The 57,154-nt window shown below is 71.6% G+C and carries 48 protein-coding genes and 1 tRNA gene (2 of these 49 running past the window's edge); 31 read left to right on the top strand and 18 right to left on the bottom strand.

The window, feature by feature from the left end; all coding sequences use genetic code 11:
* Together WME75_RS20125 and WME75_RS20120 are read left to right on the top strand one after the other, a co-directional pair.
* Positions 1–2,238, top strand: partial view of a transglycosylase SLT domain-containing protein gene (locus WME75_RS20125; protein WP_437493198.1) — the 3' portion only. It extends 522 nt beyond the left edge of the window; only the last 2,238 of its 2,760 coding nucleotides appear in the window; its start codon lies off the left edge, out of view; its stop codon occupies positions 2,236–2,238.
* A 425-nt stretch (positions 2,239–2,663) separates the two neighbouring features.
* Complete coding sequence (locus WME75_RS20120) at positions 2,664–3,854, top strand: hypothetical protein (protein ID WP_437493196.1); 1,191 nt, start codon at positions 2,664–2,666, stop codon at positions 3,852–3,854.
* A 78-nt stretch (positions 3,855–3,932) separates the two neighbouring features.
* On the opposite strand, the gene WME75_RS20115 is transcribed toward WME75_RS20120, so the two are convergent.
* On the bottom strand, positions 3,933–8,351 hold the full coding sequence (locus tag WME75_RS20115) for a protein kinase domain-containing protein (protein ID WP_437493194.1): 4,419 nt from the start codon (positions 8,349–8,351) through the stop codon (positions 3,933–3,935).
* Between the two features lie 292 nt (positions 8,352–8,643).
* On the opposite strand from WME75_RS20115, the gene WME75_RS20110 reads away from it, so the two are divergent.
* Both WME75_RS20110 and WME75_RS20105 read left to right on the top strand, forming a co-directional pair.
* On the top strand, positions 8,644–9,063 hold the full coding sequence (locus WME75_RS20110) for a response regulator (RefSeq protein ID WP_437493192.1): 420 nt from the start codon (positions 8,644–8,646) through the stop codon (positions 9,061–9,063).
* A 109-nt stretch (positions 9,064–9,172) separates the two neighbouring features.
* Positions 9,173–9,937 carry a carbon-nitrogen hydrolase family protein gene (locus tag WME75_RS20105; RefSeq protein WP_437493190.1) on the top strand — a complete coding sequence of 255 codons (765 nt, stop codon included), beginning with the start codon at positions 9,173–9,175 and terminating at the stop codon, positions 9,935–9,937.
* A gap of 53 nt (positions 9,938–9,990) precedes the next feature.
* Here the strand turns inward: WME75_RS20105 and WME75_RS20100 are convergent, their stop codons facing one another.
* Positions 9,991–10,932: a pyridoxal-phosphate dependent enzyme gene (locus WME75_RS20100; protein ID WP_437493188.1), complete on the bottom strand. Its 942-nt coding sequence runs from the start codon at positions 10,930–10,932 to the stop codon at positions 9,991–9,993.
* An 83-nt stretch (positions 10,933–11,015) separates the two neighbouring features.
* The gene (gene hemW / locus WME75_RS20095) at positions 11,016–12,251 is read right to left on the bottom strand and encodes a radical SAM family heme chaperone HemW (protein ID WP_437493186.1); all 1,236 of its coding nucleotides are present in this window, start codon (positions 12,249–12,251) and stop codon (positions 11,016–11,018) included.
* Here hemW and WME75_RS20090 point away from each other — a divergent pair.
* Entirely contained in the window at positions 12,250–12,411 is a 162-nt protein-coding gene (locus WME75_RS20090; protein ID WP_437493184.1) for a hypothetical protein, read from the top strand. The genes hemW and WME75_RS20090 overlap by 2 nt on opposite strands.
* 147 nt (positions 12,412–12,558) lie before the next feature.
* Positions 12,559–14,733: a RelA/SpoT family protein gene (locus WME75_RS20085; protein WP_437493182.1), complete on the top strand. Its 2,175-nt coding sequence runs from the start codon at positions 12,559–12,561 to the stop codon at positions 14,731–14,733.
* Positions 14,734–14,742: 9 nt separating this feature from the next.
* On the opposite strand, the gene WME75_RS20080 is transcribed toward WME75_RS20085, so the two are convergent.
* Complete coding sequence (locus WME75_RS20080; RefSeq protein ID WP_437493181.1) at positions 14,743–15,345, bottom strand: YkgJ family cysteine cluster protein; 603 nt, start codon at positions 15,343–15,345, stop codon at positions 14,743–14,745.
* 275 nt (positions 15,346–15,620) lie between these two features.
* Here WME75_RS20080 and amrB point away from each other — a divergent pair, with 275 nt between their 5' ends.
* Positions 15,621–16,889, top strand: a complete 1,269-nt coding sequence (gene amrB / locus WME75_RS20075) for an AmmeMemoRadiSam system protein B (RefSeq protein ID WP_437493179.1) — start codon at positions 15,621–15,623, stop codon at positions 16,887–16,889.
* A 107-nt stretch (positions 16,890–16,996) separates the two neighbouring features.
* Here amrB and WME75_RS20070 read toward each other — a convergent pair whose 3' ends face one another.
* Positions 16,997–18,226, bottom strand: coding sequence for an FHA domain-containing protein (locus WME75_RS20070; protein WP_437494874.1), 1,230 nt, complete (start codon positions 18,224–18,226; stop codon positions 16,997–16,999).
* A 414-nt stretch (positions 18,227–18,640) separates the two neighbouring features.
* Here WME75_RS20070 and WME75_RS20065 point away from each other — a divergent pair.
* Positions 18,641–18,715 (top strand) — tRNA-Gly (locus WME75_RS20065).
* Positions 18,716–18,877: 162 nt separating this feature from the next.
* Complete coding sequence (locus WME75_RS20060; protein WP_437493177.1) at positions 18,878–20,041, top strand: AAA family ATPase; 1,164 nt, start codon at positions 18,878–18,880, stop codon at positions 20,039–20,041.
* Here the strand turns inward: WME75_RS20060 and WME75_RS20055 are convergent.
* From WME75_RS20055 to WME75_RS20045, 3 genes are all read right to left on the bottom strand, one after another.
* Positions 19,953–21,221, bottom strand: a complete 1,269-nt coding sequence (locus WME75_RS20055) for a pseudouridine synthase (RefSeq protein ID WP_437493175.1) — start codon at positions 21,219–21,221, stop codon at positions 19,953–19,955. The genes WME75_RS20060 and WME75_RS20055 overlap by 89 nt on opposite strands.
* Before the next feature lie 244 nt (positions 21,222–21,465).
* A complete protein-coding gene (locus WME75_RS20050; RefSeq protein WP_437493173.1) occupies positions 21,466–22,242 on the bottom strand; it encodes a hypothetical protein in 777 nt (258 codons plus the stop codon).
* 1 nt (position 22,243) lies between these two features.
* Entirely contained in the window at positions 22,244–23,011 is a 768-nt protein-coding gene (locus WME75_RS20045) for a hypothetical protein (protein ID WP_437493171.1), read from the bottom strand.
* A 301-nt stretch (positions 23,012–23,312) separates the two neighbouring features.
* Between WME75_RS20045 and WME75_RS20040 the strand changes: the two genes are divergently transcribed.
* From WME75_RS20040 to WME75_RS19990, 11 genes are all read left to right on the top strand, one after another.
* Positions 23,313–23,522 carry a ribbon-helix-helix domain-containing protein gene (locus WME75_RS20040; RefSeq protein WP_437493169.1) on the top strand — a complete coding sequence of 70 codons (210 nt, stop codon included), beginning with the start codon at positions 23,313–23,315 and terminating at the stop codon, positions 23,520–23,522.
* A 288-nt stretch (positions 23,523–23,810) separates the two neighbouring features.
* Positions 23,811–25,613 carry a translation elongation factor 4 gene (lepA, locus tag WME75_RS20035; protein ID WP_437493168.1) on the top strand — a complete coding sequence of 601 codons (1,803 nt, stop codon included), beginning with the start codon at positions 23,811–23,813 and terminating at the stop codon, positions 25,611–25,613.
* Between the two features lie 63 nt (positions 25,614–25,676).
* A complete protein-coding gene (locus WME75_RS20030) occupies positions 25,677–26,318 on the top strand; it encodes a hypothetical protein (RefSeq protein WP_437493166.1) in 642 nt (213 codons plus the stop codon).
* 23 nt (positions 26,319–26,341) lie between these two features.
* Positions 26,342–27,784, top strand: coding sequence for a M16 family metallopeptidase (locus WME75_RS20025; RefSeq protein ID WP_437493164.1), 1,443 nt, complete (start codon positions 26,342–26,344; stop codon positions 27,782–27,784).
* Positions 27,781–29,145, top strand: a complete 1,365-nt coding sequence (locus tag WME75_RS20020; RefSeq protein WP_437493162.1) for a M16 family metallopeptidase — start codon at positions 27,781–27,783, stop codon at positions 29,143–29,145. The genes WME75_RS20025 and WME75_RS20020 overlap by 4 nt, the downstream gene beginning before the upstream one ends.
* Positions 29,146–29,518: 373 nt before the next feature.
* On the top strand, positions 29,519–30,541 hold the full coding sequence (locus WME75_RS20015; protein ID WP_437493160.1) for a collagen-like protein: 1,023 nt from the start codon (positions 29,519–29,521) through the stop codon (positions 30,539–30,541).
* Between the two features lie 66 nt (positions 30,542–30,607).
* Positions 30,608–31,129 (top strand): hypothetical protein, encoded by a 522-nt coding sequence (locus WME75_RS20010; protein ID WP_437493158.1) that lies wholly within the window; start codon positions 30,608–30,610, stop codon positions 31,127–31,129.
* 86 nt (positions 31,130–31,215) lie between these two features.
* The gene (locus WME75_RS20005) at positions 31,216–32,589 is read left to right on the top strand and encodes a tetratricopeptide repeat protein (protein ID WP_437493156.1); all 1,374 of its coding nucleotides are present in this window, start codon (positions 31,216–31,218) and stop codon (positions 32,587–32,589) included.
* Positions 32,590–32,873: 284 nt separating this feature from the next.
* Positions 32,874–34,409, top strand: a complete 1,536-nt coding sequence (locus WME75_RS20000; RefSeq protein ID WP_437493155.1) for a protein kinase domain-containing protein — start codon at positions 32,874–32,876, stop codon at positions 34,407–34,409.
* Between the two features lie 63 nt (positions 34,410–34,472).
* Positions 34,473–35,432, top strand: coding sequence for a PEGA domain-containing protein (locus tag WME75_RS19995; RefSeq protein ID WP_437493153.1), 960 nt, complete (start codon positions 34,473–34,475; stop codon positions 35,430–35,432).
* A complete protein-coding gene (locus WME75_RS19990) occupies positions 35,432–36,652 on the top strand; it encodes a lipoprotein receptor (RefSeq protein ID WP_437493151.1) in 1,221 nt (406 codons plus the stop codon). Before WME75_RS19995 ends, WME75_RS19990 begins: the two co-directional genes overlap by 1 nt.
* Positions 36,653–36,700: 48 nt before the next feature.
* On the opposite strand, the gene asnB is transcribed toward WME75_RS19990, so the two are convergent.
* The 7 genes from asnB to WME75_RS19955 all read right to left on the bottom strand — a co-directional run bounded on the left by asnB (position 36,701) and on the right by WME75_RS19955 (position 45,121).
* Complete coding sequence (asnB, locus tag WME75_RS19985; protein ID WP_437493149.1) at positions 36,701–38,713, bottom strand: asparagine synthase (glutamine-hydrolyzing); 2,013 nt, start codon at positions 38,711–38,713, stop codon at positions 36,701–36,703.
* 1 nt (position 38,714) lies between these two features.
* Positions 38,715–40,307, bottom strand: coding sequence for a class I adenylate-forming enzyme family protein (locus tag WME75_RS19980; RefSeq protein ID WP_437493147.1), 1,593 nt, complete (start codon positions 40,305–40,307; stop codon positions 38,715–38,717).
* Between the two features lie 21 nt (positions 40,308–40,328).
* Positions 40,329–40,589: an acyl carrier protein gene (locus WME75_RS19975; RefSeq protein WP_437493145.1), complete on the bottom strand. Its 261-nt coding sequence runs from the start codon at positions 40,587–40,589 to the stop codon at positions 40,329–40,331.
* A gap of 331 nt (positions 40,590–40,920) precedes the next feature.
* Entirely contained in the window at positions 40,921–41,895 is a 975-nt protein-coding gene (gene nadE, locus WME75_RS19970) for an NAD(+) synthase (protein ID WP_437493143.1), read from the bottom strand.
* Between the two features lie 188 nt (positions 41,896–42,083).
* Positions 42,084–43,049 (bottom strand): aspartate carbamoyltransferase catalytic subunit, encoded by a 966-nt coding sequence (locus WME75_RS19965; protein WP_437493141.1) that lies wholly within the window; start codon positions 43,047–43,049, stop codon positions 42,084–42,086.
* A gap of 8 nt (positions 43,050–43,057) precedes the next feature.
* Entirely contained in the window at positions 43,058–43,621 is a 564-nt protein-coding gene (pyrR, locus tag WME75_RS19960) for a bifunctional pyr operon transcriptional regulator/uracil phosphoribosyltransferase PyrR (RefSeq protein ID WP_437493140.1), read from the bottom strand.
* A 165-nt stretch (positions 43,622–43,786) separates the two neighbouring features.
* Positions 43,787–45,121, bottom strand: a complete 1,335-nt coding sequence (locus WME75_RS19955) for a hypothetical protein (protein ID WP_437493138.1) — start codon at positions 45,119–45,121, stop codon at positions 43,787–43,789.
* Between the two features lie 106 nt (positions 45,122–45,227).
* On the opposite strand from WME75_RS19955, the gene WME75_RS19950 reads away from it, so the two are divergent.
* From WME75_RS19950 to ribD, 9 genes are all read left to right on the top strand, one after another.
* Positions 45,228–45,983, top strand: a complete 756-nt coding sequence (locus tag WME75_RS19950) for a YceD family protein (RefSeq protein ID WP_437493136.1) — start codon at positions 45,228–45,230, stop codon at positions 45,981–45,983.
* A gap of 4 nt (positions 45,984–45,987) precedes the next feature.
* Positions 45,988–46,182, top strand: coding sequence for a 50S ribosomal protein L32 (gene rpmF / locus WME75_RS19945; RefSeq protein ID WP_020736516.1), 195 nt, complete (start codon positions 45,988–45,990; stop codon positions 46,180–46,182).
* Positions 46,183–46,276: 94 nt separating this feature from the next.
* Positions 46,277–47,272, top strand: a complete 996-nt coding sequence (locus tag WME75_RS19940) for a beta-ketoacyl-ACP synthase III (protein WP_437493134.1) — start codon at positions 46,277–46,279, stop codon at positions 47,270–47,272.
* A gap of 163 nt (positions 47,273–47,435) precedes the next feature.
* Positions 47,436–48,377, top strand: a complete 942-nt coding sequence (gene fabD, locus WME75_RS19935) for an ACP S-malonyltransferase (RefSeq protein ID WP_437493133.1) — start codon at positions 47,436–47,438, stop codon at positions 48,375–48,377.
* A 6-nt stretch (positions 48,378–48,383) separates the two neighbouring features.
* Entirely contained in the window at positions 48,384–49,130 is a 747-nt protein-coding gene (fabG, locus tag WME75_RS19930; protein WP_437493131.1) for a 3-oxoacyl-ACP reductase FabG, read from the top strand.
* 143 nt (positions 49,131–49,273) lie between these two features.
* Positions 49,274–49,522: an acyl carrier protein gene (acpP, locus tag WME75_RS19925; protein ID WP_020736512.1), complete on the top strand. Its 249-nt coding sequence runs from the start codon at positions 49,274–49,276 to the stop codon at positions 49,520–49,522.
* A gap of 127 nt (positions 49,523–49,649) precedes the next feature.
* The gene (gene fabF / locus WME75_RS19920) at positions 49,650–50,897 is read left to right on the top strand and encodes a beta-ketoacyl-ACP synthase II (protein WP_437493129.1); all 1,248 of its coding nucleotides are present in this window, start codon (positions 49,650–49,652) and stop codon (positions 50,895–50,897) included.
* Positions 50,898–50,921: 24 nt separating this feature from the next.
* Complete coding sequence (gene nrdR, locus WME75_RS19915) at positions 50,922–51,383, top strand: transcriptional regulator NrdR (protein WP_437493127.1); 462 nt, start codon at positions 50,922–50,924, stop codon at positions 51,381–51,383.
* A 16-nt stretch (positions 51,384–51,399) separates the two neighbouring features.
* Positions 51,400–52,545 (top strand): bifunctional diaminohydroxyphosphoribosylaminopyrimidine deaminase/5-amino-6-(5-phosphoribosylamino)uracil reductase RibD, encoded by a 1,146-nt coding sequence (gene ribD, locus WME75_RS19910; protein WP_437493125.1) that lies wholly within the window; start codon positions 51,400–51,402, stop codon positions 52,543–52,545.
* Positions 52,546–52,563: 18 nt separating this feature from the next.
* Here the strand turns inward: ribD and def are convergent, their stop codons facing one another.
* Positions 52,564–53,076: a peptide deformylase gene (gene def, locus WME75_RS19905; RefSeq protein ID WP_437493123.1), complete on the bottom strand. Its 513-nt coding sequence runs from the start codon at positions 53,074–53,076 to the stop codon at positions 52,564–52,566.
* On the opposite strand from def, the gene WME75_RS19900 reads away from it, so the two are divergent.
* Positions 53,069–53,335 (top strand): hypothetical protein, encoded by a 267-nt coding sequence (locus WME75_RS19900; protein ID WP_437493121.1) that lies wholly within the window; start codon positions 53,069–53,071, stop codon positions 53,333–53,335. The two genes, def and WME75_RS19900, sit on opposite strands and share 8 nt — an antisense overlap.
* Positions 53,336–53,372: 37 nt before the next feature.
* Here the strand turns inward: WME75_RS19900 and WME75_RS19895 are convergent, their stop codons facing one another.
* Positions 53,373–55,583: an ATPase, T2SS/T4P/T4SS family gene (locus WME75_RS19895; RefSeq protein WP_437493119.1), complete on the bottom strand. Its 2,211-nt coding sequence runs from the start codon at positions 55,581–55,583 to the stop codon at positions 53,373–53,375.
* Between the two features lie 736 nt (positions 55,584–56,319).
* Between WME75_RS19895 and WME75_RS19890 the strand changes: the two genes are divergently transcribed.
* A complete protein-coding gene (locus WME75_RS19890) occupies positions 56,320–56,526 on the top strand; it encodes a cold-shock protein (RefSeq protein ID WP_012236438.1) in 207 nt (68 codons plus the stop codon).
* A gap of 217 nt (positions 56,527–56,743) precedes the next feature.
* Here the strand turns inward: WME75_RS19890 and WME75_RS19885 are convergent, their stop codons facing one another.
* Positions 56,744–57,154 carry the final stretch of a metallophosphoesterase family protein gene (locus WME75_RS19885; protein ID WP_437493117.1) on the bottom strand. It continues 534 nt past the right edge of the window, so the window shows 411 of its 945 coding nt (coding positions 535–945); the start codon falls outside the window, past its right edge; it ends in the stop codon at positions 56,744–56,746.

Raw genomic sequence — 57,154 nt, 5'->3', positions numbered from 1 at the left:
GCGGCGGGGCTCTGGCAGTTCATGCCGAGGACGGGCGAGGCCTACGGGCTGGAGCAGTCCGAGTGGATCGACGCGCGCATGAGCCTCACGCGCGCCACCGACGCCGCGACCGCGCACCTGCGCGACCTGTACGAGCGCTTCGGCCGCTGGGATCTCGCGCTGGCGGCGTACAACGTCGGCCACGAGGGCGTCCTCCGCGCGCTGTCGAAGGTCGCGGCGGCGCGCGATCCCGAGACCCGCGGGCCCATCGGCGTCGCCGAGCTCGCGCAGGCGGGCGCCATTCCCAAGGAGACCGCGGACTACGTGCCGCAGATCGTGGCGTTCGGGATCGTCGCGGCGAACCGCGCGCGCTTCGGGCTCGACCTGCCCGACGTCGCGCCGCTCGCGCCGCTCGACCTCGGCGAGGTCGCGGTGCCGCCGGGGACGCGGCTCCGCACCGTCGCGCGCGCCGCGGGCATCTCGACGGCCGTGCTGCGCGAGCACAACCCCGAGCTCCTGCGCGACCGCGTCCCGCCGGGCCGCGTCGACCACCTGATCTCGCTCCCCGCGGATCGCGTCGCGCGCGCGATGGCCCTCTTCCCGGCGTACCTCGACCACGAGGAGCTCGACGAGGACGAGGGCGATGGCCTGTCGAGCGTGTCCGCCGCGTTGCCGCCGCGCGGCGCGAGCGGCGAGCTCGCCCTGGACGACGCGTCGCTGCCGCCCCGCCCCGTGTCGCTCGGCCGGAACCGGCTCCCGCTCTTCATCCCGCCCGGCCAGGCGCCGGAGCCGATGCCGCTCCTCGGCAACCCGGCGGCGCTGGAGGCGAAGCTCCCGATCGTGATGATCGGCGGCGACGTCGGCTTTCGCCCTGCCTTCGAGGACGACCCGCTCGGCCTCCGGAGCGGCCGCTTCGCCCCGGCGTCGCCGTTCGACGTCGCCGAGGGCCCGGGCGCGCGCCGCGCCCTCAAGGGCCGAGAGGCGGCGATCGAGAAGCAGATCGGCCTCCTCGCGGGGCTCGGCCTGGAGCAGGTGCAGCGCTTCCGCCTCCCGAGCGGCATCGCGGTCGATCTGCGGGAGGACCCCGCGGCGCCGCTCGTCTCGATCAGCGCGTCCGTCGCGGTCCCGGCGCGGTCCGCGAGCGACGCCGGCGCGACGGGGCCGGCGCTCGCCAGCGAGGCGCGCGTCGCGATCACCGTCCCGCCGCGGGATCTCGAGGTCGGCGTCGATCTTGTCGCGGCGCGGCTCCGGATGCTGCTCGGCGAGGCGAGCGCGGCGCGCGTGGCCGAGCTCAGGAGGCAGGCCAGCGCGGCCTCGCGGCGCGCGCTCGAGCGGACGCCGTATGGCCCGTCATGGCTCTCGCTCGGGGAGGCGCTGTTCCCCGCGGGCCACCCGCTCGAGGGCACCCTGCTCGGGGCGCGCGCCGACGTGGGCGCGGCCAGCGAGCTGCTGCTCACCGAGTCGCTCCGGCGCGAGCGCGCCGCGGCCCAGGCGACGATCGCGCTCTCGGGCGACGTCTCGCGCGCGGCGGTCGAGCAGGCGCTGGCGCGCTCGCTGCAGCGCGTCGTCGCGGAGCCGGAGCGGCCGATCGGGCCGCACCCGCGCGAGGAGCGGATCGTCCTCGAGGACGCGGTGCCGGCGCCGCGGCTGCTCTACGGCTGGATCGCGCCGCCGGAGGGGGGCGCGGACGAGGCGTCGTTCCGTGTGGCGATGGAGATCCTCACCGGCCCGCGCATCGCGCGGCTCGCGAAGGCGCTCGTGACCGAGGGGCAGCTCGCGTCCGAGGTGACGGGGCGGCTGTCGCTCGGCGCGCAGGCGAGCGTGGCGGCGGTGGAGCTCACGCCCGCTCCGTCGCGCAACGCCGCCGAGCTGGAGCAGCGCCTCGACGCCGAGCTCGCGTCGCTCGCGACGTCCGGCCCGACATGGAAGGAGCTGTCGCTCGCGAAGGCGCTGCTCAAGCTCGATCTGGAGAAGGAGCTCGCGCGCCGCGCCGCCGTCGCGCCGCCGCCTGCGTCTCCGCGGCCGATCACGGATCTGCGGCTGCGCGCCGCGCTCGATCCGGGCAGCCTGCCGCGGCTCTTGCGCGCGCTCGAGGAGGTCGAGCCGGCGGACGTGCGCGCCGTGGTCGCGCGGACCTTCGCCCGCGAGCGCCGCGTGAGCGTCACGACCTGGCCCCGCGGCGGCCCCGGTGGAAGCGGCGGAAACCCCCTCGCGACGACCGCCCCCGCCTCGCCCGCGCCTCCCGCTCCGTCTCCGTGACCAACTCCGTGACGAACGGCCGCGCGCGCGCGCGCGCCGTCACGTTGCGACGTTGCGACGTTGCTGCGCTGCGGCGCTCAACCCAGCGCAAGGGGGAAGCCGCGCGCTCAGCAACTCCTCAGCACACTATCAGCGTCCGGAACAGAACCAGGTATGCCAGCCCGCATTTCTCACCATGGACTTATGGACAGGTATGGACATCTGGCATCAATTGGAGATAGCACGGGAGAATGACGACCCCTGCAAAGCCGCTGATGTCCGCGGTAACAGCGAGCGAACACGCCGCACATTTCCAGGACACTGCCTATCGGCCCTCCTTCTCGCTGGCAGCGGAGGCCTCGTTGGCAGCGGAGGCGCCGCACCCGGCGCCTCGCGTGACGCGAAGCGGCGTCGTGGAACGCTCGGCACGGGTCGCTGCGAGGGGGATGCCTGTCGAGACGTCCGAGCTGCCTTCGCTGCTCGACAAGGTGCACGCGATCATCGCGCTGGAGGGCCAGCCGGTGCTGCGCAACCTGCTCATCACGCAGTGCTACCACGAGCTCTCCGCCGAGCTCGTGAAGCTGCTCGGCGGGGGCAACGCCCACTGGTGCTCCTTCGCCACGTGGGCCTCCAAGACTGCAGGGACGTTCATCCGCAACGAGGAGGTGCCGTCGGTGCTCCGGTGGCTGATCCTCTCGGACGAGGAAGAGCGGGAGGCGCTCCTGCCGCGCATCCTGAGGGGGCGCGGCCTGGGTGAGCCCGAGCGAGGGAGCGCGCTGCGCATCAGCGCCATCGAGCTGATCGCGCCCTGGTGGGGACAAGGGGCCGAGCTCATGGCGCTGCCGGAGCGGATCCTCGGCGAGCTGAGCTCGGACATCGCCGCCGGCAACCTCGAGGTGTTCGGGGAGCTCGGGCCGCTGTTCGCCCGCATGATCCGGCTCTATCGGGGTTGCCCGCGGCCCGGGAAGGCCGAGCTCGCGGCCTTGCTCGAAGGGCTGCAGCCGGGGCCGTCTCCGCAGGGGGGGCAGGGGCTGCTCCGCAGCGCCATGGAGCATTACCACGAGGCGATGCTCACGGACGAGCAGGACAAGAAGGCGGAGCTCATCCTCCTCGCCAACGCGCGCGTCGGGCTGCACGAGCAGGTGCGGCTCCAGATGTACATCGCGCGGGCGCTCAACGCGCCCATCCGCTGCACGATCGACACGGTCGGCCCGCGCGGTGGGTACCTGCCCGAGGCGCTTCAGTCCTTGGTCCTCGACAAGATCGAGAAGCTGCAGGCGGTCTGGCGGCTGGTCGCGACGAAGGCAATGATGACCATGCGCTTCCCGGACGAGATCCTCGAGCTCGGCCACGACCTGCCTGCGCCGCCTGGCCTGCCGCTCCATTGCGCGGAGCTCGCGACCATCGAGGATCGCGAGCTGTACGAGCTCCTGCACAAGTACGACGCCCACGACCAGACGACGGACGGCTGCGGCGCCGAGGACTGGGCGTCCCTGAACGAGCGCATGAGCTACATCCTCGAGCTGTTCCGCTCGCGGCAGTGCTGCCCGCGGCTCCTCGAGCGGCCCTTCAGCCGCGAGCAGCACGCCGAGATCGTCGCGTGGCGGGTGCCGACGCCGATCCACGGCGATCTCTAGCGCCGCGCGTCGACGCTCCTGCCGGAGCTCCCTCCGCCGCGTCGCGCCGTCGCGCGCGCGCTGCCCTTCACGGTTCCTTCAGCGCTCTCCCGCCGCATCGGCTCGCGCTCCGCGGCGCCCGAACGTCTGGGTCACCAGGCCGCGCGCGGCCTGCCGCTCGGCGATCTCGCGCCCCTTCCGGAAGGCGGCCTCGGCGCGCGCCCGCGCCTCCGCGGCGGTCGGTGTGCCGCGAGCGAGCGCGATCTCGCCCTCGAGGCGGTAGAGCTCGGCCTCGAAGTAGCGCTCGTCGCTCTTGTCGACGAAGGCCCGCGTGTCGTCGAGCAGCGCGCTCGCCTCGTCGACGTTGCCCGCGCCGAGCTCCGCCTCGATGAGCGCCGATCGCCAGTAGGTCAGCGACACGCGGCTGCCGACGCTCATCAGCATCGTCAGTCCGCCGCGGATGCGCGCGGCGCCCTCTGCGTGGCGCGCGCGCGCCGCCTCGCCGGCCGGCCCCTGCGCGGCGCGCGCCGCCGTCGCCCAGCCGAGATCGATCTGGCTGAGCGCCGCCCAGTGGGGCATGCCCACCTCCTCGGAGAGCTTGCTGAGCACGAGCGCGTGCGCCTCCGCGCCGGCGAGATCGCCGAGCAGGCAGCACAGCACGGCGGCGAAGTGCTCGACGAAGCCGCGGCTCACGGGCTGGTTCAGCTCCTCGCACAGCGCGATCGCCTCGTCGATCGAGGCCTTGGCCCGCTCCGGTTCGCCGAGGTGGAACGAGATCCAGGCGAGGTGCGACAGCGAGAACGCCGCGGCGTCATGGCCGAAGAGGAAGGCGAGCGGCAGGTGACGCGCGGGGTCGTACATCGAGAGCACCTTGTTGAAGTGCTCGCGGGCCTCGTAGAGGTGCCCCCGGAGGAAGCGCGTCGCGCCGAGCGCCTGGTGAGCGCCCAGCGAGATGCCGGGGTCGCCGGTGCTCTCGGCGAGCGCGAGCAGCTGCTCGCCGTGCTGCTCCGCCAGCGCGTAATCGCCGCGGACGTGGAAGAAGATCCAGAGCCCCCACAGCGCGGGGAAGAGCTGCGGCGAGGAGCCCGCCTCGCGGCAGAGCGCGTGCGCGCGCGCGTACGCCGCCTCGACCTCCGGGGCGGCGTAGCCGCGCGTGATCATCAGCGGGACGCCGAGCGTCGTCTGCAGCGTGATCTCGTCGCGCGTCCGCTCCTTCGTCTCAGGCAGCTGCTTGAGGAGATCGAGCCCGCGGCGGAGGTGGCTGATCGCCTCGGCGTGCGCGGACGAGATGAGCGAGGTCTCCCCCGCGCGCTGCCAGGCGGCGATGGCGGGGCCGATCAGCGCGGCCTCGGTGTAGTGGTGCGCGAGCAGCTCGGGCGGCGTCTCGGGGAAGCGCTCGGCGAGGACGGCGGCGATGCGCGCGTGGTACACCTGCCGGGTGCTGCGGAGCAGCGACTGGTAGGCCGCGTCCTGCACCAGCGCGTGCTTGAACGTGTACGTCGCGCGCGGGGGGCGCCCCCGCTGGAAGAGCAGCTCGGCGTCGACGAGCTGCGCGAGCGCCTCGCGCAACGGCGCCGGGCTCGCCGCCATGAGGAGCGGCTCGCCGCCCGCGCCGCCCGCGCAGAGCTCGAGCGCCTCGTAGCCGAACGATCGGCCGAACACCGCGCCGAGCTGCGCGACCTCCTTCGCCGGGCCGAGGCGGTCGAGGCGCGACGTCAGCGAGTGCTGGAGGGTGGTCGGGATCTCGAGGGTGCCCATCCACCCGCGCGAGGCGCTCGGCGTGCCGGCCGACTCGCCTGCGGCCGCCCTCGCGGAGGCCGACTCGAGGATCATGCGCGTGAGCTCCTCGGCGAACAGCGGGACGCCGTCGCTGCGCTCGGCGAGCGTCCGGATCACCTCGTCCGGAAGCGGGGGGGCCTGGATGGCCGACGCGCTGCTCGTGGCGTAGGCGCCGGCCAGCTGCTGGATGAGCGCCTGCATCCGCTCGGCGCTGAGCGGGGCGAGGTAGATCTGGGTGAAGTGCGATCGCAGCGGCCACGGCGGCGTGAACGTGGGGCGCGCGGTCAGGAGCAGCAGCAGCGGCGACGGCCTCCCCTCGTCGATCAGCCGACCGAGCAGCTCCAGGGTCGACGGATCGGCCCAGTGCAGGTCCTCGGCCGTGAGCACGAGCGGCTGCCGATCGGCGAGCCCGAGGAAGAGCTGCAGGAGCGAGGCGATGGTCTCCTGCCGCTGGCGCTGCGGGGTGAGCGCCGGCGCGGCGTGGCGCCCCTCGGTCGGGATCGACAGCAGCGCGGCGAGCAGCGGCACGGCGAGCGGCCCCGCCTCCGCCTCGGCGAGCAGCTGCTCCAGCCGGGCGAGCCGGCCTCCGCCCTGCTCCAGCGCCGCGCCGCGCTCGCTCGGCGCCGCGGCCGAGCCGCTCAGCGTGCTCGCGCGGTCGCGGTCGCCCGCGAGCAGCGCGTTGAGCAGCTCGATCACCGGATAGAACGCGCTGTTCTGGAGCTGCGGCGAGCAGCGCGCCTCGAGCCAGAGGTGCGGCGTCCCCGTTAGCCGGTCGCGGAAGGCGCGCACGCTCCGCGATTTGCCGATGCCGGCCTCGCCCGTCATCAGCACGACCTGCCCGGCGCCGTCTGCGGCCCGCGCCCACCGGGCCGCGAGCTCGTCGAGCTCGCTGTCCCGCCCGACGAGCGGGGTGAGCCCCTGGTGCATCCTCGCGTCGAGCCGGTCCCGCGCGGTCGTGCGCCCGTGCACCGCGAAGACCTCGAGCGGCTGGCGCGCGCCCTTCGGGCTGATCTCGCCGAGCGCGTCCACGTAGTAATAGCCCTCGATGAGCTTCTGCGTGGCGCGGCTGACGAGCACCGTGCCCGGCTCGGCGTGGGCCTTCAGCTGCGTCGCGGCGTTCAGGGTCGGGCCGGCGAGCGACGGCACGGCGTCGCTGTCCGCCACGACGACGATCCCGGTGTGCACGCCGACCTGCACCGACAGGGGCAAGGACACGAGCTCCCGCCCGCTCAGGTGGGACATGTGCTCGACAAGATCGAGCGCCGCCTGCACGGCGCGGAGGGCGTCGTCCTCCTTCGCCACGGGGTGGCCGAAGTAGGCGATCGTCTCCTCGCCGGGCGAGCGGACGAACACCCCCTCCTGCGCCCCGATCACCTGCGCGCACGCGGCCTGGTACATCTGCACGAGCTCGTGGAACGCCTCGCTGTCGACCGTGTCCGCGATGCGCTCGGCGCTGGCGAGCCCGCAGACCAGCACGGTGAGCTGGCGGCGCTCGCCGCGGCCGGTGAGGGTCACCGGGCGCGTCCCGGGCGGGGCGCTCGGGCGGAAGCTGAGCTTCGGACCCGTCTGCGGGCTCTCGGCGGTGTCGAGCTGGATCGACGCGTTGCGGATCGGCCTCGCCGGCGGCTCGGCGGGCGCGAAGCTGCGGCCCGGGATCGCGAGCGTGGGCGCTGCGCCGAGCCGCTCGTCCTGCCGCTGCTGCTCGGGAGACCTGCGCTGCGTGCCCGGCGGCGACTCGGGCTCGGAGGGCACGAGCTGCGTCTCCTGGTCCACCTCGGCCGGGTGCACCGCGCGCGTCGCGATCGCCCGCTGCTCCAGCGAGCCGCCGCGCTCCTTGTCGCGCGGCAGCGGCCACGGGATCGTCGACACGTCGCAGTCCTCCAGCAGCTCGAAGGCCTCGCGGGCGGACCGGAAGCGGTGCGCCGGCGACTTGGCGGTCGCGTGCTCGAGCAGCGCGCCGAGGGGGTGGCCGCGGAGCGCGCGGGGGATGGGCACCGGCTCGGGGCTCAGCTGGCGGAAGATGACCTCGGCGACCGTCGCCTCGTGCATCACGGGCGCGCCGATCAGGCACTCGAGAAAGGTGAGCCCCCATGCGTAGATGTCCGCCGCCGTGGTCGGGGTGGCCTGCACGAGCTGCTCCGGGGCCATGTAGGCCGGGGTCCCGTTGAACTCGCCGGTGGGCGTGAGCGCGCGGTAGTCGGCGGAGCGCGCCTCGCCGATGAGCGCGGCGATGCCGAAGTCGAGCACCTTGACGAGCGTCCGCTTGCCTGTGCCGGCGACCATGATGTTGTGCGGCTTGAGGTCGCGATGCACGACGCCGCGCTCGTGCGCGAAGCCGATGGCGTCGAGCACCTGGAGCATCAGCCGCTTCGCCTCGTTCGGCTCGATCCCCCTCGTGCGCTGGCAGCGCGCGGTCAGCGTCTCGCCGTCGACGTACTCCAGCGCCAGGTAGAGCTCGCCTTCGGGCAGGCGCCCGGCGTCGAGGAGCCGGACGATGTTCGGGTGGCTCATCTGGGCGATGACCTGCATCTCCCGCTCGAAGCGCGCCTCCTGCGAGCCGGACTCGCGCGAGCGCCGCAGCGCCTCGGGTCGCAGCAGCTTGAGCGCCACGCGCTGGGTGGTCACGATCTGGCGCGCATCGTAGACGACGCTATGACCGCCGCTGCCGAGATGGCCGAGCACCTGATACCGGCCGTCCACGAGCGCGCCGACCTCGAGCAATCCATCGCGAGCGGACATCTCTTGATCTCTTACAGCCGAACGCCGCCGGAGTGGATCGTGAACGCTGCTTCCGGCCCAGGTTGATCGCTCGCGCGGCCCGAGGCCGGCGGCGGCGGCCGAGGCAGCGACGGTGGGGCCTGGCCGGGTCTCGAAGGCGCCCCCACTCTACCGTACCGTGGCGAGCGTGCTTCGCCGTCTTGCGCTGGGGGTGATTCAGGCAACCGGGATTACTTCGGCTTGAGCGCGTGGTGCGGGAGGACGAGGTCTGATACCCTCGCGCTTGATGGGCAATGCCCCGCATTCCGGCAGCATGCCGCCACCTTCGAGTGGTCGGGGCCAAGGAACGCTCCTCTACGCCGTCGACGACGAGGAGAGCAACCTGGACCTCATGGAGCGGGCGCTCCGCTCCGGCTACCAGGTCCGCACCTTCGGCGATCCGCGCCGCGCGCTGGCAGCGGCGGTGAAGGAGCCGCCCTCCGTGGTCGTCGCGGACTACCGCATGCCTCATTTCAGCGGGCTCGCGCTGCTGCGCGAGCTGCGCCGGCAGGGGCTGAGCTACGTGCCGGTGCTGGTCTGCGCGCCGACCGATGTGGAGCAGATCCAGAAGATCTCCCGGGAGAGCGCGATGTTCCGGATCATCACGAAGCCCTGGATCGCCTCGGATCTGCGCCGCCAGGTCGACCTGGCGGTGAGCCTGCACCAGCTCAACGTGACGCGGAACCTCCGCTGAGCCGAGCGCGCCCGGTGGCTCTTCGGCGCGCTGTCCAGGGCGAGTTGACAGGATCGCCGCCGGTCAGCGCGCGCTCCCGGTCGCGGCGCGGGAGCGCCGGGCGATCCCGGTGAGCGCCCGCTCCCTCGATGTGGTCGCGCTCGAGCTGCCGCAGCGCTTCGGCGATCGGCGAGGCGCGCTCGCGGAGATCGACGGTCTCCTCGGCTCGCCCGCGCTGGCCGGGGCCGAGCTCGTGCTGCTGCCCGAGCTCATCCTTACGGGCTATCTCTCGCCGAGGGGCGACAGCGATCTGCGCCGCTTCGCGGAGCCGCTCGACGGCGAGTCCGCGCAGCGGCTCGCCGAGCTCGCGCGCGAGCACGGGATCGCGCTGGCGGGCCCGCTCGTCGAGGAGAGCCGGGGTCGCTTCTACAACAGCCTGCTCGTCTTCGACGGCGACGGGCGGCGCGTCGGCCACTACCGCAAGCGTCACCCGTGGTTCCCGGAGCGCTGGGCGGCTCCGGGCGATCTGGGGTCCCCGGTCCTCGATCTGCTCGGCGTGAAGGTGGCGGTCGCGATCTGCTTCGACATCCATTTCCTCTCCGAGGACGCGGGCGAGGCGCTCGACGAGGCCGATCTGCTGCTCTTCCCGACGGCCTGGGTCGATCCGGCCGGGGAGGGGGATGCGCGCGCCGAGCTCCTGCCCCCCCTCGCCCGGCGTCATCGCATCGCGATCGTGAACGCGAACTGGGGGCCGTCCCGCCCCGCGCTGGGCGGCCAGGGCGGATCGCGCATCCTCGACGCGCAGGGGCGGTCGATCGCGGTGGCGCCGCCCGGTCCGGGGCCGAGCGTGGTGCGCGCCGCCCTGGGCCTCGCGCAGGACCGGCGCGGCAGCTGAGGGAGCCCGGGGAGCGCCGGTGCGCCCGCGCGGCGCCGCGCGCGCGATCGCGCTCAGACGAACGGGAGCCGGCTCAGGTCGACGTTTCCCCCGCTCAGGATGACGCCGATCCGCGCTCCCTGGACCTTGCGCAGCAGGACCGCCGCCACAGGGACCGCCGAGCTCGGCTCGATGAGGATCTTCATCCGCTCCCAGACGACGCGCATCGCCTTGACGATGTCCTCTTCGCCGACGGTGACGATCTCGACCCCGCGCTCGCGCAGGACCGCGAAGGTGAGCTCGCCGAGCGAGGTGCGGAGGCCGTCCGCGATCGTGGTCGGGTCGTTCGAGGGCAGGAGGGTCCCCTGGCGCAGCGATCGCGCCGCGTCGTCCGCCGCCTCGGGCTCGGCGCCGATCGTGCGCGCGTGGGGCAGCGAGCTGATCGCGATGGCGGTGCCCGAGAGCAGCCCGCCGCCGCCGACGGGCGCGACCACGACGTCGAGATCCTCCACCTGGCTCGCGAGCTCCAGCGCGGCCGTGCCCTGGCCGGCGATGACGCGCGCGTCGTTGTACGGGTGGACCAGGATAGCGTCCGTCTCGGACAGCACGCTGGCGAGCGCCTCTTCGCGCGACCGGAGCGTGGGGGCGCAGGTCACGATCCGGGCGCCGTAGCCCTCCACGGCCGCGCGCTTCACGGCGGGCGCGCTCGAGGGCATGACGATGTGCGCGGCGATGCCGCGGATGCGGGCGGCGAGCGCGAGCGCGGCGGCGTGGTTGCCCGACGAGTGGGTCGCGACGCCGCGCCGTGCCTCCTCGTCCGGGAGGGACAGGACCGCGTTGCACGCGCCGCGGAACTTGAACGCCCCGACCCGCTGGAGGTTCTCGCACTTGAAGAAGACGCGCGCGCCCGCGATGCCGTCGATCGTCCGGCTGGTCATGACGGGGGTCACGTGGGCGTGCGGCGCGAGGCGGGAGGCGGCGCGACGGATGTCCTCGATCGTCGGCAGGGGGCTCATGGGACGAGCATCGGAGCGCGGTCTGCGCCCGACGTCCACCGCGAGCGCCTCGCGCATCGCGCGCCCGCGATCGCGGCGCGGCGTCAGAACAGGTCGGCCGCGATGCCGTCGGTGAAGACCCAGGCGGCCCGCGGGACGCGGAGCCGCCCGCCGGTCACCTCGAGGCGGCCGGCGCGCTCGAGCCGCTCCGCGGCCCGCCGTCGCGCGGCGGGCCATGCCGCCACGCCGAGCGCCGCCGCGGCGGCCTCCAGATCGAACCCCTCGCGCAGCCTGAGCCCGAGCATGATCCGCTCGGACAGGCGCGTCTCTGGGTCGAGCCGTTCGTCGCTCTCCACGGGGATCGCCTCGCCGCCCTCGGCCATCACGGCCATGTACCGGTCCGGGCTCACGACGTTCCGGTACCGGAGCGCGAGCGCCTCGCCGCTGCCCTCCGCGCGCAGGCCCCAGCGCGGATCCGGGCGCGACACGGTCCCGTAGGCGGCGCACCCGAGCCCGACGTAATCGATGCCTTGCCAGTAGCCGAGGTTATGGCGCGCCTCGTGGCCCGGCTTCGCGTAGTTCGAGATCTCGTAGTGGGCGAGCCCCGCTGCCTCGAGCGCCTCGTCGATCGCGAAGAACGTGTCTGCCACCCCTTCGTCTGCGGCGAGCGGCAGGCGCCCGCGCCGCGCCAGCTCTCCGAACGAGGTGCCGGGCTCGACGGTGAGGCTGTACGCCGAGATGTGGGTCACCCCTGTCGAGGCCACCGCGCGCGCCTCGGCGGCGGCATGCTCGGGGCGTTGCTCTCGTGCTTCGTCGGCCGTCCCCACCGCGACACCGTAGATGAGGTCGCCGCTCACGCGCGGCATTCCGGATCGGAGCGCCGCTGAGAGCGCGCCGAGCCCGCCGTCTGGGTCGTGCAGGCGCCCGAGGAACCGGAGGCGTTCCACGTCGAGCCCCTGAACGCCGACGCTCAGTCGGTTGACTCCGATCGCTCGGAACGCTCGGGCGCGCTGCTCATCGAGCGAGGTCGGATTGCATTCGACGGTCACCTCGATGTCTGGCGAGAGCCGGCCGGCGGCCGCGGTGATGGCGGACAGCACCCTGCCCATCTCCTCCGGCTCCCACAGGGACGGCGTCCCGCCGCCGAAGAACACGCTCCGCAGCTCGCGCTCGCCCAGCGCCTCCGCTCGCTTCCGGAGCTCGGCCAGCACGGCGTCGGCATAGCCCCGGTGGTCGATCGCCTCCCGCGCTTTCGCGAAAGAGACGAAGTCGCAGTAGGGACACTTCTTGAGGCACCACGGGAAGTGGACGTAGGCGGTGATCGGCTCCATGTAATCCATGAAAACGGATGCAATCGATGCAACGAACGTGATGGACGCGACGGACGCGACGGACGCGACGGACGCGACGGACGCGACGGATGCGACGAACAGCCGACGCAACCGATGTGGTGGAGGCGACCTGCGCAGCCGGCGCGACCGAGGCGACGGACGCGGCTGAGGCAACCAACACGAGAACGAGAAACGAGAATCGATCGGCGGCGCGCAGCACGGCGCCGGGCACGCGCATGGTGACACAATTGCGGGGTCTAGATCGCGGTGTTAGCGTGCGAAAGGGAGGGGGCGCATTGCGCCCGCCGAACTCTTCATGCTGACGTTGACGGAGCTTGTCGATCGCGTTCGGACCTATCAGCCCGCTGCAGACGTCGATCTCATCGCCCGGGCTTACGCCTACAGCTCTGACGCTCACAGGGGGCAGACCCGCAAGAGCGGCGACCCGTATTTCTCCCACCCGGCGAGCGTCGCCGCGATCATCACCGAGCTCAAGCTGGACACGGCGAGCGTCTGCGCCGGGCTCCTGCACGACGTCGTCGAGGACACCCTCGCGACGACCACCGACATCGAGAACAGCTTCGGCCAGGAGGTGGCGTTCCTCGTCGACGGCGTGACGAAGCTCTCGAAGATCAACTTCGCCTCCAAGGAAGACCGGCAAGCCGAGAACTTCCGCAAGATGCTGGTGGCGATGGCGCGCGACATCCGCGTGCTCCTCGTGAAGCTGTGCGACCGCCTCGACAACATGCGAACCCTCGAGTTCATGAAGCCCGAGGCGCAGGACCGGATCGCCCGGGAGACGATGGAGATCTACGCCCCGCTCGCGAACCGCCTCGGCATCGCGCGCTTCAAGAGCGAACTCGAGGACCTCTCGTTCAGGTACGTCGAGCCGGAGGCCTGGTCGGACCTCTCGCAGAAGGTCAAGACGACCGCGAAGGAGCGCGACAAGTACATCCACGAGGTCTCGAAGGTGCTCGCGGGCAAGCTCGCGGAGCAGGGCTTCGCGGTCGACGTCACCGGCCGCGCGAAGCACCTCTACTCGATCTGGCGCAAGATGCAGGCGCAGCAGTGCGACTTCGATCAGGTCTACGACGTCATCGCGTTCCGCGTGCTCGTCGAGTCGGTCGCCGACTGCTACGCGACGCTCGGCGTCATCCACTCGCAATGGACCCCGGTCCCCGGCCGCTTCAAGGATTACGTCGCGCTGCCCAAGCCGAACATGTACCAGTCGCTGCACACGACGGTCATCGGACCTGGGCGCGAGCGGATCGAGATCCAGATCCGCACCCACGACATGCACCGCGTGGCGGAGCAGGGCATCGCCGCGCACTGGAAATACAAGGAGAACAACTCCGGCGGCATCGACCCGAAGGACGCCGCGCGGTTCGGCTGGCTACGCCAGCTGATGGAGTTCCAGAAGGAGCTCAAGGACCCGGCCGAGTTCCTCGAGAGCGTCAAGGTCGACCTGTTCCAGGACGAGGTGTACGTCTTCACGCCGAAGGGGGACGTGCGCGTCTTCCCCCGCGGCTCGACACCGATCGACTTCGCCTACGCGATCCACACGAAGGTCGGCGATCACTGCTCGGGGGCGCGGGTCAACGGCGCCATCGTCCCGCTCCGCTCGAAGCTCCGGAACGGTGACGTCGTCGAGGTGATGACCAACCCGAGCCAGCACCCCTCGAAGGACTGGCTCGACTACGTGTCGACCAGCCGCGCGCGCTCCAAGATCCGCAACTACCTGCGCACGGAGCAGCGAGAGAAGTCGCTCAAGCTCGGCCGCGAGCTCCTCGAGAAGGAGATGCACCAGCGGAGCATGAGCCTGAGCCGTCTCACGAAGAACGAGGCCGAGCTGCGCAAGGTCATGGAGCGGTTCGGCGTCTCCTCGGCCGACGAGCTGTTCATCGCGGTCGGCTACGGCAAGGTGAGCGTCCGCGCGGTGTGCGAGTTCCTCGCGCCCACCCCCAAGGAGAACGAGAAGGGCACCCCGACGCCGCCGCCCGAGTCGATCAAGGAGGGGCGCATCGAGTCGCTCGTCCGCAAGGTCACGGGGCGCGACAGCCACGGCATCCGCCTGAACGGCATCGACGATGTCCTCGTTCGCTACACGAAGTGCTGTAACCCGCTCCCCGGCGACGAGATCGTCGGGTTCATCACGCGCGGCCGCGGCATCACGGTCCACCGCCGCAACTGCGCCAAGGCGTTCGACACGGACCCGGAGCGACGCGTGGAGATCTCGTGGGACTCGCGCGCGAAGATCAACCGCCCGGTGCAGATCAAGGTGATGACGGCGAACCGGCCGGGCATCCTGGCGACGGTGGGCCATACGTTCCACGAGCAGGGCATCAACATCAGCGAGGCGACCTGTCGGGCGGGCGATGATGGCCGGGCGATGAACACGTTCACCTTCCTCTGCTCCGACCTCGCGCAGCTGAAGAGCGTCATCCGGCACCTGCAGCGGATCCCCGGCGTGATGGCCGTCGAGCGGACCTGAGCCGGCGCGTCAGCGACCGCGGCGAGCGCGCGCCGCGCCGCTCGTCCTGGGCGGTCCACCCCCGGCGCCCGGTCCGGCGTCCGCGAGCGCGCGGGTGAGCGGGCGGCCGAGGTCGCCGCTCGGCTCGTGCCGCGCTGCGACCTCCTGCACCTTGCGGACGAGCCGGGTCACGTCGTGGTGGCGCACCGGGGATCCGGCGGTGGCGCGATCGCAGAAGAACGTGCGGCACCCGAGCGGCCTCGCGGCGTAGATCGCGCAGCGGCCAGCGTCGGTGAGCATCGGACACCGCCGCTCCGAGGCTTGCGGCAGCGCGCGCCGACGGCTCGGCTCGCCGGCGGACGAGGGCTGCTCGGGCGCTCCGGTCCCGCTGGCTCGCACGATTCCCTGGAGCGCCCGCGGGCCGCCACGGGCCGCGATCGCGCGCCGGACGGCGGCGAGCTCGATGGACGTCACATACGGCTCGCGACCCGTGACGCCGAACCGGCAGCACTCGGTCGAGGCCTGGCAGGTCCAGCCGTGGAAGACCTCCTCCGCCTCGCGGTACACGGCCGAGAGCTCGGCGAGCAGATCGGCTTCACGGGCGTGCGGCTCAGGGGTCGCGGTGCGGCGCATTCGTCAGGGCGAGCTCTCGTGCGTCCGCGCGCACGACGGTGGCCGGCGCGAGGCGGGGGCGGAGCGGGGCGGATCCCGAGGAACGAGCCTAGTGCCACGCGGCTCCGCCGCGAAGCGGCAATCCGCGATCCTGAGGGGAGCTTTAACGCGTGGCACCAGCGCGGTCCGTTCCGGAGCGAGCTGCCCCCTGCGACCGAGGGGGCCGTCGGCGCTGCGGCAGGGCGCGCGAGGGTGCATGCTGGGCGGCGGGCGCGCACGCGCTATCCTCGCGATGGATGTCGTCCCTGCGCCCGAAGCTCCGAGCTCTGGAGGTCATCGTCATCCAGGATGAGCGTCACGGCCGCGCGCTGATGCTGCGCGACACAGAGGGCATCGCGCCGTCCGCCGTCGTCGTGCCCGCCGCGCGCTCCGCGGTGCTCGCGCGCTTCGACGGGCGGCGATCGGTCGACGAGATCGCGCGCGACGTCTCCCGGTCGACGGGCCAGCAGGTGGATGCCGCCCACGTGGCGCAGCTGGCCGACGAGCTGGAACGCGCGTGGATGCTCGACAGCCCGCGGTTCCACGCGCGCCGGCGGACGGTCGTGCGGTCGTTCGACGCGTCGCCGATCCGGGTGGCTGCCCACGCGGGCGGCGCGTACCACGGCGATCGGCTGAGGCTCGCCGATTTCATCGAGCGCCAGTGTCTCCGGGGCGCGCGGCCGCAGGGCGGAGCGACGCGCGCCGCCGCGGCGCAGGGCGCGCCGAAGCGCATGGTCGGGCTCTGCGCGCCGCACATGGACCTCTGGCGCGCCGCGGCGGGCTATGGGCATGCCTACGCCGCGCTCGAGCAGGCGCTGGCGGCGCCGGGGCTGGAGAAGGTCGACACCTTCGTTCTGCTCGGGACGTCGCACGCCCCGATGCGGCGCCCGTATGCCGTTTGCGAGAAGACGTTCGCGACGCCGCTCGGCCCGCTCGATCCGGATCGCGAGATGATCGCGGAGCTCGCGGCCGCGAGCCGCTTCGACGTGCACGAGGATCAGTACCTGCACAAGAACGAGCATTCGATCGAGTTCCAGGCCGTGTTCGTCCGGCACCTCCTCGGCGACCGCGCGGTGTCGATCGTGCCCATCCTCTGTGGCCTCTCGGAATGCCAGGCGCGGCGCCGCGACCCCGCGCAGGACGACGGCGCCGAGTCGTTCCTGACGTCGCTCCGCGACGCCCTGGCGCGGCGCCCCGGGCGCGTCCTCGTGATCGCAGGGGCAGACCTCGCCCACGTCGGTCCGCGCTTCGGCGACCCCGCGCCGCTCGGCGAGCGCCAGCGGATGACGCTGCGCGATCGCGATCTCGCCTCGATCGAGCGCGCAACGTCGGTCGATCCGCCGGGCTTCTTCGCCGACGTCGCAGAGGACCTCGGCACCCGTCGCGTCTGCGGCCTCGGCCCCATCTACACGTTGCTCCGCGCGCTCCCGCCGTCGTCGCGCGGAGAGCTGCTGAACTACGAGCAGTGCATCGACCCCGAGGAGGGATCGATCGTCAGCCACACGTCTCTCGGATTCTACGGCTGAAGGTACGCGCCTGCCCGGCGCGCACTGCGCTTCGTCATGAGGCGCGCCGGGAGCCCCTGCCGGCGCTGGCGCGCCGCGAGGCTCCCGGGCGTGGGGCGGCGATCAGCTCAGCCGCGCGGGACCCTGCGGCGCGCGATGTCGAGGCCGAGCCGGTCGGCCTCGCGGTAGATCGCCTGCCGCGACATGCCCAGGGCGCGCGCAGCCGACGCCACGGAGCCGTTGGCCCGGGCGAGGGCGTCCTCGAGGCGGGCGCGCGCGAGCGACGGATCCGTCGCCGGCGGGAGGTTCGGCTTCACGCGCGGGCCGCGCGCGAGCGAGCCCGCGATCGGCGTGACGGAGAGCGGGCCGTCCGGCGAGGCCTGGGCCGCCGTCACGATGGCGGACTCGAGCTGCGGCACGCCGCCCGGCCAGCCGGCGCGGACGAGCGCCTCCAGGAGCTGCGGGGTGAAGCGATCGAGGCCGATCGCGTTGCGCTCCGCGATGTCGCGCACGATGAGCGGCACGTCCTCGCGCCGCATCTCGAGCGTCGGGATCGTGATCCGCTTGCCGGAGAAGAGCGACGCGAACCACGGCGCCACCCGCCCGTCGCCGGCCGCCCGATCGAGCGGCTGCCCCGTCGTCGCGATGATGCTGACGCCGTTCGAGCGGCCGACCGAGTGCGCGATCTCCAGCTGCTGCGGGCGCGGCAGGCGATCGGCGTCGAGGACGAGCCAGGTCATCGGCCGCGCGCCCGGCGGGATGACCGGCTTGGTCTCGGCGCCGCCGTCGACGACCAGGGTCTCCCCCAGGCCCTCGCGCACCGCGGCCGCGAGGCGGGCCAGCGTGCGCTTGCCGACCCCGGGCGCGCCCTCGATGCAGACGCTGGAGCCCGACTGCACCAGCTTCATCACCGGGTCGATCCAGTCCTTGCGCTGCTTCGAGCCGAACACGAGCGGCCCGAGCCGCGACGGCGCGCCGTCGTACAGCGCGAGGTGCCGCTCCACGAAGATCGCGAGCTGCTGGCCGAGGCGCACCACGTCGCCGTGCATCACGCCGATGCGCCGGGCGCGGACGCCGTTCACCCACGTGCCGTCGTGGGTATCCATGTCCTCGATGTAACAACCGTCCGAGCGGACGCTGATCTTGGCGTGCTCCGGCGCGATACCGCTCCCCTCGATGCGCCCGTCGCGCGCGGCGCTGCCGATCACGGCGCCGTCCATGAGGCTCACGATCCGCGGCGGGGCGTCGAGACCGATCAGGACGAGCCCCCACCCTCCATCATCGTCCTGTCGCTTGGCGTGGACTCCGGACCGGAAATCCTTCTGAAGGACCGGTGCCGGCGTCTCCGCAACGTCCACTCGCAAAGCAGTCTGTTCGTTCATGCTCCCCCCAAGTCCAAAGGACCCGCCTGGTCGACCCAGGCCAACCAAGAGCGCGCCGAGCGGCGGGCACCCTTATGATGTAAGAGCACGCCACACGGTGCCGCTGTCGCGAACGCGAAGGCTTTTGTGAGCGGCACCGTGGCGCGGTGCTGCTTGGCGAGCCCCCTCGCTCGCAATGGCCACACAATACTCGACCAGAGCGGCCGTGCAACCTGCCGGCGACGGAAGTTTTAAGGTTTTGTTCTTGAGAGCTTGACTCTGGTCACGCCGATTGGTACTCATCCGCCACGCATCGACGGAGACGCCCTCCGGTGATGACCCGGCGCGAATCAGGAATTCTCTGACAAGTGCCATCAGATGATGATTTCCTGAAACAGGCGATTGACATCTGCGGGAGTAACTCAGTGGTAGAGTGCAACCTTGCCAAGGTTGACGTCGCGGGTTCAAATCCCGTCTCCCGCTCCACGACATAGGCTCTGCAACAGCGAGCAGACCAGCGAGGCCGGTGCGACCCACCGGCCTCTGTGTTTTGTTCCACTGCCCGGCGCGCGGGGGCCGCGGGAACGCACGGGGCGCTACGGCGATCGATGCGCCGGGCGGCGGGCCTGTGATACGAGGATTCGCCTCATGTCCGCTCCGCTCCACGAGCGCCTGCGCCTGCTTGCCCACAGCCTCGAGCGGCAGTTCCTGGGCAAGGACGAGATCATCCGCCTGCTCATGATCGCGGTCGTCGCGGGGGAGCATTGCGTGCTCCTCGGCCCGCCCGGGACCGCGAAGAGCGCGCTCATCCGCACGCTCGCCGAGCTGATGCAGGCCCAGTACTTCGAGTACCTGCTCACGCGCTTCACCGAGCCGAACGAGATCTTCGGTCCGGTCGACATCGGCGCTTTCCGCGAGGGCGTCTACCGCCGGAACACGTCGGGAATGCTCCCCGAGGCGGAGATCGTCTTCCTCGACGAGGTCTTCAAGTCGAACAGCGCCATCCTGAACGCGCTGCTCACGCTGCTGAACGAGCGCAAGTTCTCGAGCGGCGGGCAGGTGATCCGCTGCCCGCTCCTCAGCGTCTTTGCGGCCTCGAACGAGGTGCCGGGCGACGAGACGCTGACAGCGATCTTCGACCGCTTCCTCCTGCGCGTGCAGTCCGACAACCTCGACGCCTACCACTTCAGCGAGCTGCTCCAGCGCGGCATCCAGCAGGAGATCCGGCACATGGCCGGCGAGCCGCTCCGCCCGCTCGTCGCGGCGCGCGAGCTCGCCGAGCTCGGCCGGGGGTTCGGCGCGCGGATGAACTTCGGCGACGCGTTCCTCTCGGCCTACAAGGGGCTGGTCTTCCAGATCCGCGCCGAGGGGATATCGCTCTCCGACCGCCGGGTCGTGAAGATGCTCAAGCTCTTCGCCGCCAGCGCCTACCTCGACGGCCGTCAGACCACGGACGCGAGCGACTTCTTCGTGCTCAAACACATCTGGAACAACCAGGATCAGGCGGCGATCCTCGAAGGCATCGTGCAGCCGGTGCTGGAGGCGTTCTTCCGCGAGCACCCGGATCGCCGCCGCGTCGGCGCGCTCGGTGTCGGGGTGGAGGCGCTCGCCGCGGAGATCGACCGCATCCGGCAGATCCTCACGGGCGGCGCCGCGCTCGGTGACGTGCAGCTGTTCAGTCAGCTGAAGGCGCTCGGCGAGATCAAGCAGGCGCTTGCCGGCATCAACGACGCCCGCGCCCGCGAGCTCGAGGCGCGCGTGTCTCAGCTGCTCGAGGCTTCGTTTCGGAGCGGGCGTTTCGCGCAGATCTAGCGGGGGCCGGGCCGGGCGCCGTCGGCGCGGTGGCGCTGGTCCTGGAGCGAGCCCTCGGCCCAGCGGGGGCCGGGCCGGGCGCCGTCGGCGCGGTGGCGCCGGTCCTGGAGCGAGCCCTCGGCCCAGCGGGGGCCGGGCCGGATGCGCTCGGGACGTCGGCGTGGGTCCTCGTGCGAGCCCTCGGCCCAGCGGGGGCCGGACCGGATGCGCTCGGGACGTCGGCGTGGGTCCTCGTGCGAGCCCTCGGCCCAGCGGGGGCCGGACCGGATGCGCTCGGGACGTCGGCGTGGGTCCTCGTGCGAGCCCTCGGCCCAGCGGGCCCGCGGCTGCGCGCGGCCGGGCCGCCGGCCTCCGGCCCAGGTCGAGGCGACGCCTTCGCGCTCGACCGGGCCAAGCCCGCTGTGCGGCGATGGTCGACCGGTCCGGACGACGCGCCCATCATCGCGCCACGGATGCGCTTGGGCACGCCGAACGACTCGCGGATGTGGGTGAGCTCGTCCACCTTCAAAGCGCGCCACTCTCCGGGCCGGAGCCCTTCCGAGGTCACGCCGGCGAACGTCGTCCGGGCCAGGCGCATCACGGGCCAGCCGCTCGCCTCGCCCATGCGCCGGATCTGCTGGTTGCGACCCTCGCGGAGGGTCACCTCGATCCACGTCTTGTCGCCCTCGCGGCGGAGCACCCGCGCTTCGGCCGGCAGCGTGACGCCGTCCTCCAGGCGGATGCCCTCGCGCCACGGCGTGAGGTCGTCGTCGCTCATGGTCCCCTGGACCTTCAGCACGTACGTCTTCGGCACACCGCCGCGCGGATGGAGCAGCGCGTTGGCGAAGTCGCCGTCGTTCGTCATGAGCAGGATCCCGCTGGTCGCGAAGTCGAGCCGACCCACGGGGTAGAGCCGCGCGCCGGTGCCGCGCACGTAGTCGGCGACCGTCGGGCGCCCCTCGGGATCGCTCAAGGTCGAGACGACGTTCCGCGGCTTGTGCAGGGCCAGGTAGACCGGCGCCTCGGAGACGAGGCGCTTGCCATCGACCTCGATCCGATCCTTCTGCCGGTCGGCCTTCACGCCGAGCTCGGTCACGACGTGGCCGTTCACGCGTACCCGCCCGGCGAGGATGAGCTCCTCGGCCGACCTGCGTGAGGCCACGCCGGCGCGCGCGATGATCTTCTGCAGACGTTCTTCCATGGTGTGCTCGGGACCTACGCCGACGCTGCGCTGCCGGCCGGCGGCTCTGATAAGCACGCCCCTCGCGCCGCGTCGACCAACGTTGGTGCCGCGCTCTCCTCAGGCCCGAGGCCGACGTCGACGCCGGCGCGCCCGCATGTCCGCCGCGGCGAGCGCCTGCGGCGGCAGGAGCACCGGGGCGAGCAGGACGCGGGCGGGGCCAGGCGGGCGAGATCGACCTCCACTCGGTCGGAGGAGGCGCGCGCTATTTCTTGTCCTTGGGGGGATCCGCGCTTCCGCTGCCGCCCGCGGCCTCGTTCGCCTTGTCCGCGGCGGACTGATCCTCCGCGGCCTTCTTCGCGGCCGCCGCAGCGGCCTCCTCTTCCTTCTTGCGCTCGTCTTCCTCGACGCGGCGCTTCACCTCGTTGTCGTGGTCCCACCGATCGACCCGCTCGTCGGCGTCGATGTCCACGCCCATCCGCTCGAGCCGGCCCATGCGGTAGATCTCCCAGACGTCCGGCTTGCCGTCGCGGTTCGTGTCCCGCTTGATGCGCGCGAGCTTGCCGCCGCCGTAGTACTTCCACTCATCGGGGTTGCCGTCGCGATCGGAGTCGATCCTCACCTCGGCCAGCCTCCCGCTGGCGAACGTGAGCCAGGTGTCGATCCGGCCGTCGTAGTTCGAGTCGGACTCCTCGTGCAGGCTCTCGCCCTTGTCGTTGTACTTGCGGACGACGTCCTTCACCCCGTCGAAGTTTGTGTCGATCTCGCGGCAGACGAGCGCCCGGTGGCGGTCCTCACCGGTGCCCACGATCTGCCAGACGCGCCGCACGTTGGGCTGGATCGCGCCCGGCCCCGCGGTCTCGCTCGCCTCGCGATCCTGTCTGCCCTTCCAGTCGCACATCGAGCGATCGTCGATGCTGCCGTCGGCGTTGCGGGCCGCCTCCACCTTCGGCGCCTTCGCGCCATCGAACCCCGGATCCGAGCCGCACGCCGCGCCGAGCAAGCCGAGCGCGGCGAGCGTGATGAGCGCCTGTCTCCTCATGTCACGGTCCCTTCTTGTCGGCCGGCTGGCTCGCGGCGTTGGCGGGGGCGGGCGCGGAGCTCGCGGGCGCGGCGCTCGTCGCCGGGGCGGCGCCGGCCGGGGTCGACGCGCTGCCCGGAGGAGGCGGGGGGATCGCCTTCGGCGTGCCGTACGACTCGGCGCAGAGATCAACCACGCTGTTCGGGTCGGGCTTACCGTCGGTGTTCTGATCGGTGGACACGACCGCGCACCTCGGGTCGTTCGGGTTGTTGAACTGCCACCACTGGTCGATGATTCCATCGCCGTCGGAGTCGCGCTCGCGGCGCGCGAGGCGCGGCCCCTCGTAGTAGTCCCAGGTGTCGAGCTTGTCGTCGAAGTTGGTCTCGCGCTCCTTCAGCACGACGGCGCCGCGCTCGTAGTGCGCGATCTCGTCGGCGCGCCCATCGCGATCGAAGTCCGACTCGCGCCGGCGCTCGACCCCGTTGCCGTCGTAGTAGATGAAGGCGTCGATCGAGCCGTCCAGGTTCAGGTCGACGACCCGGCAGACCTCCTGGCCCTCCTTCTTCACGTGGATGATGTCGGGCATCCGGTCGCCGTTCACATCGACCTTCTGCGCAGAGGCGGAGTCCTTCTCGCAGGGCTCGTGGACGATCGCCGTGTCCCGCTCGCCGGTGGAGCTCTTCGCGCTCGAAGGCGCCGGCGTCGAGGACGCGCAGGAGGCGACGGCAGCGGTCATCAGGGCCACGAGCAAGCACCTGGGCGACGGCCAGGTGAGCGGGAATCGCGTCATCAAGAGATTCCTCCGGCGGGCCCGGGACTTTCGGGACAAAGCTCGACGCGCCGGGCGAGCCGTCCCGACGCGGACCAGCTTCGGCGGCAGTCTAGACCGCCGTCCGTGCGCACATCAAGAAGCCCCACGGGAGGCGACCCCGCCGGTCGCGTGCGGGATGGATGGCCGCGTGCGGGATGAAGGACCGCGCCCCGCCAGGCGACAGCGCCATTCCGATTGACATCATACGTACCGGCATCTAGGGTAACGTCTTGTCAGTCGTACCCATCGAGACTGGCGGGTTTACCCTCCCGGGCGTGACATGTCGCGGAAGAAAGTCTCGACGACCATCTACATCACGCCGGAGCAGGCCGAGCGGCTGAAGATCCTGCACGAACGCACCAAGGTCCCGATCGCGGTCTACATCCGCGAAGGGATCGACATGATCCTCAAGCACTACGAGCACGTGCTGCCAGGGCAGATGTCCCTGGAGAGCACGCCGGCCCCCCCGCCGCCGATCCCGAAGAAATGACCCGGGCTGGAGGCTGGCGCGCCTCCGGGTTCGGGGAGCACCCGGGAGGCCGAGGGAGGGCATGCGCCTGGACGCCGCGCGCTGTCCGGGCGGATAGCTTCGCGGCGCTGCTCGCGCTAGGAGCAGGCACGCCGCGGTCCACCATTTCCCTCGGCGGCCGCAGCGCTACGTGCTGCGGTTCGGTTCCCCGAGGGGGCACGGGCCTCAGGTCCGCTCCTTCGCATCTCGGTCGAGGCCGCGCGCTGCGGCCGCTAACGCTGGTCAGGTCGCCGCGCCCTGAAGCTCGCTATGCCCGTTGACTCCAAGCTCATCCGCAACTTCTCCATCATCGCCCACATCGATCACGGCAAGTCCACGCTCGCCGACCGCATCCTCGACGTGACCGGGGCGCTCACCGCCCGCGAGCAGAAGGAGCAGTTCCTCGACAAGATGGACCTCGAGCGCGAGCGGGGGATCACGATCAAGGCCCAGACCGTCCGGCTCGACTACACCGCGAAGGACGGGCAGACCTACCGGCTCCACCTCATCGATACGCCCGGGCACGTCGACTTCAACTACGAGGTCTCGCGCAGCCTCCAGGCGTGCGAGGGGGCGTTGCTCGTCGTCGATGCCACCCAGGGCGTCGAGGCGCAGACCCTCGCCAACGTCTTCCTCGCCCTCGACAACAACCTCGCGATCATCCCGGTCCTCAACAAGATCGACCTCCCCTCGGCCGACGTCGAGCGGACGACCCGCGAGATCGAGGACGTCATCGGCCTCGACTGCTCCGGCGCCATCCCCGCCAGCGCCAAGACGGGGATCGGCATCGCGGAGATCCTCGAGGCGGTGGTCGAGCGCATCCCCGCGCCGAAGGGCGACCTGAACGCGGCGCCCCGCGCCCTCATCTTCGACAGCTGGTACGACAGCTACCGCGGCGCGGTCGTCATGGTGCGCGTGGTCGACGGCGTCCTCCGCAAGGGGCAGAAGATCCGCTTCATGGCGACCGGCCGCGACTACGAGCTCACGGAGATGGGCGTGTTCACGCCCCACGCGGCCGCCATCACCGAGCTCGGGCCAGGGGAGGTCGGCTTCCTCGTCGGCAACATCAAGAGCGTGGTCGACACAAAGATCGGCGACACGGTGACCGACGCGGTCCACCCCGCGACGGTCGCGCTGCCCGGCTTCAAGGAGGTCAAGCCGATGGTCTTCGCCGGGATCTTCCCGACGGACTCGGCCCAGTACGAGGACCTCCGGGACGCTCTGTCGAAGCTCCACATGAACGACGCGGCGTTCGTCTTCGAGCCCGACACGTCCGAGGCGCTCGGGTTCGGCTTCCGGTGCGGCTTCCTCGGCCTGCTCCACATGGAGATCATCCAGGAGCGGCTCGAGCGCGAGTACAACCTCGACCTCATCACGACCGCGCCGAGCGTCGTCTATCACTGCTTCCTGAACGACGGCTCGATGAAGTCGATCGAGAACCCGGCGAAGCTCCCGCCGCCGAACCTCATCGAGCGCATCGAGGAGCCGATCTTCCGGATGACCGTCCACGTGCCGTCGACGTACGTCGGCGCCGTCCTCGCCCTGTGCCAGGAGCGGCGCGGGGAGCAGAAGTCGATCCAGTACGCCTCGTCCGACCGCGTGATCATCACCTACGACATGCCCCTCAGCGAGGTGCTCTTCGACTTCCACGACAAGCTGAAGAGCGTGTCGCGCGGCTACGCGTCGATGGACTACGAGCTCGTCGGGTACCGCGCCGACGAGCTCATCAAGCTCGACATGATGGTGAACGGCGACCCGCTCGACGCCCTGAGCGTCATCGTGCACCGGGACAAGGCCTACGCCCGGGGCCGTGACCTCGCCGTGAAGCTCAAGGACATCGTGCCGCGCCAGCAGTACGAGGTCGCCATCCAGGCGGCGATCGGGTCGAAGATCATCGCGCGGACGACCGTGAAGGCGATGCGCAAGGACGTGACCGCAAAGTGCTACGGCGGCGACATCAGCCGGAAGCGCAAGCTCCTCGAGAAGCAGAAAGAGGGCAAGAAGCGGATGAAGATGGTCGGGAGCGTCGAGATCCCGCAGGAGGCGTTCCTCGCCATCCTGAAGATCGACTGAGGCGCGAGGCGCCGCCGGCACGCCGGCGTGGCGGCGGGGGCCCCCCGCCCGTATAAGCCGCCCATGCAGCCCGCCCTCGTCCGCTCGCGCGATCGCCGCGCGGCGCACCCTGTCCTCGCCCTTGCCCTCGGCTTCGCCGTCCTCGCGTGCGACGAGCCGCGCGCCCCGGCGCCGGCGCCGGGGGCGTCCGCCTCAGCTTCCGCGCCGAGCGCCGCGCCGGCCCAGAGCGCCGCGGCGACCCCCGCGGCCACGGAGGCCCCGAAGCGAGAGATGCCACCTCGGCCGGTCCCGATGGGGTCGAGCGGGCCGATCCAGCCGAGCGCCCCGGCCGAACTGCAGATGATGGCGATCCAGTACACGCTCGCCATGGTGTCGCCGCAGCCGACCGATCCCCTCGTGGACAAGGCCTACCTCGAGCGGATCCTGCCGAAGCTCGCCACGGCGGTGCGCACCGCGGACAAAGGCAAGACCCCGTCGAGCCCCGTGAAGCCGGCCAAGGGGAACAGAAAGATCGAGGTCGACATGGGCAAGGGGTGCACCGAGCGCACCCCGTCGAACCTGCTGGCGCAGCGGGCAGGCTCGTCTCTCAACGAGGCGTACGACGCGGGGGTCCTCGTCGTCTCCTGCCACGACGCCCTGTGGGAGTGCCACCAGTCGACGCGAGATCCGAACGACGTTCTGTGCCACGCAGCGCCGCGGCGCTGAGCGTGGTATGGGCTGCGTCTGCCATGCAGGAGACGCTTGCCTACTCGGTCCCCGGCGCCAACGCGCTCCCTCGACTGGATCCGCTCGCCGACATGCTCGACGAGCTGAACCGCGACCGCTCGCCGCTCGCCCGGCTGTGCCATGACGCCACCATCGCGTTCGGTCCCGCGATGCGCGTCGAGCGCTTCGTCCTGGGCAACGGGCTCAAGGTGCTCGTGCTCGCCGACGCCTCGGCGCCCGTGGTCTGTCTGCAGACCTGGTTCGGCGTCGGCTCGCGCCACGAGCGCGTGGGCAAGACCGGCATCGCCCACCTGTTCGAGCACCTCATGTTCGGCGAGACGGAGAGCGTCGCCCACGGCGCGTTCGACCGGATGCTCGAGGAGGCCGGCGCCGAGACGAACGCGGCGACGTTCCTCGACTGGACCTACTACCACACGAACCTGCCTAAGGACGCGCTCGAGCTCACCCTCCGTCTCGAGGCGGAGCGCATGGCGCGGCTCGTCCTCCGCGACCCCCAGGTGACGAGCGAGAAAGAGGTCGTCGCCAACGAGCGGCGGCAGCGGGTCGAGGACGACGTCGACGGGGCGGTGAGCGAGCTGCTCTACAAGGAGGCGTTCTGCGAGCACGCCTACGGGTGGCCGACCATCGGCTGGATGGAGGACATCAAGGGCTTCACGACCGAGGACTGCCTCGAGTTCTACCGGACGTACTACGCCCCCAACAACGCGGCGCTGGTCGTCGTCGGCGACGTCGCGCTCGACCAGGCGCTGCGGGCGGTGCAGGACCACTACGGCACGCAGGAGCCGTCGAAGCTCCCGGTGGAGGACGTGTGCCCCGAGCCGCCGCAGGTCGCGGAGCGCCGCGCCGAGGTGGCGAAGCCGACCGCCACGCACAAGATCGCGATGGGCTACCGCTCGCCGGCGCTCGGGGACTTCGACCATGCGCCCCTCGTGCTGCTGAACGAGATCCTCTTCGCCGGGCGGTCGTCGCGCGTGCACCGCGCGCTCGTGCAGGAGCAGGAGATCGCGAGCGAGATCCGCGGCTGGGTCGGCTCGTTCCGCGACCCCGCGCTGTACGACATCTATCTCTGCGCCCGCGGCGCCTACACCGGCGAGGAGCTGCTCGCGGCCCTCGATCCGCTCCTGGAGGCGGTGTGCCGCACCCCGGTCAGCGAGGCGGAGCTCGACCGGGCGAAGGCGCGCATCGAGCTCTCGATCCTGCAAGGGCTCGAGACGGTCGCCGGCAAGGCCGAGCAGATCGGCTTCTACGAGACGGTGCTCGGCGATCCCGCGGCGCTGTTCGAGCGGCTCGCCGCCTACCGGCGGGCCACCGTGGGGGACCTCTTGCGCGTGGCACGGCGCTACCTCGTGAGCTCGGCGCGGACCGTGGTCCACGTGGTCCCGGACGGATCGAGCACCGAGGACGACGGGGACGAGGCGGACGCGGAGAGCGAGGAGGCATCGTGAGCCAGAGCGTGAAGAGCGGCCTCGCATGGGGCGCCGAGGGGCAGGGCAGGGGAGCGTCGGCTGGGCGCGTGGCGTCGCGCGACGGGGCGGTGCTCGTGGAGACGAGCCACGCGCTCCCCATCGTCAGCATCGTGGTCGCGTTCCGCTCCGGCGCGGCGCACGACCCGGTCGGGCGCGAGGGGCTCGCCCGGATCACGGCGCGCATGCTCCGCCGCGGGGCGGAGGGCTACAGCGCGAACGAGATCGAGGAGACGATCGACGCGCTCGGCGGGGAGTTCGGCGCCGACGTGGCGACGAGCGCGACGACGGTCCACTTCGAGGTGATCAAGCGCTCGCTCGATCGGTTCATCGAGCTCGGGGCCACGCTCCTCGCGCGCCCGACGTTCTCGCCGACCGAGCTCGCGCGGCTCCTGCGCGAGGCCGAGGCCGAGCTCATCGAGGCGCGCGACAGCGATCGCTCGCTCTGCAGCCGCGCCTTCCGGCGCACCCTGTTCGCGGGGCACCCCTACGGCCGCCGCATCGCGGGCACCATCCCGACGCTGCGGGAGATCACGCGCGACGACGTCGCGGCCTTCTATGCGCGGCACTACACCCGGCGCAACGCGATCGTGGCCATCTCGGGCGACATCGAGCTCGGCGAGGCGCACCGGGTCGCGGAGCGCCTCCTGTCCGGCCTGGCCGAGGGCGAGACGATCGCCGATCCGGTGACGGAGCCGAGCGCGAGGCCGGGGCGGTGTCTCGTGTTCGTCGACAAGGCCGAGCGGACGCAGACGCAGATGGTCATCGGCGGGCTCGGCACCGACGCCCACGACTCCGATCACATGGCGCTCCTGGTCGCGAACACCGTCTTCGGAGGCACCTTCTCGTCGCGGCTGATGCAGGAGGTGCGCGCGAAGCGTGGCTGGTCCTACGGCGCCTCGTCGCGGGCGGGTTTCGATCGGCACCGCGACGCCTTCACCATGTGGACCGCCCCCGCGGCGCAGGACGCCGCCGCGTGCCTCTCCCTGGAGCTCGGGCTGCTCGAGGCGCTGCGGCGCGACGGGATCACCGAGGACGAGCTCACGTTCGTGAAGCGCTACCTCGTCCGCTCCCACGCGTTCGAGATCGACACCGCGAGGAAGCGCGTGCACCAGAGGCTCGAGGAGATCCTGTACGACCTGCCGGAGGGGTACCACGAGACCTACCTGACGCGGGTCGAGGAGGTCACGCTCGCGGCGGCGAACGGCGCCGTGCGTCGCCGGCTCCCGGAGGACGATCTCGTGATCGGCGTCGTCGGGACCCACGAAGAGATCGGCGAGGCGATCGCCGCGGCCATTCCGAGGCTGACCGAGGTGAAGGTCGAGCCGCACGACCTCGAGTAGCAGAGCGTCGGCGATCCCAGGCGGGGTGCTGACGCACGGAGCTGGGGCGCATCCGCGACGGGTGCGCCCCCGCAGCGCCGGGCGCACGCCCGTCGCGGACGCACGACCCGAGGCAGCGCGGCCCAGGCGATGGCGACGCCGGGTGGCCGGTTCGGACGAAGGCGAAGCGATCGCGAGCGCGATCGCAACCGTCGCAACCGTCCGATAACCGCCGGCATCGAAGGCGCTGCTTCTTCGCGAGATCAGGGCAGAGATCGCGCTGCGATCGAGGATTTCCGGCGCCTTCGGCCGCGATCGTTCCGCACGCGACCTTCGATGGGCGCCCCGGCGCTCCCCGGCGCCGGCTCGCGAGGGCGAACGACGGGAGCTCGCGATGAAAGCACGAACGATCAACGCGCTGGTCCTCGCGGCGGCGACCGCGCTGTGCGGGTCCGCCGCAGCGGCGGTCCCGATCACGATCACCCATCAGGGGCGCCTGTTCGATGCGGCAGGCCAGCCCATCGACGACACGCTCGAGGTGGTGTTCGCGTTCTACGATGCGCTCGACGCCACCGTGCCCATCTGGAGCGAGGTCCACTCCATCACGTTCGACCACGGGTACTTCTCGGCCGACCTCGGCGATCTCGCGCCCGTCGACAAGCCGGTCTTCAGCGGCACGGCACGCTACCTGGGGATCACCGTGGGGGAAGACCCCGAGATGCGCCCGCGCGCCAGGATCGCGAGCGTTCCGTACGCGCTCCAGGCCAGCAACGTCGCCGGCGACATCACGCCGAACTCCATCTCCGTCGGCGGCCGCGTCGTCATCGACAGCAGCGGCGTGTGGGTCGGCGATCCGGTGGGTCTGCAGGGCGCGCAAGGTCCGACCGGTCCGATCGGGCCAGTGGGGCCGCCCGGTGAGCCGGGGCCGCCCGGTGAGCCGGGGCCGCCCGGTGAGCCGGGGCCGCCCGGTGAGCCGGGGCCGCCCGGTGAGCCCGGGGCGGTCGGAGCACAGGGGCCTCCCGGCGTGGTCTCGAGCACCTCCATTTCCGGCGTGGGCGCCGACCCCCGGTCAACGCTTCAGTTCCTGGCTGCACCTGCCACCGTGAACGTGACCGACCCGGGGCAGCGCGTCTTCGTCGTGTCCAACAAGGCGCTCGGCGCCGCGGCGTCCCCTGCGGATCGGCTCTTTCTCTGGATCTGTTCCCAGCAGCTCGTGCCGCTCGGCGATATCCAGCGGACCGGGACTGGCGTCTATGCGCTCCGCGTTCCGGCGAACACCAGCATCATCATGGGGCTGAGCGCGGTGCTCTTGCTGCCCCCCGGCCAGCACAACGTCGGTCTCTGCGGGAGCTCCGAGAGCCCCTTCTGGACCAACAACGATTATTCGTACACCTCCGCTGTCGTCACCATGGAGTAAGGTCCGGGCTGGGAGCCCAGCCTCGCGCACGACGGCCTGCGCGGCGCCTGCCCCGCGATTTCCACCATGCAGAAGGAGCTGATGACCCCCGCGGCGATCCTGCTCGGCAGCCTCTTCATCGCGGTGGGTCTCTACCTGGGTCTCCAGCGCCCGGCGCCCTCCGCCGGGCCCCCTCCGGCCAGCGTGGAGGCCGCGGCAGGCTCCATGAGGGCGCCACCGGTACCGGCGGACGCGCCGTCTCCCTCGCGGCATCACCCGGCGCCGACCGCGGCCCCGCCGGCGCAGCCGGGCGCGCTCTACAAGCGCGTCCAGGCGGACGCCATCAGGGCGCTCGAAGCGCGGCGGCCGCTCTTCGTGAAGCAGTGCTGGGAGCCTTCGCTCAGGAAGAGCCCAGCGCCGGCGCGCGCCAAATACCTCTTCAACATGACCTTCGACGAGTCCGGGAAGGAGATCGCCCGCGGCATCAGCGAGGTGCGAGGGATGGAGCGCCCCGACGCAGCGCAGTGCCTCCGGCTGATCCCGCTCGGGATCGGCGTGCCGCCGCCCGGGACGCGCGTCGCCGTCGAGGTCGAGATGATCCTGCCGTGAGCGCGCCGCCGCCGCGGCGGCTTCGCAGCAGCCACGCCGCTCCGCCGCCATTTGGTCCGCGATGGGCGCTGGGCTAAGGTCACGCCGTGCCCTGGCTCGCTGAGCTCGCCCTGTACCTGAGCCGCGTGCTGCACCTCGCGGTCCTCGCCATCGCGCCCACGTGGCTCTCGCCCGAGCCACTGCCGCCGGCCGCGCTCGCGCTCTCGGGCGCGCTCTCGGCGGCCGCGCTCTCGGCGGCGCTCGGCCTGTCGGCGTGGTTCGCCGCGCGGATCGAGACGCGGCTCGCCAGGAACGGAGCGGCGCTGCTGTGGCTCGCGATCGCCGCGGCGCTCGCGGCCGCGCTCTACTACCGCGGGCCTCGCGCGCCGCTCGCGCAGGGGGTCGCGCTCGTCGGCGTGCCGCTGTGGGCGGCGCTCGCGACGCTCGCCGCGGCCGCGGCGGAGCACTGGCTCGGGTCGAGCTTCAAGCACCGGCGGATGGGGGCCGCGATCGTCGTGATCGGCCTCGGCGCCGTCCAGCTGCTCGGGGCCGCGCCCCTGCTCGGGTCGCGCGAGCGGATGTGGTGGGCGGCGCTGCGCCGCGACGGCGCGCACCTGCGCGCGGTCGACGAGCTCGCGAGACCGCTCCTCGATCGGCGAAAGCTCGACGAGCTCGACGGGGTCGCGGCGCGCTGCCTGAAGATGCACCCCGTCGCCGCCGCGCCCGCCGCGCCGGCCGCGTGCGCCTGCCTGGCGCTCCGCGCCGAGGCGAGGCTGCACGCCAGGAACGCCGTCGCCGCCCTCCGCGACGCGGAGGCGGCGCGCGAGCGATGCCCGGATCAGCAGAGCACGCGCGCCGTCCTGGCCGAGGCGCTCGCCGTCGCCGGCCGCCCCGAGCGCGCAGAAGCCGAGGCGCGGGCCGCGCTCGAAGAGGGCGGCGACCCGTCGCGGCTCCGCTACGCGCTCGCCCTCGCGCACGAGCGCGCAGGCCGCCTATCGGACGCCAGGGCCGAGGCGGAGCGCGCGATCGAGGCCGGCGCCGGCCGGAAGGCGCAGCTGCTCGCGGGCGCGCTGGCCATCCTCGCCGGAGATCTCGACGGGGCGAAGGCGCGCCTCGCGCCGCTCGCCGAGCAGGATCCCTCCGACGCCGAGGTGCTCTACAACCTCGCGCTCATCGCCGACAAACGTGGCGACTACAACGGGGCCCGCCAGGGCTACCTCACCGCCCTGAAGGCCGATCCGAGGAACGCCGAGGCGCGCTACAACGTCGCGCTCCTGACGTACCGCGCGGGCATCGTCGAGGAGTCGCGCCACCACGCGCGCAAGTTCCTCGACGCGTTCCCGGACGATCCGCGCGGCAGCCAGCTCGCGCAGACGACGGGCACGCCGCTCGGCGCCGCGGGTGGCGGCAGCGCGCTTCCATCCCGGTCCGGCGCGCGGCGGTCCCCGCAGGAGCCCGCGGCGAGCTCGGGCTCTCGCTAGCGCCGCGCGCCCGAGGTCCTGCGAGGTTCGTGACGGGCAGCACAAGCCGCGACCGCACAGCGCCCTCCGATGCGGGCGAGCTGATGGAACCGATGGAACCAACGGCAACCGATGGAAACCGATGGAAACCGATGGAACCGATGGAACCGATGGAACCGATGGAACCGATGGAACCGACGCGCCCCTCGACCGAACGAATTGCGCTGGCCAGCAGTTCACTTTGCACGGCGCAAAGGTGACCCTGGACGGCCACCTGTGATATTCCCGAAGGTCTGGGAGGCTGCGTGACACCCGCCGCGGGGACCACCGTTGCCGATCGCTTTCGCCTCGTGCGTCCGCTCAGGCAAGGCGGGATGGGCTCGGTGTGGCTCGCTCAGCACATGGGCCTCGACATCCCGTGTGCGATCAAGTTCATGCACGCGCAGGGCGTCTCGAAGGAGGTGCGGCACCGCTTCGAGCGGGAGGCGAAGGTGGCAGCGCAGATCCGCAGCCCCCACGTCGTGCAGATCCTGGACCACGGTGTGTGGCAAGGGACGCCGTACATCGCGATGGAGTACCTCGATGGGGAGGACCTCGACACCCGCATCCAGCGGGTAGGGCGGCTCGACCCGTACGACACGATGGCGATCACGGCGCAGGTGGCGCGCGCCCTCACGCGGGCCCACGCAGCCGGCCTTGTCCATCGCGATCTCAAGCCGGCCAACATCTTCCTCGTCCGGGACGACGACCGGGAGATCGCCAAGGTGCTCGACTTCGGCATCGCGAAGGACAGCACGCCGCGGGTCACCTCCACGACGAAGACCGGCTCGCTGCTCGGGACCCCCGCGTACATGAGCCCGGAGCAGGCGCAAGGGACCAAGCGCATCGATCACCGCTCGGACCTCTGGTCGCTCGCCGTCGTGGTGTTCGAGTGCCTGACCGGCAATCTCCCGTTCAACAGCGAGGCGTTCGGCGATCTGCTCCTCAAGATCATGGTCAAGCCGCTGCCCGTGCCGTCGCAGCTCGCCCCCGTGCCATCCGGCTTCGACGCCTGGTGGGCCCGCGCGGCGTCGCGCGAGCCGGAGGCCCGCTTCCAGAGCGCGAAGGAGTTCTGCGACGCGCTCGCGATCGCCCTCGACATCGCGAGCGACAGCTTCGAGCCGAGGATGAGCCTCGTCCCGTTCCGCGCGTCCGGCGAGCGCGCCTCGGTGGAGCTCGGGTTCGCCCCGCGCTCGAGAGGGAGCGCGACGCCCCTCGACGCCGGGCCCGACAGCGCCGCGCCGTCGCTCGGCGACGCGGCCACGCTGGTCGCCTCGTCGGAGGCCGAGGCCGAGCGGATCTCGACGAGCTCCGGCGTGACGGTGGCCTCGCCGGGAGAGGCGCAGACGCCGTCCGCGATGTCGGGCCGCCAGATGCGATCGCAGACCGCCAGCGCGCTGGTCTCGGTGGTGTCTCCCCCGATCCGGCGGCCCGTCGTCGGGCGCGTGCTCGCCGCTGCAGGGGCCTCCGCGGTCGTCCTCGTCGCCGTCGGGTTCTTCGTCGTGCGCGGCGCGAGCCCCGGCGCCCCGGCGCAGCCGCTCGCGCAGCCGGCTCCCACGGCGTCGGCGTCCGGGGTGCCGCGGGGCCCCGACGTCGCGGCGTCAGCCTCCGCGCCGCTGCGGGAGCCCGAGCCGCCCGCCTCGGCGGCCAGCGCTGCCGCGCCGGCGCCCGCGGCCTCGTCGGCGTCGCCCCGGAGCGGCCCGCGCGCTCCCGCGGCGCACCCCGCTCAGGCGAAGCCGCGTGCTCCGGCGCCGTCCGGTAGCGTGCGCCGCAAGCCGAAGCCGACGGATTTCGGCATCTGAAGTTCACCCGCAGCATCTCGCACAGACCTTGTTCGTATGGCTCGTCGACTAGGGATCGCTTCCTTGCTGCTCGCGCTGACCTGCGCGCCCGCCGCGCTGGCACAGGTCTCGGACGCCGATCGCGCGACGGCGCGCTCGCTCGCCGTGGAGGGGCAGGAGGCCCTCGAACGGAAGGACTTCTCCGCCGCGCTCGAGCGGTTCCGCCGCGCCGACGCCATCATCCACGCCCCGACGCTGCTGCTCGGCGTCGCTCGATCCCAGGTGGGCGTGGGCCAGTGGATCGCGGCCCAGGAGTCGTACAGCCGCATCGTCCGTGAGGGGGCGCCGGAGAAGTCGCCCGAGCAGTTCTTCGAGGCGATCGCGGACGCTCAACGCGAGCTCGACGCGCTCGCGCCCCGGATCCCGCAGGTGCTCATCTCGGTGAGCGGGCCGGACACCGCCGCTGTCACGATCGATGGCGAGCGCGTGCCGCGCGCCGCCCTCGGGGTCCGGCGGCCGGTCGATCCGGGCGGCCACACCGTCCGCGCGGAGGCGGCCGGATTCGCTCCGGCGGAGGCGAAGGTGACCCTGGCGGAGGGCGCCAGCGAGACCGTCGCGCTCGAGCTCAAGCCGGTCGCGTTGCCGCCGTCGGTCGTGTCGCCTCCGCCGGTCGCACCGTCGCCCGACACGGGCCCCGGCGCTCCTTCGGCCAGCAGCAGCCGCACCGTCCTCGGGATCGCCGCGCTGGGGGTCGGCGGCGTCGGCCTCGCGGCCGGCGCTGTGGGCGGCGTGCTCGCGATCGGCAAGCACCGCGACCTCTCGGAGCGCTGCCCCGCCGACCGGTGCGACCCGTCGCTCCAGGGCGACGTCGACAGCTACCACGCGATGGGCACGCTCTCGACGATCGGGTTCGCGATCGGCGCCGTGGGCGTCGGCGCGGGGGCGTTCTTTCTCCTGACAGCGCCGAGGTCGCCGCAGCGCGCCGGGATATCGATCACACCCGTGATCGGGCTCGGCTCCGCGGGAGCGAAGGGGAGTTTCTGATGCGCCAGGCGTTCCAGGTCGGCTTGATGCTCAGCGTTGCCGTCGCGACCGCCTCTGCATGCACGAGCGTGCTCGGCGACTTCACGATGGGAGAGCCCGGCGCGAGCTCGTCCGGTGGGTCCTCCGGGTGCCCGATGGGCATGGCGGACTGCAACGGCGACACGCTCTGCGAGGTGAACCTGCACGACGACCCCCAGAATTGCGGCGCTTGCGGCGCGGTGTGCCTGGACGAGGGGATGTGCAGCGAGAGCGGCTGCAGCGGGGTCACCGAGATCGCGCGCGGGTTCCCGACCCCGGAGGACGCGAACGCGAGGCTCCTCGTCATCTACCAGGACGAGGTCTACTGGACGGCCGGCGAAGGCGCGAACGGCAGCGTGCAGAAGGTGCCGATCCTCGGCGGGTCGGTCACGCTGCTCGCCGCCGGGCAGAACGCTCCGTACGGGATCGCCGTCAACCAGCAAGGCGTCTTCTGGTCCAACCTCAACGACACGAACGTCATGTGGGTGGACCGCGAGGGACAGGAGACGCCGAAGGTGATCTACGACTCGAACCACGCGACCCTCGGCGTGGCGGCGGACGAGAGCGACGTGTTCTGGGCGCAGCGCGCGGCCGGCATCGGCGTGCCAGGGAGAGGCAGCCTCATCGGCAAGATCGCGATGCTCGACGCGTGGCCGAACGACGAGGGGGCGAACGACGACTTCCACGAGGACGATAAGGCGTCGCCGCACCTCATCGCGCTCGACGCGGAGCACGTGTACTGGGTCGATCGGAGCGCGCGCGGCACGGTGAACCGGACGCGGCGAGACACCGGCGACACGGTCGAGCTGGCGGACGAGCAGCCGTTCCCGTACGCCATCGCCGTCGATGAGACGTTCGTCTACTGGACCAACAGCCCGCGCGGCAACGACACTGACCAGCAAGCCGCCTTGATGAGGGCGCCGAAGGACGGCTCGCAGGAGGCGATGGCGATCTGGGAGCCCTCCGAGGACGACGACGTGGAGCACCCGTCCCCCGACTGCATCGCCGTGGATGGAAACGACGACTACGTCTACTGGACCGATCAGGGGACGCCCCGCGTCCTGCGGAGGCGCAAGGACGGCCGCGGGAGGCAGCAGGTGCTGTACGAAGGCGGCGCGCCGCGCGGGATCGCGCTCCACGGCGGGTTCGTCTTCTGGGTGGAGGAGAAGAGCCCCGGCGGGGTGCGCAAGCTGCCCCGCTGAGAAGGGGCGCGCCCGGCGCAGCCTCGCCTCGACGTCGAGCGCCCGGGATCAGCCCGCGGCGTCGCGCAGCCGGTCGACGTCGACGCCCAGCCGGCCCGACATGTCGTCGGCGGCCGAGACGACCCGCGCACCCTGGATGATGTCCCGCGCCATGAGCTGCGTGGAGAGGATCGCGCAGAACGCCATGTCGTCGGTGTTGCTCATCGACTTGCCGCCGGTCTTGCGGCACTTCGCGACGAGCGACGCGACGGGCTGCGCCTGCCAGATGCCCGCGTCCTTGATGGCGTCCGGCGACAGGCACATCTCCACGTAGTCCGGCGTCCCGCTCCCGAAGAACGGCTGCACGACGGGCGCGCGGTACGGCTGCTTCTTCCGCGCGAGGACGCCGGGCGGCAGCAGATCGCCCATCGCGCGCTTCAGCACGTGCTTCTCGTCGAGGGTGCGGAGCTTGAGCGCGTCCGGCAGCGCGTCCGCCACATCCATCACGTTGGGATCGAGGAACGGGAAGCGGCCCTCGACCGAGTTCGCCATCATCATGCGCTCGCCCTGGGAGGAGAGCAGGTAGCCGGAGAGCAGGGTCGTGATCTCCAGGTACTGCGCGCGCGCGAGCGGCGTCCAGCGCATGAAGTCGGCGGGCAGCTGCTCCCTCAGGCGATCGGCCGCCGCGGTGTCGCTGACGCCCTCGCGCATCGCGGGGTCGAGCATCAGCTTGATGCGGCTCGTGGCGTCCCAGCGCGGGCGATGGGAGTAGAACGGGTCGTCGGTCTGCGTGAGGTTCCGCCCGAAGAAGGCCTTCGCCATCTCGACCTGCGCGACCGGCGATCGCTGCAGGTAAGGGTAGAGCCGGAGGAGGAGCTGGGGCCGGAGCTTGCTGTCCGGGTGGCGCGCCCAGAAGCGGCGGACCCGGTCCTCGCGGAAGATGTCGTAGCCCGCGAAGAACTCGTCGGCGCCTTCGCCCGTCAACACCACGCGGTACCCGCTCTGGCGGACGAGGCGCGCCAGGATGAACAGCGGCGCCGGGGCGGTGCGCAGGAGCGGGGCCTCGGCGTGGTAGACGACGTCCGGGAAGACGCCGGCGATGTCGGCGTCGCTGCACTGGATCGAGGCGTGGGACGTGCCGAGGTGCGCGACGGCGGCGCGCTGGTACTCGGCCTCGTCGAACTCGCGCTCGGCGAACTCGACCGAGAAGGTGCGCAGCGGAACCTCGCGGTTCGACGCGATCAGCGCCGCGACGATCGTGGAGTCGAGCCCGCCGCTCAGGTAGCTGCCGACGGGGACGTCGGCGCGCAGGCGGATCGTCGAGCCGCCGCGGACCGCCTCGCGCACGCTCGAGACGAGCGATGCCTCGTCGCCGCCAGGCGCGCGCCCGTGGGGGAACTCGGGCCGGAAGCGGATCGAGACGCGCGGCGCCACGTCGCCATCGAGGTCGAGCGTCGCCGCGGCGCCCGGCGGGATCTGCTGGATGCCTTCGTACGGGGTGAGCGGGGCGACAGGCGCCCAGAACGTCAGGGCCTCGTCGAGCCCTTCGCGGGAGATCGCGCGGGGGATGGTGGGGTCCTGGAAGAGCGACTTCACCTCGCTGGCGAACCGGAGGACGCCGCGGTGGACCGTCCAGAAGAGCGGGTTGATGCCGACGCGGTCGCGCGAGAAGAACGCGCGCCTCCGCTTGACGTCCCAGAGGACGAACGCCCACTGGCCGTTCAGCCGATCGACCATGGCCTCGCCGTACTCGGCGTAGGCGTGGATCAGCGCCTCGGTGTCGCTCTTGGTCCGGAAGTGGTGACCCTTCGCCGTGAGCTCCTCGCGGAGCTCGATGTAGTTGAAGATCTCGCCGTTGAAGCAGACCCAGAGCGTCTCCTCGGCGTTGGCCATCGGCTGCCACCCGCCGTCGAGGTCGATGATCGACAGGCGGGCGTGGGCCAGCGCGACGTGGCGATCGCGGTAGATGCCGAAGCCGTCGGGGCCGCGGTGGCGCAGCGCTCGAGCCATCTTGAGGGCCAGGTCACGGTCGGGGTTCGGCGCGTCGGAGCGGAGGTTGATCAGGCCGGCGATACCGCACATATCAGATGAGCTCGCTCTTCTTGACTTTGCCGCTCGCCGTCTTGGGGAGCGTATCCATGAACTCGACGAACTTGGGCACGGCGAACTCGTCGAGCTCGGACCGTACCTTCTTGCGGACGTCGTCGGCCGTCACCACGGCGTCGGGGGCCTTCACGACGGCGGCCTTCACCGCGACGCCGAGCACCTGATCTGGCACACCGACGACCGCCGCCTCGATCACGCCAGGGACCTTGCAGATCACCGACTCGACCTCGAGGGGGCTCACCTTCTCGCCGCGGGTCTTGATGATGTCGTCCTTGCGCGCGACGAAGTAGAGGTACCGCTCCTCATCCATCTTGAAGAGGTCGCCGGTGTGGAGCACGACCTCGCCCGGGAGGGGCCCCGGCCGGAGCGCACGCGCGGTCGCGTCGGGGTTCTTCCAGTAACCGCGCATCACGTTCGGCCCGCGGACGACGAGCTCGCCCACCTCGCCCGGCTCCGCCCGCGTGCCGTCCTCCCGCTCGATCCAGAGCTCCTCGTTCGGCATCGCGATGCCCACGGAGGACGGTCGCTCCAGCGCCAGCGATGGCGGCAGATAGCAGACGCGCGTGCACTCGGTCTGGCCGTACATCGCGACGAACGAGACGTTGGGCAGGAGCTCGCGGAGGCGCAGGAGCTGCGGCGCCGGGAGCCCGTACGCGGCGTTCGTCATGTAGCGGAGCGCCGACAGGTCGGCCTTCGCGAAGTTCTTGAGCGACAGCATCGAGGCGAAGATCGTCGGCACGCCCGCGAAGCCGGTGGCGCGCTCCTCGGCCATCTTCTGGACGATGGGCCACGGCATCGAGAAGCCCTTCTCCAGCACGACGGTCCCGCCGAACGCGTGCGTCACGAGCAGCTGGAAGAGCCCGTAGGTGTGCGACAGCGGCAGCACGCAGAGGATCACGTCGTCCGCCGTGTGCTCGAGGTACGCGCCGATCGCCGCGGTGCTGTTGCGGAGGTTCTGGTGCGTCAGCATGACCCCCTTCGACTCGCCCGTGCTGCCGCTCGTCCAGCAGAGCGTCGCCAGGTCGAGCTCGATGGCGCGGCGCTCGGGGGCGTCGCTCGGCGCGCCGGCCAGGGCCTCCTTTAGGTCGCGCCCCTCGGGCGAGGGGCCGGCCGCCGCGGCCGGGGGCGCGGCGCCGCTCAGGAACGTCGCCGCGGGCCTCGCGGCGGGCGGGAGCTCGGCCACGGCGGCGAGGCCGTCGCGCATGCCGCGCGCCGCCACGAGCACGCGCGGCTCGGCGAGCTCCATCACCTGGCCGAGGCGCCGGGGTCGCATCGCGGTGCCGAGCAGCGACGGCACCCCGTCGGCCCGGAGCGTGCCGTAGTAGGCGACGACCGCGTCCACGCCGTTGTCGAGCGCGATCATGACGCGATCGCCGCGCTGCACGCCCGACTCGCGGAAGAGGGCGCCACACCGGTCGGCGAGCGCGTCGAGCTCGCGGTACGTGAGCCGCCGCCCCTCGGAGACCAGCGCGACGTGGTCGGGGCGCGAAGCGGCGAACGATCGCAGCGCTGAGTCGATGAGAAAGCGATCCGAGCGCGGATCGCGACGAGCGGTGTGCTGCGTGCTCATGCGCCCCCCGGGGTGTTCGGGCTAGTTGCTGCTCTTCTTCCCGTTGACGTAGGTCACGAGCCGGGCGATCGAGCCGAAATTCTCCGGCACCATCTCCTCGTCAGCGACCTGGATGCCGAGGTCCTGCTCGAGGAACTGGACGATCTCGAGGACGGCCGTCGAGTCCAGGATTCCTTGATCGAGCAAAGGGACCTCGGCCCCAAGATCGGCGGTAGCGCCCCTGTATCCGAACGAGGCGACCAGGAAGTTGCGAATCGTCGATTCAACGCTGGAAGTGCTCATGGAGTTAATTCCTACGTCTATCACCCTCCAGGCTTTCCTGTCGAGAACACTCGGCGGAGCGGCGTTGCGGTGTGCAGGCCGCCGCCCGCAGGGCGCTGTCCGCCGTCGGGGGGACGCTGCCGAGGTGAGAGTCGCGACTCGCGGTCTCGCGGTCTCGCGGTCTCGCGGTCTCATAGCGAGTCCGTCGGGGTCGTGGAGCCGTCTCGCACGAGCGCGTCCCGCCTCTCACGTCGCATTGTCGACGCTGGCTGCGCTGTTTCCGGTCGGTTTCACGCCGAGGGGCAGCGCCGCCGGGCGTCGTCGTCGACGGCGGCCCGTGCGGCGCGGCTCGTCAGGCGTGGCCCTGATCGCGGACGAGCAGCGGCTGCGCGTGGAGGTACTGCGCAACCCGGCGCTTCGCCTCGATGTCCTTGAACACGCGCTCGACCTGCTCCGGCTTGATGCCGACGGCGGACGCCGCCTCCGCGGCCGGGACCTTGTTGTTGTAGGCGTAGAGGCAGAGGTCCATCTTGTCGTAGGGGAGCGCGAAGTAGAACTCGTCCTGCCCCTGAGGCATCGAGAACGTGTCGGTGGTCGGCGCGCGCCCGCGGATGTCGGCGGGGACGCCGATGTACTCGGCGAGCGCGTAGACCTGGGTCTTGTACAGGTGCGCGATCGGCTTGAAGTCCGCGGCGCCGTCTCCCTGCTTCACGAAGAAGCCCTGATCGTACTCGAGCAGGTTCGGCGTGCCGGCGGCGGCGTAATTGAGCCTGTCCGCGTGGTAGTACTCCATCATCTTGCGGATGCGCTGCTTGAAGTTCGTCGCGGCGACGAGCTGCAGGTACGCGTTCAGCGGCATCCGCTTCACCCGCGGCTCCTCGCCGGGTGGCTGTGCCGTCAGCTGCGAGACGTTCAGCCGGTCGCTCTCGAGGATCGAGGGCAGGGTGATCTTGAACTTCCAGCTCTCGTTGTAGTCCGGGTAGACCATCCGGATCGCCTCGTCCTGCCGCTCGTAGCAACGGAGGCCGGTCAGCGCGGGCTTGATGTTCTCGATGACCGCCTCGATGCCGAGCTGCTCGGCGAGCAGCTTGCCGAGCCGGAGCGCGTCGTCCGAGGTGTCGCGCTCGGGCATGAAGAGGCCGAGCACCTTGTCCTTGCCGAGCGCGCGGACGCACAGCGTCGAGACGACGGAGCTGTCGATCCCGCCCGAGAGCCCGACCACGGCCCCGCGCCGCCGCAGCGTGCCGAATACCTGATCCCGGATGGCCTGCTCGATCTCTTGCGCTACTGCCGGGGCATCGATCCTGAGGACGTCTCGCGAAAACATGATTGGCATCCACCCTTTCAAGAAGATGGACCAGCCTATTAAAACGAGGCGCGGCAGGGAACCCCGTTCGCTGCGAGCCGCCGCAAGCCCGGGCGGCCAAGCGAGGAGCCGGCGCCGGCTCCTCGCGTCGCGCGGGCGAGAGGAGCGCATCCGCCCCGCTGCGCGGGCCGCGGCGAGGCGGCCCCGCGTCAGGGCGCGGGCCGCGGCTCGCCGGTCGCGGAGAACTCGTTGGTCTCTGCGGCCAGGATCCAGAGCACCGCCATCCTGACCGCGACGCCGGCCTCGACCTGGTCGAGGATCACGCTCTGCTGGCCGTCCGCGATGCGCGGATCGATCTCCACGCCGCGGTTCATCGGCCCCGGGTGCATCACGATCGCGTCCGGCTTCGCGAGCGCGAGCCGGGCCGGGCTCAGCCCGAAGGTGCGGCTGTACTCGCGTGTGCTGGGCAGGAAGCTGCCGCTCAGCCGCTCGCGCTGCACCCGCAGCATCATCACCACGTCGGCGCCCTCGAGGGCGGGCTCGATCCGGTCGTAGAGGGTCGCGCCGAGCGACTCGCCTGCGACCGGCAGGAGCGTGCGCGGCCCGGCGAAGCGGACCCGCGCGCCCATCGTCGTGAGCAGGTGCGCGTTCGAGCGGGCCACGCGGCTATGGACGATGTCGCCGCAGATGGCGACCTCCAGCCCCTCCAGCCGCCCCTTGGCGCGCCGGATGGTGAACGCGTCGAGCAGCGCCTGCGTCGGGTGCTCGTGCGTGCCGTCCCCCGCGTTGATGACCGCGGCGCGCGTGCGCGCGGCGATGTGGTGCGGCGCGCCGGACGCGCTGTGCCGGATGACGAGGACGTCGGGCTGCATCGCCTGGAGGTTCTGCACCGTGTCGAGCAGCGACTCCCCCTTGACGGCGCTCGATGTGGAGACGCTGATGTTGATGACGTCGGCGCTGAGGCGCTTGCCCGCGAGCTCGAACGACGTCCGCGTGCGCGTCGAGGGCTCGTAGAACAGGTTCACGACCGTCTTTCCGCGGAGCGTCGGCACCTTGCGCACGCTCCGCCGGGAGACGTCGAAGAGCGACTCGGCGGCGTCCAGGAGGGCCACGATCTCGGGCCGCGTGAGCCCCTCGATGCCGAGCAGGTGTCGGTGCGGGTAGATCCTCCTCATGCGCTGGCTTACGTCCCTTCCGGGGGAGCGGGGGGCTCCGAGATCTTGGCGCCGACGGCGGTGACGAGCGCCCAGAGCTCGCCGGCGCGCTCCACGACGTCGACGCGCTGCCCGGGGGCGAGCTCGACCGCGCGGACGGTGTAGTCAGGGTGAATCGGCAGCTCTCTGCCGCCGCGATCGACGAGCGCGACGAGCTCGATCCGCTGCGGTCGCCCGTAGTCGAGCACCGCGTCGAGCGCCGCGCGGATGGTGCGGCCGGTGTAGATCACGTCGTCGATCAGCACGATGCGCCGGCCGTCGACGGGGAAGGTGATGTGGCTGGGGCCGATGCGCGGGTTCGGCAGGGCGGTCGCGGCGTCGTCGCGGTAGAGCGTGATGTCGACGGCGCCGACCGGCGGCGATTGCCCCTCGATCTCGAGGAGCAGCGCGGCCAGCCGCCTGGCCAGCGGCTCGCCTCCCCGTCGGATCCCGATGAGCGCCAGATCGTCCACGCCGCGGCCACGCTCGGCGATCTGGAGCGCGATGCGCCGCAGGCCGCGCCCGATGGCGGCCGGGTCGAGCAGAGCTTCCATGGCGCGGCGAGGGCTAGCACAGCGAGCGCCCTGCACCCAAGGGTCGCGTGCGCCGTCCGCTGGATTCCCCGCTGGCCCGAGGAAGCGGGCCGCTCCCGGGCCCGCGTGCGGAGGAGGGGATGAGCGGCGCGGCCCCGCGGCGGCTGAGCGGCGGCGCCGGCGCGCTCAGTCGGGCTGGTGCAGGACGCGCTGGGTGCGCTCGAGGAAATAGAACCGCTCGAAGCCCGCCCGCTGGAACGTGACCGCGCCGAACCCGTTCACGGCGATCGCGGCCGCGCCGAGGGCGTAGAACGGCACGCCGAAGCGGCGGCCGGAGACGGCGATCATGGCGAAGAGGAACGGTGCGAAGTCGTTGGAGAAGCGGTAGCCGAACTGGATCCAGCCGGTGTTCTGGTAGAAGAGGCTCGGCAGCGCGACCGCGGACGCCGTGGCGGCGAGCGCCCAGAACAGGGGCGGCGTGCGCCGGGGCCAGAGCGCCCACGCGTAGATCGGCGTCGTCACCCAGAGCGCGAGCCCGTGCAGGTTGATCTGGAAGGGCGCGCCCTGCACGTGGGCGTACGGCAAGCTCGTGAGCACCACCGCGAGGTTGCGCGGCAGGTAGTGGTACGAGAAGAGCCCCCACTTCTCGATCCGCGCGCGCCAGGCGATGTGGAGGTACCGGTGCCCGAACTCGGTCGCGTCGCCGAACCGCGCGTGGTTGTGCCAGAGCAGCGCGGCCAGCACGAGCGCCGCGGGCGCGGCGAACAGGGCGAGCCGGCGCGCGAGGGCGCGCGGGTCCGAGCGGCCCGCGCGGAGCGCCTCGCCGAGGAACAGCGGCAGGGCGAAGCCGAGCGGCGTGCGGGTGGCGAAGCCGAGGCCCAGGGCGAGGCCTGCAGCGAGCGGGTGGGCTGCGTCGAGCGCGCAGTAGAGATAGATGCAGGCGAGCGCGACGCCGACGACGTGCGCCGCGAACCACACCGTCCCTTGCACGGCGCTGAACCAGTAGACGCTCCCGAGCGCGAAGAGCAGCGAGAGCGCGACGTTCTCGGCCTGCGTGCGGCGGCTGCGCCGCGAGGCCGAGAGCTTCTCGAGCGCGAGGAAGAGGACGGCCGGACCGACGCCGGCGAACGCCAGAAAGAACTGCCCGTCGCGCACGCGCTCGGCGCTGCCGGCGAGCTGGACGAGCGGCGCGATGAGGACCGCGGGGAAGGGGGGGAAGCTGACGTAGTAGCGATCGCCGAGCACGGCGAAGTCGTTGCCGCCCGCGTACGCCGGCGGCGGTCCGCCGAGGTCGAGGCGGCCGTGGAGCCACGCCTCGGCGAGCAGGGCGTAGTGGTTGTAGGGCGTGTGGACGGTGAAGAGCTCGCGCGAGCAGCTGACCGCGTACACGAGCGTCACGAGCGCGTAGAGGGCGAGCGCGACCGTTCCGCGCCGGCTCGCCCGCCGTGCCTCCCCTGACGATTCCGGTCGCTTGTCGGCGGCGCCAGCGGCGGGGACCTCGGGCGTTGCGCTAGGGTCCATGCAGGGGCGACGCTACCATGCAGCCCCGTTCTGACGGCGGTCGTACTCGGTCTTGCGAGCCAACGCACCCCGCGCTAAACGCTCCGCCTTCACTGGCCCCGAACCCATGTCCAAGATCGCCGTCTCCGCCAATGACATCGACCTCTCCGGCACCTCGCTGGAAATGCCGCTGTCGACCGACTGGTTGAACGCAGAGCTCGCTGACGTCAACGTCACCAGCCGCGCGCCAGGCCAACTCTCCGCCCGCCTCTCCCGCACGGGGAACGAGATCGTCGTGCGCGGTCGCGTCAAGGCGTCTGTCGCCATGCCGTGCGCGCGGTGTCTCTCTCCGGCCGCGCAGGACATCGACGCCGAGCTCTCGCTCCTCTTGCGTCCGGCGCCGAAGGCCGAGAGCCACGGGCACGGCCACCGGCGGGACGACGCGGGGCACGGCCACCGGCGGGACGACGCGGGGCGCAACGGGGCGACGAAGCCGGTGGTCAAGACAAAGGAGCCCGAGTACGAGTTCTCGGCCGACGAGGCCGACGTCGACACGTACGACGGCGAGACGGTGGTGCTCGATCCGTTCATCCGGGAGGCCATTCTCCTCGAGATGCCGAACTTCCCCTTGTGCTCGGAGGCTTGCCCGGGTATCGGTCCTGCCGCGTCCCGAGAGGACCGCGAAGGCGGCTCCTCGACCCTCGCCCGCGGGGCGGTGGAGGAGGACGAGGCCGCTCCAGGTCTCGACCCGCGGCTCGCGCCGCTGAGCGCGCTCCGAGAGAAGCTTGGACAGAAGCCCGGCGGCTCTGACCGGCGCGCGCAACCTGCCTCAACTTCCCCGGCCAAGGCCGGGACACCGAAGAAGAAGACCAAGAAGGAGTAGCTCCGTGGCCGTCCCCAAGAGGAAAACCACCCCCAGCAAGCGCGACATGCGGCGCGCCAACCACGACAAGGTGACCCCCGTCCAGCTCGTTTCTTGCGAGAACTGCGGGGAAGCCCGGCTCCCGCACCGCGCCTGTGGCGCCTGTGGGCACTACAACGGGCGCAAGGCGAAGGCGACCAAGGCGACCGCGGCCACATGACAGGGGCGGGCGCGCGGACGCCGGCGCGCGTGAACGCTGCGCCCGCGCCCCCGGACGCGGCAAAGGCCCACGTGGGCGCGCGAGAGGTCGGCGCATGAGCGCCGCGCCGCCGAGGAGCCGCATCCTCGGGACGGGCAGCTACGCGCCCGCCCGGGTCCTGCACAACACCGATCTCGAAAAGATCGTCGACACCTCCGACAGCTGGATCAGCGAGAGAACGGGGATCCGCCGGCGTCACATCGCGGCCGAGGGCGAGCTCACGAGCGATTTGGCAGCCGCTGCCGGCCGCTCTGCGCTGGCGGCCGCCGGGCTCTCTGCGGCCGATCTCGACATGATCATCGTCGGGACGATCAGCGGCGACTCGCCGGTGCCCGCCTGCGCCGTGCACGTGCAGCAGAAGCTCGGCGCCGAGGAGATCCCCGCGTTCGACATCTCGGCGGCCTGCGCGGGCTTCGTCTACGGGCTCACGATCGCCGATCAGTTCATCTCCAACGGCGCGGCCCGGCACGTCCTCGTGATCGGCGTCGAGCTGCTCTCGCGCATCCTGAACTGGAAGGATCGCACGACGTGCGTCCTCTTCGGCGACGGCGCCGGCGCGGTCGTGCTCGGGCCTGCGTCCGGCGACGGCAGGGGCATCGTCTCGACGCGCATCTTCAGCGACGGCGCGCTCGCGAGCTCCCTGGTCATCCCGGGCGGCGGCACGGCCGAGCCGCTCACCGCCGAGGGCATCGAGCAGAACCGCAACAAGGTCCACATGGTGGGGCAGGACATCTTCAAGGTCGCCGTGAAGAACCTCTCCAGCGCCTCGCTGATCGCGCTCGATACGGCGGGCATGGCGGCCGCGGACCTCGACTGGGTCGTCGCGCATCAGGCGAACCTGCGGATCCTCAGCCAGGTCGCCGCGCGGCTCAGCCTCCCGCTGGAGCGGTTCGTGCTGAACATCGAGGAATACGGCAACACCTCGAGCGCCTCGATCCCCATCGCCCTCGATGAGGCGGTCCGCGACGGGCGCATCAAGCCGGGTCACAACGTCCTGTTCTGCGCGCTCGGCGCTGGCATTTCCTGGGGCGCGTCGGTCGTCCGGATGTGAGCGAGCCATGCGCGCGCGCCGGTGTCGAGGTGGAGATCTGCGCGCCCAGGCGGCTGAGCTCGCTGGGCGCGCCAGCGTGAGCGGGGCCTGGCACGCGCTGACCTCGTGACGTGGTTCGGGGACGGACGACGTCCGTCTCCCCCGCTTGGAAGTGAGGGCAAACGTGAAAATCGCTTGGCTGTTTCCAGGGCAAGGGGCGCAAGAGGTCGGGATGGGCAAGGCCCTCGCGGAGGCCTCGGCGGCGGCGCGCGGCGTGTTCGCGCGGGCGGACAACGCGCTCGGCGAGCCGATCTCGCGGCTCTGCTTCGAGGGGCCGATGGCGGAGCTGACGCAGACGAGCAACACCCAGCCCGCCATCGTCGCCACGAGCTGCGCCGTGGCCGCGGCGCTCATCGAGCACCTGCCCGACCTCGAGCCGCCGCTCTACGCGGCCGGCCACTCGCTCGGCGAGTACAGCGCGCTCGTCGCCGCCGGCGCGCTCGAGATCGAGGAGGCGGTGCGGCTCTGCCGGATCCGCGGCGCCGCGATGCAGGAGGCCGTGCCGGCGGGCGAGGGGGCCATGGCCGCGCTCATCGGGCTCGATCAGGGCGTGGTGCTCGCGATCTGCGCGGAGGCCGCGCAGGGCGAGGTGGTCGCGCCGGCGAACTACAACGGGCCGGGGCAGATCGTGATCGCCGGCCAGAGCCGCGCGGTGGCGCGGGCGGGCGAGCTCGCCGTCGCTCGCGGCGGCAAGGCGATCCCGCTCAAGGTGAGCGCTCCCTTCCACTGCGCGCTGATGCGACCCGCGGCCGAGCGCCTGCGCCCCGAGCTCGAGCGCACCCAGCTCAGGCCGCTCGCCTTCCCGGTGATCGCGAACATCGACGCCACGCCGAACGTCGATCCGGAGCGGGTGCGGTCGCTCCTCCTGCGCCAGGTCGACGGCACCGTGCAGTGGATGCGGACGATCGAGCGCATGGCGGAGGACGGCGTCACGCACGCCCTGGAGATCGGCCCTGGCAAGGTGCTCGCCGGGCTGGTGAAGCGGATCACGAAGCAGATCAAGGTGCTCAGCGTGAGCGACATGGCGGGGATTGAGCGCGTGAGCGCGTTCCTTTCGGAGGCATAGGCATCGATGTTCGACCTTACGGGCAAAGTTGCGATCGTCACGGGTGGTTCGCGAGGGATCGGGCGGGCTGCATCGGAGGCGCTTGCGGCGCAGGGGGCGCACGTGATCGTCAACTACGTGCGCGGGGAGGCCGAGGCGCGCGCGCTCGTCGAGGCGATCACCGCGCGCGGCGGCAAGGCCGAGGCGCTCGGCTTCGACGTCGCGAACCTGCAGGCGACCGAGGCCACCATCGCCGAGGCGGCGAAGCGCCTCGGACGGCTCGACATCCTCGTCGCGAACGCGGGGATCGCGATCGACGGCCTGCTCCTGCGGATCAAGGAGGAGGACCTCGATCGCCTCTTCGCCGTCAACGTCAAGGGCTCGATCGCGTGCGCCCGCGCCGCGACGAAGGTCATGATGCGCGCGCGTACGGGGCGTATCGTCTTTCTCTCCAGCGTCGTGGCGGAGATGGGCAACGTGGGGCAGACGGCGTATGCCGCGACGAAGGCGGCCCTGCTCGGCGTGACGAAGTCGCTCGCGCGCGAGTACGCGGGGCGCGGCATCACCGTCAACGCGGTGGCGCCCGGGTTCATCGACACCGACATGACGACGACGATCAGCGCTGAGATGAAAGAGGGCCTGACCAGGATGGTCCCACTCGGGCGTACAGGTCGACCGGAGGAGGTCGCCGCGGCGATCGCATTCCTGTGCTCCGACGAGGCGAGCTACGTGACGGGCGAGACGCTGCGCGTCAACGGCGGCATGTACGTCTGAGCGCGCCGGATGGAGTGTAGGCAGCCAGGCGTCCGCTCAGCGGCAAACCAGGCGCACACGAAAAAGCCGGTCGCAGGTAATTCGATGGTGCAACGCCCATGGCGATGGGCTACTAGGGGGTCCGTTTTCCCGGGAGGAATACCATGGCTGAAGGTCGCGACATCACGGCCGAAGTAAAGCGAATCATCAAGGAACAGCTCGACGTCGACGAGAAGGACATCAAGCCTGAAGCGAGTTTCATCGACGATCTGGGCGCCGATTCGCTGGGCCTGGTGGAGCTTGTCCTCGCGTTCGAGGAGGCGTTCGAGATCGACATTCCGGACGAGGACACGGAGAAGATCCGGACCGTCCAGGATGCGGTCGACTACATCGAAAGGAATGCCAAGAAGTAGCGTCCCTACCGCCCTACCGGACGCGGCGTCACCATGGAGGTGTGATGGCGCGTGAGCCAGCGAAGGGTCCGCTCTTCGCCGAAGCACGTGTCCTCACCTCTGTGGTGGCGCTAGGGCAATAAGAGCCATGGAACGCGTTGTCATCACCGGCATCGGGCTCATCACGCCCAACGGCATCGGGACGCAGGCCACCTGGCAATCTTTGCTGGCTGGTCAGTCCGGTATCGGACCCATCACCCTCTTCGACGCGGGCGTCTTTCCGACGCGCTTCGCCGGCGAGGTGAAGGGCTTCGCCCCGGAGGAGTACATCCCCAAGAAGAAGGTGAAGGAGATGGGCCGCTTCGCCCAGCTCTCCATCGCCGCCTCGCAGATGTGCGTGAAGGACGCGGGGATCGAGTTCACCGAGGAGGACCGCGATCAGTGCGGCACCTTCATCGGCGTCGGCCTCGGTGGTCTCGAGTACCTGTTCCAGCACTCGATCACGCTGCACGAGAAGGGCCCCCACAAGGTCAGCCCCTATTTCATCCCGACGGTCATCGCGAACCTCGCCGCCGGACAGGTGGCGCTGGCGCTCGACCTGCGGGGCGCGAGCTACTGCAACACGAGCGCGTGCTCGTCGAGCGCGCACTCCCTCGGCGAGGCGTTCGAGTGGATCCGCCGGGGACGCTCGCAGATCATGCTCACGGGCGGCGCGGAGGCGACGATCACCGGTCTCGGCATCGGCGGCTTCTGCGCCATGTTCGCGCTCTCGCGGCGCAACGAGGAGCCGCAGCGGGCGAGCCGCCCCTGGGACAAGGGGCGCGACGGCTTCGTCTGCTCCGAGGGCGCCGGGTCGCTGCTGCTCGAGTCGCTCTCCCACGCGAAGAGACGCGGCGCGAAGATCTACGGGGAGGTCGTGGGTTACGGCGCTTCGTGCGACGCGTACCACATCACGAAGCCGGCACCCGAGGGCGCCGGGGCGCAGCGCGCGATGAGGATGGCGCTCGAAGACGCCAGGCTCGCGCCGGACGCGATCGACTACATCAACGCCCACGGCACCTCGACGCCCCAGGGCGACATCGAGGAGACCCGGGCGATCCTGAAGGTCTTCGGCGACCACGCGGCGTCGAAGCGCCTCTGGGTGAGCTCGACAAAGTCGGCGATGGGCCACCTGCTCGGGGGTGCAGGCGGGGTCGAGGCGGCGCTCTGCGCCCTCGCGCTGCGTCACGGCGCGGTGCCGCCGACGCTCAACCTGGACGACCCCGATCCCGAGTGCACAACCCTGGACTACGTGCCGTTCACCTCCCGCGAGCGCCGCCTGACGCACGTGATGTCGAACTCCTTCGGCTTCGGCGGGACGAACGTGTCGCTCGTGTTCTCCCAGTTCGACGGCTGATCGCGCGCCGCGCTGGATGTCTCGATGAAGTGCCCATTTTGCGGCCATCTCGAAGACCGGGTCATCGACTCCCGCGCTGGCGGCGCGGGTGAGATGATCCGCCGGCGGCGCGAGTGCGCGTCGTGCGAGCGCAGGTTCACGACCTACGAGCGCGTCGAGGACATCTTGCCGACGGTCGTCAAGAAGGACGGACGGCGCGAGCCGTTCGACCGGCAGAAGCTCGTGCGGGGGCTGCGGATCGCGTGCAACAAGCGGCCCGTGTCCACCGACCAGATCGAGGTCATTGCCGACGCGATCGAGCGCGAGGCGCAGGAGTCCGAGCGGCGGGAAATCCTGTCGACCGAGCTCGGCGAACGGGTGATGAACCACCTGCGGACACTCGATGAGGTCGCCTATGTCCGGTTCGCCAGCGTCTATCGTTCCTTTCGGGACATCGACCAGTTCATGGTCGAGCTTGGCAAGCTTGTGAAGGCCAAGGCGCCCTAGTAGATCCGGCACTTCGATGTCTGCGAAGCTCCCCACCCCCGATCCCGAGTTCGACGCCGCGATGATGCGCCTCGCCATCGACGAGGCGCACAAGGCGATGCCGTCGCCGAACCCCCCGGTCGGCGCGGTGGTGGTGAACGCCGCGGGGGAGGTCGTCGCCGCCGCGCACCACGCGCGCGCCGGCGAGGAGCACGCGGAGGGGCTCGCGCTCGCGAGGGCCGGGGACGTGGCGCGCGGCGGGACACTCTACGTGACGCTCGAGCCCTGCAACCATGAGGGGCGCACGCCGCCCTGCGTGGACGCGGTGTTGAGCGCCGGCATCAAGCGCGTCGTCATCGGCGCGCCCGATCCGAACCCAGGGGTGGTCGGCGGCGGGGCGCAGCGGCTCGGCGACGCCGGCCTCGCCGTCGAGATCGGCGTCGCCGGCGCCGAGGCCCGCGCGCTGATCGCGCCCTGGACCAAGTTCATCACGACCGGCATCCCCCACATCGCGCTCAAGCTCGCCCTGTCGCTGGACGGTCGCATCGCGACCCGCACGGGGGCCTCGAAGTGGGTGACCGGCCCGGAGGCACGCGCCAAGGTGCAAGAGCTCCGCTCGCGCCACGACGCGGTGGCGATCGGGATCGGCACCGCGCTGGCCGACGATCCTCGCCTCACGCTGCGCGAGGCCGCGCTCGCGCCCGGCGGGCGGAGCCCCATCCGGCTCGTCTTCGACACGCGGCTCCGGCTGCCGCTCCACACGCGCCTCGCGCAGACGGCGCGGGAGGTGCCGACGTGGGTGCTCACGGGCGCCGACGCGCCCGAGGCGGCGGAGCAGGTCCTCGTGGACGCGGGCTGCGTCGTCCTGCGCGCGCCGACCTCGGCGGAGGGCCGCGTCGACGTGACCGCCGCGATGCGCCTCTGCGCCTCGCAGGGGATCGTCTCCATCCTCGTGGAGGGCGGCGCCGAGCTCGCCGGCAGCCTGCTCGCGTCGCGCTTGCCGGACGAGCTGCACGCCTTCGTCGCGCCCATCCTGCTCGGCCCCCGCGGACGGCCGGGCGCGGTCGACTGGGCCGGCCCGGACACGCCGGGGGACGCGCCCCGGATCGTCGATCCGCGCTGGGAGCTCTGCGGCCGCGACGCGTACGTCAGCGGCCCTCTGGCCTTCCCGGCGCGCAGCTGATCGGGGCGCTCGCGCGGGTCAGCCCGCCGCCTCGGCGCCGCGCTTCTGCATCTTCCGCTGGACGATGCGCTTCTTGAGCGGGCCCATCCGGTCGATCATCAGCACGCCGTCGAGGTGATCGAGCTCGTGCTGGACGGCCACGGCGAGCAGGCCGTCGGCCGCGATCTCGAATGTCGCGCCGTCGCGCCCGCGGGCGCGGATGCGGATGCTCTCGGCGCGCTTGATGTCCTCGCTGACGCCGGGGAACGACAGGCACCCTTCGGGGCCGACCTGCTGCCCCTCCTGACCGACGATCTCCGGGTTGATGAACACGAGGAGGTTGCTCGGCTCGTTGTCGGAGGCGATGTCAACGAGGAAGATGCGGTGTGGCTCCCCGATCTGCGTGGCCGCGAGACCGACGCCGGGCGCGGCGTACATGGTCTCGGCCATGTCGTCGATAAGCCTCGTGATTTCGGGGGTGACGTCCCCGACCGGCTGCGCCTTCTGTCGCAGTCGCGGATCGGGATAGTGGAGGATGGTGCGGATGGCCATGGCTGCTCAACAGCATAACCTCCGTTTCTCGCCGGCGCTCGTCAAGACGTTCTCGTCGCGCGCGCCAGAGTTCTTCCCGTCTTTCTCGTGCTGGCTGGCTCGTGCTGGCTGGCTCGTGCTGGCTGGCTCGTGCTGGCTGGCTCGTGCTGGCTGGCTCGTGCTGGCTGGCTCGTGCTGGCTGGCTCGTGCTGGCTGGCTCGTGCTGGCTGGCTCGTGCTGGCTGGCTCGTGCTGGCTGGCTCGTGCTGGCTGGCCGTTAGCTGGCCGGATCTCCGGTCGGATCTCTGGCGGGCGGAGCTAGCGGTTCCTGCGGAACGAGGTCGACGTATCGACGGTGAGCCCGCGGGACTGGAGGTCTTCCACGATGTCCGGCACCAGCCCGGAAGGGTGGAACGTCCCCTCGAGCGCGCCGCCGGCGGCCGTCCGCTCGACCACGAACGTGAAGACGTCGCGAATGGCGATCTGCCCGTTCTCGACCGCGAGCTCGGCCATGCGGAGCACGCGGTGACGACCGTCGCGGAGCAGCGCGATCTCGATCGCCAGATCGAACGACGACGCCAGCCACTCGCGCGCTGCCTCCGGCGTGATCCCCGGGCGGGTCGCGGCGATGTCCGCGGGGAGCCGCGTCACCGCCTGCCGCAGCGTGGGCGCCCGGGCGGCCGCGAGCACGCCGTCCATGCCGCCGCCGATCGCATCCACGATCTCGGCCGCGACGTGGCCCGAGAACGAGCTCACCACGACCCGTTCGGGCCGGATGCGCACGGCCGCCTGCACCGCCCGCGTCCGCTCGGCCGTCGTGCTGCCGAGCGCGATCGACAGGGTGTTGGGCTGATCGAGGGCGAGCTCGTCCTCGTCCTGGAGCACGACGAACCGATCGTCGGGCTGCGCTGCGGCCGCGAGCGCGCCGAGCAACCAGCCCGTCCCTGCGTCCCGCGTCCCCGTGACGAGGAGGTTGCCGCGCCCGAGCACGCACTGAGAGAGCAGCCCGGCCATCGCGCGCGAGATCGTCCCGTTGCGCACCAGGTCTTCGAGCGTGACATCGGGGCGCTGCGGCTTCCGGATCACCAGCGTGGAGGTCGCCGCCGGAGGGAGCACGGCGAAGAGCCGCCGCCCCTTTGGCAGGGTCCGCTCGACGAAGCTCGCGCCGCCCTCGAGCGGCTGCCCGGCCATCACGCAGAGCCGGCGGATGGCCCGGTCGACCGCGCGCTCGCTGCTGAACCCGACCTCCGTGATCGCGCGCCGGCGCCCGTGCATCGCGATCACGTGGTCGTGACGGAACACCTGGATCTCACCGACCTCGGCGTCGTCGAGCAGGCGATCGAGCGGGCCGAGCGTGAGGAGCTCCCGGTGCGCGTCGGCCATGAGCGCCTCGGCGTCGATCTCGGAGGGCAGCTCGCCCGCCGCGCGCATCGCCTCCGCGCCGGCGGCGATGGCCTGCTCGATCCGCTGGGCGAGCGCGCCGTCCGGCGGCGCTCCGCTGTCGAGCGGCGCGAGGTCGACCTTGTCGCCGAGCCGCTCCACGAGGCGCCCGAGCGCCCTGCGGTGCGCCACGGCCTGCGCCGAATCGCCCTGCCCGCGGTCGACCCGGTCCGAGACGGGCGGGATGGCGCGCCGGCTGGGGATGGGGACCACGCTGGGGTGGACGGCGATGTTCGCAGCGCCCTGCGGCGGCGCGGCGGCGCTCGCTCCGCCCTGTCCCGGCAGCGGGGTCGCGGTCGGGTACGGGCGCGCCATCTGCGTGGTCGGGTGGACGGTGTTGACCGCCGCGCGACCGTCGCGCGCCGGCGAGGCGTTGGGCGTCGCGGGAGGGACCGGCAGCGGCGGAGCGTACGCGCCGCCCTGCGCGCCGGGCACGATGGGCGGGCGAGGCGAGGGGATGCGCGGCGGACCGGGGACGGGCGCGGCGGCATCGGCCGACTCGTCCGGATCGTTCTCGAGCGGGAAGTGGCTGATCACGCCCTGGCTGGTGCGCGATGGCTCGCCCTTCTCGTTGATCAGCGGCAGGGGCGCCGACCGGTGCAGCCCCTTCTCGGCGGACGGCGGCGCGCGGTCGGCCAGATGCGCCGGATCGCCCGTGCCCGTCTCCTCCGGCACGCGCGCCGGAGGCGCCGTGCTGTCCGGGGGCGCCGTTCCGGCCGCGGCCGTCTCGATCCGCAGCACGAAGTCGCCGATGTAGATCTTGTCGCCCTCGCGAACGATCGTCGCCTGAGCGATCTTCCGGCCGTTGACGTACGTGCCGTTCGTGCTCTTGAGGTCGGTGACGATGAAGCGCCCGTCGCGGAAGAGCAGCCGAGCGTGCCGCTTCGACACGTTGCCCTTCGGCAGCATCAGGTCGTTGCCCTGCACGCGACCGACGTTGATCTCTGTCCGGTCGAAGGTTTCGCGGCGCTCCGCGCCCCCCTTCTCGCTGATGATCACCGAGAACATCTCGTCGTCGCCTCGCGGGGCCAGGGCGGAGGTGAGACCCGATGCCCTCGCCACGCCATACGAGCAAGCTCGAACAGACATGTCAACGAGATGCCTTCGGATCCTGCTCCCGGGCGGCGAGCGGGCGCGAGCCCAGGCGCGCGCCGGCTGCGCCCAGGCGGCGCGGCGCAGCCGGCGCGCGGAGGCGCGGGTCCCGGAAATCGAGCCGCCGCGCGCTCGCGCCGGGGAAACGCCGGTGGCTCGTCGGCGAACAGGCGGAGCCATCGTCGGCCAGCGCCCGCTGCACGACGCCCGCGGGAGGTCGGCCGCCGCGCGACACCTCGAGACGCGCATGGAGAGCACGACGCCCTGCACGGGCCGACGTACAAGGCTCTTCGATAAGAGCGCAAATCTTGACGGTCGCGCGAATTCTGCTTCGCGCCGCGCGGCGCGCCCGTGATTCGAACGCGCGTCCGTACTCACCGTCAGGATCTGCTGTACGGCGGAACATTCTCGTCGGGAGCTGCTGCAAGCGGGGATTGCCGGTGACGCGGCACGGCCTCGCGTTAGCTCGTGCCGAACCATCATCGCTGCTTGACCTTGGCGGTTCGAGCCGTTTACGTTGGCGCCGCTCGGACCGGGGAGAATCGTCGAAGTCGCCGCGCATGCACATCAACCAGCGGCTGGGCAATCGCCCTGCGCAAGCTGGATCTGTCTACGAGGGGGGTTTGCTGCAAGCAGCCAAACCCGCATCGGAATCAGGGACCGCAGCCGCGGTCTCCTCCCGACTGCCAGCCTGCGCGCCTCGGGTATCGACGAGCTCTGAAGTGGAGGAAATATGGCAGTTGGCAAGGTAAAGTGGTTCAACGATGAGAAGGGTTGGGGCTTCATTAAGCAAGAGACTGGCCCCGACGTCTTCGTTCATTATTCGCAGATCAACGGGGAGGGGCGCCGCCGTCTGTTCGAGGACGAGACCGTTGAATTTGAGATCAAAGAAGGTCCCAAAGGTCTCCAGGCGGTCAACGTGATCCGCGCCACCGCCTGACTCTCCTCCTGACCAGCGCCCCACCGGACTGCCCGCGCAGCGCCTCCGCTGCGCTCGATCCATCCCACCTCCGAGCCTGATCATCGCGCGCCCGCAAGGCGGGTCCCGCGCGCATCGGATGATCTGCGCGTAGCTCCGTTGGGGCGCTCGGCGGAGCGCCGCCTCCCGTGGGCGCTCGGCGAGCGTCGCTTCCGGTGGGGCGCGCCGCCGAGCGCGCTCAGCGCTCGGGTACCGGGACCTCGCGGAACGCCTCTTGACCCGGCACGAAGCGGTGCGAGGTGATGCCCCTGATCGCGCCCGCGTCGTCGACCTCGTAGACGTTGAACCCGGCCATCCGCTCATCGCTCTCGTGAAGCAGCGAAGCGCTGGCGGCGCCCACGGCGTCAATGTGACCCCGCTCGGTGTGCAGCTTCCGGTGAATGCGCCGGTGCAGGTGCCCGTGCAGCAGCAGGCCGCGGCTGACCTGCCGGAGCAACCGCCCCTCGGCCGCGGCGTCTCCCAGGCCCTCCAGCAAGGTCTTCGCCCGGCTCGCAGGGTTGTGGAAGGGGTGATGCTGGAGCACGATCGGCGTTCGCCGTCGCACCTCCGGGTGCGCCAGCACGCGCTCCAGCGCGCGCAGCTGGACCGG

It is taken from the genome of Sorangium sp. So ce1014, assembly GCF_051521505.1.
Lineage (GTDB): Bacteria > Myxococcota_A > Polyangia > Polyangiales > Polyangiaceae > Sorangium.
The sequence above is the reverse complement of the archived record's forward strand: the minus strand, read 5'-3'. Positions and strand labels throughout refer to the sequence as shown.

What these genes read in the sequence shown, in the direction of transcription:
- WME75_RS20090 (WP_437493184.1), top strand. Translation starts at nt 12,250, where the DNA reads ATGAAAACGGATGCAATCGATGCAACGAACGTGATGGACGCGACGGAC.
- WME75_RS20110 (WP_437493192.1), top strand. Translation starts at nt 8,644, where the DNA reads ATGCCGCCACCTTCGAGTGGTCGGGGCCAAGGAACGCTCCTCTACGCC.
- fabG (WP_437493131.1), top strand. Translation starts at nt 48,384, where the DNA reads ATGTTCGACCTTACGGGCAAAGTTGCGATCGTCACGGGTGGTTCGCGA.
- WME75_RS20085 (WP_437493182.1), top strand. Translation starts at nt 12,559, where the DNA reads ATGCTGACGTTGACGGAGCTTGTCGATCGCGTTCGGACCTATCAGCCC.
- WME75_RS20120 (WP_437493196.1), top strand. Translation starts at nt 2,664, where the DNA reads ATGCCTGTCGAGACGTCCGAGCTGCCTTCGCTGCTCGACAAGGTGCAC.
- fabF (WP_437493129.1), top strand. Translation starts at nt 49,650, where the DNA reads ATGGAACGCGTTGTCATCACCGGCATCGGGCTCATCACGCCCAACGGC.
- WME75_RS19950 (WP_437493136.1), top strand. Translation starts at nt 45,228, where the DNA reads ATGTCCAAGATCGCCGTCTCCGCCAATGACATCGACCTCTCCGGCACC.
- WME75_RS20025 (WP_437493164.1), top strand. Translation starts at nt 26,342, where the DNA reads ATGCAGGAGACGCTTGCCTACTCGGTCCCCGGCGCCAACGCGCTCCCT.
- WME75_RS19975 (WP_437493145.1), bottom strand. Translation starts at nt 40,589, where the DNA reads ATGAGCACTTCCAGCGTTGAATCGACGATTCGCAACTTCCTGGTCGCC.
- asnB (WP_437493149.1), bottom strand. Translation starts at nt 38,713, where the DNA reads ATGTGCGGTATCGCCGGCCTGATCAACCTCCGCTCCGACGCGCCGAAC.
- WME75_RS19955 (WP_437493138.1), bottom strand. Translation starts at nt 45,121, where the DNA reads ATGGACCCTAGCGCAACGCCCGAGGTCCCCGCCGCTGGCGCCGCCGAC.
- WME75_RS20010 (WP_437493158.1), top strand. Translation starts at nt 30,608, where the DNA reads ATGCAGAAGGAGCTGATGACCCCCGCGGCGATCCTGCTCGGCAGCCTC.
- pyrR (WP_437493140.1), bottom strand. Translation starts at nt 43,621, where the DNA reads ATGGAAGCTCTGCTCGACCCGGCCGCCATCGGGCGCGGCCTGCGGCGC.
- WME75_RS20045 (WP_437493171.1), bottom strand. Translation starts at nt 23,011, where the DNA reads ATGACGCGATTCCCGCTCACCTGGCCGTCGCCCAGGTGCTTGCTCGTG.
- WME75_RS19940 (WP_437493134.1), top strand. Translation starts at nt 46,277, where the DNA reads ATGAGCGCCGCGCCGCCGAGGAGCCGCATCCTCGGGACGGGCAGCTAC.
- WME75_RS19900 (WP_437493121.1), top strand. Translation starts at nt 53,069, where the DNA reads ATGGCCATGGCTGCTCAACAGCATAACCTCCGTTTCTCGCCGGCGCTC.
- WME75_RS20040 (WP_437493169.1), top strand. Translation starts at nt 23,313, where the DNA reads ATGTCGCGGAAGAAAGTCTCGACGACCATCTACATCACGCCGGAGCAG.
- WME75_RS19895 (WP_437493119.1), bottom strand. Translation starts at nt 55,583, where the DNA reads ATGTCTGTTCGAGCTTGCTCGTATGGCGTGGCGAGGGCATCGGGTCTC.
- def (WP_437493123.1), bottom strand. Translation starts at nt 53,076, where the DNA reads ATGGCCATCCGCACCATCCTCCACTATCCCGATCCGCGACTGCGACAG.
- WME75_RS20015 (WP_437493160.1), top strand. Translation starts at nt 29,519, where the DNA reads ATGAAAGCACGAACGATCAACGCGCTGGTCCTCGCGGCGGCGACCGCG.
- acpP (WP_020736512.1), top strand. Translation starts at nt 49,274, where the DNA reads ATGGCTGAAGGTCGCGACATCACGGCCGAAGTAAAGCGAATCATCAAG.
- WME75_RS20080 (WP_437493181.1), bottom strand. Translation starts at nt 15,345, where the DNA reads ATGCGCCGCACCGCGACCCCTGAGCCGCACGCCCGTGAAGCCGATCTG.
- WME75_RS19965 (WP_437493141.1), bottom strand. Translation starts at nt 43,049, where the DNA reads ATGAGGAGGATCTACCCGCACCGACACCTGCTCGGCATCGAGGGGCTC.
- ribD (WP_437493125.1), top strand. Translation starts at nt 51,400, where the DNA reads ATGTCTGCGAAGCTCCCCACCCCCGATCCCGAGTTCGACGCCGCGATG.
- WME75_RS19990 (WP_437493151.1), top strand. Translation starts at nt 35,432, where the DNA reads ATGCGCCAGGCGTTCCAGGTCGGCTTGATGCTCAGCGTTGCCGTCGCG.
- nadE (WP_437493143.1), bottom strand. Translation starts at nt 41,895, where the DNA reads ATGTTTTCGCGAGACGTCCTCAGGATCGATGCCCCGGCAGTAGCGCAA.
- WME75_RS20050 (WP_437493173.1), bottom strand. Translation starts at nt 22,242, where the DNA reads ATGAGGAGACAGGCGCTCATCACGCTCGCCGCGCTCGGCTTGCTCGGC.
- nrdR (WP_437493127.1), top strand. Translation starts at nt 50,922, where the DNA reads ATGAAGTGCCCATTTTGCGGCCATCTCGAAGACCGGGTCATCGACTCC.
- hemW (WP_437493186.1), bottom strand. Translation starts at nt 12,251, where the DNA reads ATGGATTACATGGAGCCGATCACCGCCTACGTCCACTTCCCGTGGTGC.
- lepA (WP_437493168.1), top strand. Translation starts at nt 23,811, where the DNA reads ATGCCCGTTGACTCCAAGCTCATCCGCAACTTCTCCATCATCGCCCAC.
- WME75_RS20055 (WP_437493175.1), bottom strand. Translation starts at nt 21,221, where the DNA reads ATGGAAGAACGTCTGCAGAAGATCATCGCGCGCGCCGGCGTGGCCTCA.
- WME75_RS20115 (WP_437493194.1), bottom strand. Translation starts at nt 8,351, where the DNA reads ATGTCCGCTCGCGATGGATTGCTCGAGGTCGGCGCGCTCGTGGACGGC.
- WME75_RS20060 (WP_437493177.1), top strand. Translation starts at nt 18,878, where the DNA reads ATGTCCGCTCCGCTCCACGAGCGCCTGCGCCTGCTTGCCCACAGCCTC.
- WME75_RS19980 (WP_437493147.1), bottom strand. Translation starts at nt 40,307, where the DNA reads ATGAGCACGCAGCACACCGCTCGTCGCGATCCGCGCTCGGATCGCTTT.
- WME75_RS20030 (WP_437493166.1), top strand. Translation starts at nt 25,677, where the DNA reads ATGCAGCCCGCCCTCGTCCGCTCGCGCGATCGCCGCGCGGCGCACCCT.
- WME75_RS19890 (WP_012236438.1), top strand. Translation starts at nt 56,320, where the DNA reads ATGGCAGTTGGCAAGGTAAAGTGGTTCAACGATGAGAAGGGTTGGGGC.
- WME75_RS20100 (WP_437493188.1), bottom strand. Translation starts at nt 10,932, where the DNA reads ATGAGCCCCCTGCCGACGATCGAGGACATCCGTCGCGCCGCCTCCCGC.
- amrB (WP_437493179.1), top strand. Translation starts at nt 15,621, where the DNA reads ATGTCGTCCCTGCGCCCGAAGCTCCGAGCTCTGGAGGTCATCGTCATC.